Source organism: Pseudomonas sp. 05N36 (genome assembly GCF_056397385.1).
On the sequence record NZ_JBFTNH010000022.1, the window covers coordinates 57,672 to 114,019 of the forward strand.

General features: G+C 60.1%; 55 protein-coding genes, 2 pseudogenes and 1 riboswitch (2 of these 58 cut by a window edge). Of the genes and pseudogenes, 29 read left to right on the forward strand and 28 right to left on the reverse strand.

Going from position 1 to position 56,348, the window contains the following annotated elements; all coding sequences use genetic code 11:
- Both AC1DIH_RS23370 and AC1DIH_RS23375 read right to left on the reverse strand, forming a co-directional pair.
- Positions 1-784 carry the 5' portion of a tryptophan--tRNA ligase gene (locus AC1DIH_RS23370; RefSeq protein ID WP_477773450.1) on the reverse strand. It extends 572 nt beyond the left edge of the window, so the window shows 784 of its 1,356 coding nt (coding positions 1-784); the start codon lies at positions 782-784; its stop codon lies off the left edge, out of view.
- A 24-nt stretch (positions 785-808) separates the two neighbouring features.
- Entirely contained in the window at positions 809-1,438 is a 630-nt protein-coding gene (locus AC1DIH_RS23375) for an alpha/beta hydrolase (protein WP_477773451.1), read from the reverse strand.
- Between the two features lie 146 nt (positions 1,439-1,584).
- On the opposite strand from AC1DIH_RS23375, the gene AC1DIH_RS23380 reads away from it, so the two are divergent.
- The gene (locus AC1DIH_RS23380) at positions 1,585-2,022 is read left to right on the forward strand and encodes a Z-ring associated ZapG family protein (protein ID WP_145015014.1); all 438 of its coding nucleotides are present in this window, start codon (positions 1,585-1,587) and stop codon (positions 2,020-2,022) included.
- 268 nt (positions 2,023-2,290) lie between these two features.
- Here AC1DIH_RS23380 and AC1DIH_RS23385 read toward each other — a convergent pair whose 3' ends face one another.
- The 3 genes from AC1DIH_RS23385 to AC1DIH_RS23395 form a co-directional block, all read right to left on the reverse strand.
- Positions 2,291-3,019 (reverse strand): YiaD family glycine zipper/OmpA-like lipoprotein, encoded by a 729-nt coding sequence (locus AC1DIH_RS23385; protein ID WP_054595688.1) that lies wholly within the window; start codon positions 3,017-3,019, stop codon positions 2,291-2,293.
- Between the two features lie 116 nt (positions 3,020-3,135).
- The gene (locus AC1DIH_RS23390) at positions 3,136-3,780 is read right to left on the reverse strand and encodes an MBL fold metallo-hydrolase (protein WP_477773452.1); all 645 of its coding nucleotides are present in this window, start codon (positions 3,778-3,780) and stop codon (positions 3,136-3,138) included.
- Between the two features lie 415 nt (positions 3,781-4,195).
- Positions 4,196-4,567, reverse strand: coding sequence for a DUF6124 family protein (locus AC1DIH_RS23395; protein WP_477773453.1), 372 nt, complete (start codon positions 4,565-4,567; stop codon positions 4,196-4,198).
- 519 nt (positions 4,568-5,086) lie between these two features.
- Here AC1DIH_RS23395 and AC1DIH_RS23400 point away from each other — a divergent pair.
- Positions 5,087-5,815 carry a DUF5343 domain-containing protein gene (locus AC1DIH_RS23400; RefSeq protein ID WP_477773454.1) on the forward strand — a complete coding sequence of 243 codons (729 nt, stop codon included), beginning with the start codon at positions 5,087-5,089 and terminating at the stop codon, positions 5,813-5,815.
- A 5-nt stretch (positions 5,816-5,820) separates the two neighbouring features.
- On the forward strand, positions 5,821-6,330 hold the full coding sequence (locus tag AC1DIH_RS23405) for a hypothetical protein (RefSeq protein WP_477773455.1): 510 nt from the start codon (positions 5,821-5,823) through the stop codon (positions 6,328-6,330).
- Positions 6,331-6,475: 145 nt separating this feature from the next.
- Here the strand turns inward: AC1DIH_RS23405 and AC1DIH_RS23410 are convergent, their stop codons facing one another.
- From AC1DIH_RS23410 to AC1DIH_RS23420, 3 genes are all read right to left on the reverse strand, one after another.
- Positions 6,476-7,096, reverse strand: a complete 621-nt coding sequence (locus tag AC1DIH_RS23410) for a hypothetical protein (protein ID WP_477773456.1) — start codon at positions 7,094-7,096, stop codon at positions 6,476-6,478.
- 85 nt (positions 7,097-7,181) lie between these two features.
- Positions 7,182-7,682, reverse strand: coding sequence for a methylated-DNA--[protein]-cysteine S-methyltransferase (locus AC1DIH_RS23415; protein WP_477773457.1), 501 nt, complete (start codon positions 7,680-7,682; stop codon positions 7,182-7,184).
- A gap of 161 nt (positions 7,683-7,843) precedes the next feature.
- The gene (locus AC1DIH_RS23420; RefSeq protein WP_477767998.1) at positions 7,844-8,104 is read right to left on the reverse strand and encodes a hypothetical protein; all 261 of its coding nucleotides are present in this window, start codon (positions 8,102-8,104) and stop codon (positions 7,844-7,846) included.
- A gap of 129 nt (positions 8,105-8,233) precedes the next feature.
- Between AC1DIH_RS23420 and AC1DIH_RS23425 the strand changes: the two genes are divergently transcribed.
- The gene (locus tag AC1DIH_RS23425; protein WP_477773458.1) at positions 8,234-8,917 is read left to right on the forward strand and encodes a response regulator transcription factor; all 684 of its coding nucleotides are present in this window, start codon (positions 8,234-8,236) and stop codon (positions 8,915-8,917) included.
- Positions 8,902-10,209, forward strand: coding sequence for a sensor histidine kinase (locus AC1DIH_RS23430; RefSeq protein WP_477773459.1), 1,308 nt, complete (start codon positions 8,902-8,904; stop codon positions 10,207-10,209). Before AC1DIH_RS23425 ends, AC1DIH_RS23430 begins: the two co-directional genes overlap by 16 nt.
- Before the next feature lie 226 nt (positions 10,210-10,435).
- Here AC1DIH_RS23430 and AC1DIH_RS23435 read toward each other — a convergent pair whose 3' ends face one another.
- The 5 genes from AC1DIH_RS23435 to AC1DIH_RS23455 all read right to left on the reverse strand — a co-directional run bounded on the left by AC1DIH_RS23435 (position 10,436) and on the right by AC1DIH_RS23455 (position 16,341).
- Positions 10,436-11,272: an ABC transporter ATP-binding protein gene (locus AC1DIH_RS23435; protein WP_427531391.1), complete on the reverse strand. Its 837-nt coding sequence runs from the start codon at positions 11,270-11,272 to the stop codon at positions 10,436-10,438.
- Positions 11,260-12,063, reverse strand: coding sequence for an ABC transporter permease (locus tag AC1DIH_RS23440; RefSeq protein WP_123424996.1), 804 nt, complete (start codon positions 12,061-12,063; stop codon positions 11,260-11,262). The genes AC1DIH_RS23435 and AC1DIH_RS23440 overlap by 13 nt, the downstream gene beginning before the upstream one ends.
- A gap of 9 nt (positions 12,064-12,072) precedes the next feature.
- Positions 12,073-13,059 carry an ABC transporter substrate-binding protein gene (locus AC1DIH_RS23445; RefSeq protein ID WP_477773460.1) on the reverse strand — a complete coding sequence of 329 codons (987 nt, stop codon included), beginning with the start codon at positions 13,057-13,059 and terminating at the stop codon, positions 12,073-12,075.
- Positions 13,060-13,457: 398 nt separating this feature from the next.
- Positions 13,458-14,828: an aspartate aminotransferase family protein gene (locus AC1DIH_RS23450; protein WP_477773461.1), complete on the reverse strand. Its 1,371-nt coding sequence runs from the start codon at positions 14,826-14,828 to the stop codon at positions 13,458-13,460.
- A 22-nt stretch (positions 14,829-14,850) separates the two neighbouring features.
- A complete protein-coding gene (locus AC1DIH_RS23455; protein WP_477773462.1) occupies positions 14,851-16,341 on the reverse strand; it encodes an aldehyde dehydrogenase in 1,491 nt (496 codons plus the stop codon).
- A gap of 245 nt (positions 16,342-16,586) precedes the next feature.
- Here AC1DIH_RS23455 and AC1DIH_RS23460 point away from each other — a divergent pair, with 245 nt between their 5' ends.
- Entirely contained in the window at positions 16,587-17,501 is a 915-nt protein-coding gene (locus AC1DIH_RS23460; protein ID WP_054598237.1) for a LysR family transcriptional regulator, read from the forward strand.
- Positions 17,502-17,511: 10 nt separating this feature from the next.
- Here the strand turns inward: AC1DIH_RS23460 and AC1DIH_RS23465 are convergent, their stop codons facing one another.
- The 5 genes from AC1DIH_RS23465 to AC1DIH_RS23485 all read right to left on the reverse strand — a co-directional run bounded on the left by AC1DIH_RS23465 (position 17,512) and on the right by AC1DIH_RS23485 (position 26,545).
- On the reverse strand, positions 17,512-20,250 hold the full coding sequence (locus AC1DIH_RS23465; RefSeq protein WP_477773463.1) for a winged helix-turn-helix domain-containing protein: 2,739 nt from the start codon (positions 20,248-20,250) through the stop codon (positions 17,512-17,514).
- 217 nt (positions 20,251-20,467) lie between these two features.
- A complete protein-coding gene (locus AC1DIH_RS23470; RefSeq protein WP_477773464.1) occupies positions 20,468-21,832 on the reverse strand; it encodes a DUF1329 domain-containing protein in 1,365 nt (454 codons plus the stop codon).
- Between the two features lie 28 nt (positions 21,833-21,860).
- Positions 21,861-23,750: a DUF1302 domain-containing protein gene (locus AC1DIH_RS23475; protein ID WP_477773465.1), complete on the reverse strand. Its 1,890-nt coding sequence runs from the start codon at positions 23,748-23,750 to the stop codon at positions 21,861-21,863.
- 337 nt (positions 23,751-24,087) lie between these two features.
- Positions 24,088-25,770: a fatty acid--CoA ligase gene (locus AC1DIH_RS23480; RefSeq protein ID WP_477773466.1), complete on the reverse strand. Its 1,683-nt coding sequence runs from the start codon at positions 25,768-25,770 to the stop codon at positions 24,088-24,090.
- 145 nt (positions 25,771-25,915) lie between these two features.
- Entirely contained in the window at positions 25,916-26,545 is a 630-nt protein-coding gene (locus tag AC1DIH_RS23485) for a LysE family translocator (RefSeq protein ID WP_477773467.1), read from the reverse strand.
- Between the two features lie 91 nt (positions 26,546-26,636).
- Here AC1DIH_RS23485 and AC1DIH_RS23490 point away from each other — a divergent pair, with 91 nt between their 5' ends.
- The 3 genes from AC1DIH_RS23490 to AC1DIH_RS23500 all read left to right on the forward strand — a co-directional run bounded on the left by AC1DIH_RS23490 (position 26,637) and on the right by AC1DIH_RS23500 (position 29,470).
- On the forward strand, positions 26,637-27,602 hold the full coding sequence (locus AC1DIH_RS23490; RefSeq protein WP_477773468.1) for a 2-hydroxyacid dehydrogenase: 966 nt from the start codon (positions 26,637-26,639) through the stop codon (positions 27,600-27,602).
- A 33-nt stretch (positions 27,603-27,635) separates the two neighbouring features.
- Positions 27,636-28,634 carry a methyltransferase gene (locus AC1DIH_RS23495; RefSeq protein ID WP_477773469.1) on the forward strand — a complete coding sequence of 333 codons (999 nt, stop codon included), beginning with the start codon at positions 27,636-27,638 and terminating at the stop codon, positions 28,632-28,634.
- A gap of 39 nt (positions 28,635-28,673) precedes the next feature.
- Positions 28,674-28,797, forward strand: a riboswitch (yybP-ykoY riboswitch).
- A gap of 88 nt (positions 28,798-28,885) precedes the next feature.
- Entirely contained in the window at positions 28,886-29,470 is a 585-nt protein-coding gene (locus AC1DIH_RS23500) for a TMEM165/GDT1 family protein (protein ID WP_071553377.1), read from the forward strand.
- Between the two features lie 122 nt (positions 29,471-29,592).
- Here AC1DIH_RS23500 and AC1DIH_RS23505 read toward each other — a convergent pair whose 3' ends face one another.
- The gene (locus AC1DIH_RS23505) at positions 29,593-30,411 is read right to left on the reverse strand and encodes a M48 family metallopeptidase (RefSeq protein ID WP_477773470.1); all 819 of its coding nucleotides are present in this window, start codon (positions 30,409-30,411) and stop codon (positions 29,593-29,595) included.
- 1,358 nt (positions 30,412-31,769) lie between these two features.
- Between AC1DIH_RS23505 and AC1DIH_RS23510 the strand changes: the two are divergent.
- Positions 31,770-31,973 (forward strand): annotated as a pseudogene (locus tag AC1DIH_RS23510) (HAMP domain-containing protein); the annotation flags it as partial.
- A gap of 111 nt (positions 31,974-32,084) precedes the next feature.
- Complete coding sequence (locus AC1DIH_RS23515; RefSeq protein ID WP_477773522.1) at positions 32,085-32,828, forward strand: methyl-accepting chemotaxis protein; 744 nt, start codon at positions 32,085-32,087, stop codon at positions 32,826-32,828.
- A gap of 126 nt (positions 32,829-32,954) precedes the next feature.
- Here the strand turns inward: AC1DIH_RS23515 and AC1DIH_RS23520 are convergent, their stop codons facing one another.
- Genes AC1DIH_RS23520 through AC1DIH_RS23530 form a run of 3 tightly spaced genes read right to left on the reverse strand, consistent with a single transcriptional unit; the run spans position 32,955 to position 34,067 of the window.
- Complete coding sequence (locus AC1DIH_RS23520) at positions 32,955-33,575, reverse strand: SOS response-associated peptidase (protein WP_477773471.1); 621 nt, start codon at positions 33,573-33,575, stop codon at positions 32,955-32,957.
- Between the two features lie 36 nt (positions 33,576-33,611).
- On the reverse strand, positions 33,612-33,872 hold the full coding sequence (locus tag AC1DIH_RS23525) for a putative signal transducing protein (protein WP_054595657.1): 261 nt from the start codon (positions 33,870-33,872) through the stop codon (positions 33,612-33,614).
- 12 nt (positions 33,873-33,884) lie between these two features.
- A complete protein-coding gene (locus AC1DIH_RS23530; protein WP_081013733.1) occupies positions 33,885-34,067 on the reverse strand; it encodes a CPXCG motif-containing cysteine-rich protein in 183 nt (60 codons plus the stop codon).
- A gap of 140 nt (positions 34,068-34,207) precedes the next feature.
- Between AC1DIH_RS23530 and AC1DIH_RS23535 the strand changes: the two genes are divergently transcribed.
- Positions 34,208-35,374: a 1-acyl-sn-glycerol-3-phosphate acyltransferase gene (locus tag AC1DIH_RS23535; protein WP_477773472.1), complete on the forward strand. Its 1,167-nt coding sequence runs from the start codon at positions 34,208-34,210 to the stop codon at positions 35,372-35,374.
- Between the two features lie 59 nt (positions 35,375-35,433).
- Here AC1DIH_RS23535 and AC1DIH_RS23540 read toward each other — a convergent pair whose 3' ends face one another.
- Positions 35,434-35,721, reverse strand: a complete 288-nt coding sequence (locus AC1DIH_RS23540) for a hypothetical protein (protein ID WP_477773523.1) — start codon at positions 35,719-35,721, stop codon at positions 35,434-35,436.
- 182 nt (positions 35,722-35,903) lie between these two features.
- Between AC1DIH_RS23540 and AC1DIH_RS23545 the strand changes: the two genes are divergently transcribed.
- A complete protein-coding gene (locus AC1DIH_RS23545) occupies positions 35,904-36,110 on the forward strand; it encodes a hypothetical protein (RefSeq protein ID WP_477773473.1) in 207 nt (68 codons plus the stop codon).
- A 622-nt stretch (positions 36,111-36,732) separates the two neighbouring features.
- Here the strand turns inward: AC1DIH_RS23545 and AC1DIH_RS23550 are convergent.
- Complete coding sequence (locus AC1DIH_RS23550; protein ID WP_019693608.1) at positions 36,733-37,317, reverse strand: YajG family lipoprotein; 585 nt, start codon at positions 37,315-37,317, stop codon at positions 36,733-36,735.
- A gap of 976 nt (positions 37,318-38,293) precedes the next feature.
- Here AC1DIH_RS23550 and mqo point away from each other — a divergent pair.
- The gene (mqo, locus tag AC1DIH_RS23555) at positions 38,294-39,802 is read left to right on the forward strand and encodes a malate dehydrogenase (quinone) (RefSeq protein ID WP_477773474.1); all 1,509 of its coding nucleotides are present in this window, start codon (positions 38,294-38,296) and stop codon (positions 39,800-39,802) included.
- A gap of 86 nt (positions 39,803-39,888) precedes the next feature.
- Here the strand turns inward: mqo and AC1DIH_RS23560 are convergent, their stop codons facing one another.
- Positions 39,889-40,176, reverse strand: a complete 288-nt coding sequence (locus AC1DIH_RS23560) for a PA4642 family protein (protein WP_123582797.1) — start codon at positions 40,174-40,176, stop codon at positions 39,889-39,891.
- A gap of 178 nt (positions 40,177-40,354) precedes the next feature.
- On the opposite strand from AC1DIH_RS23560, the gene AC1DIH_RS23565 reads away from it, so the two are divergent.
- From AC1DIH_RS23565 to AC1DIH_RS23625, 13 genes and pseudogenes are all read left to right on the forward strand, one after another.
- A complete protein-coding gene (locus AC1DIH_RS23565; RefSeq protein ID WP_427531424.1) occupies positions 40,355-41,035 on the forward strand; it encodes a GntR family transcriptional regulator in 681 nt (226 codons plus the stop codon).
- Positions 41,036-41,141: 106 nt separating this feature from the next.
- Positions 41,142-42,077: a 4-hydroxyproline epimerase gene (locus tag AC1DIH_RS23570; RefSeq protein WP_477773475.1), complete on the forward strand. Its 936-nt coding sequence runs from the start codon at positions 41,142-41,144 to the stop codon at positions 42,075-42,077.
- A complete protein-coding gene (locus tag AC1DIH_RS23575) occupies positions 42,074-43,189 on the forward strand; it encodes an NAD(P)/FAD-dependent oxidoreductase (protein WP_477773476.1) in 1,116 nt (371 codons plus the stop codon). The genes AC1DIH_RS23570 and AC1DIH_RS23575 overlap by 4 nt, the downstream gene beginning before the upstream one ends.
- Entirely contained in the window at positions 43,186-43,422 is a 237-nt protein-coding gene (locus AC1DIH_RS23580) for a (2Fe-2S)-binding protein (protein ID WP_477773477.1), read from the forward strand. The genes AC1DIH_RS23575 and AC1DIH_RS23580 overlap by 4 nt, the downstream gene beginning before the upstream one ends.
- A complete protein-coding gene (locus AC1DIH_RS23585; RefSeq protein ID WP_477773478.1) occupies positions 43,419-44,687 on the forward strand; it encodes an FAD-dependent oxidoreductase in 1,269 nt (422 codons plus the stop codon). Before AC1DIH_RS23580 ends, AC1DIH_RS23585 begins: the two co-directional genes overlap by 4 nt.
- Before the next feature lie 28 nt (positions 44,688-44,715).
- Positions 44,716-45,462, forward strand: a complete 747-nt coding sequence (locus AC1DIH_RS23590) for an AraC family transcriptional regulator (RefSeq protein WP_477773479.1) — start codon at positions 44,716-44,718, stop codon at positions 45,460-45,462.
- A 281-nt stretch (positions 45,463-45,743) separates the two neighbouring features.
- Positions 45,744-46,562 (forward strand): ABC transporter substrate-binding protein, encoded by an 819-nt coding sequence (locus tag AC1DIH_RS23595; RefSeq protein ID WP_103318457.1) that lies wholly within the window; start codon positions 45,744-45,746, stop codon positions 46,560-46,562.
- 125 nt (positions 46,563-46,687) lie between these two features.
- Positions 46,688-47,284, forward strand: a pseudogene (locus tag AC1DIH_RS23600) (amino acid ABC transporter permease); the annotation flags it as partial.
- Positions 47,285-47,293: 9 nt separating this feature from the next.
- A complete protein-coding gene (locus AC1DIH_RS23605) occupies positions 47,294-47,944 on the forward strand; it encodes an amino acid ABC transporter permease (RefSeq protein ID WP_054595641.1) in 651 nt (216 codons plus the stop codon).
- Positions 47,937-48,659, forward strand: a complete 723-nt coding sequence (locus AC1DIH_RS23610; protein WP_103318455.1) for an amino acid ABC transporter ATP-binding protein — start codon at positions 47,937-47,939, stop codon at positions 48,657-48,659. Before AC1DIH_RS23605 ends, AC1DIH_RS23610 begins: the two co-directional genes overlap by 8 nt.
- A gap of 27 nt (positions 48,660-48,686) precedes the next feature.
- Positions 48,687-49,724 (forward strand): trans-3-hydroxy-L-proline dehydratase, encoded by a 1,038-nt coding sequence (locus AC1DIH_RS23615; protein ID WP_054595639.1) that lies wholly within the window; start codon positions 48,687-48,689, stop codon positions 49,722-49,724.
- Between the two features lie 96 nt (positions 49,725-49,820).
- Complete coding sequence (locus AC1DIH_RS23620) at positions 49,821-50,738, forward strand: dihydrodipicolinate synthase family protein (protein WP_216741282.1); 918 nt, start codon at positions 49,821-49,823, stop codon at positions 50,736-50,738.
- Between the two features lie 56 nt (positions 50,739-50,794).
- A complete protein-coding gene (locus AC1DIH_RS23625; protein WP_477773480.1) occupies positions 50,795-52,387 on the forward strand; it encodes an aldehyde dehydrogenase (NADP(+)) in 1,593 nt (530 codons plus the stop codon).
- A 16-nt stretch (positions 52,388-52,403) separates the two neighbouring features.
- On the opposite strand, the gene AC1DIH_RS23630 is transcribed toward AC1DIH_RS23625, so the two are convergent.
- Both AC1DIH_RS23630 and AC1DIH_RS23635 read right to left on the reverse strand, forming a co-directional pair.
- Positions 52,404-52,877, reverse strand: a complete 474-nt coding sequence (locus tag AC1DIH_RS23630) for a WbuC family cupin fold metalloprotein (protein WP_477773481.1) — start codon at positions 52,875-52,877, stop codon at positions 52,404-52,406.
- Between the two features lie 3 nt (positions 52,878-52,880).
- Positions 52,881-53,438 (reverse strand): hypoxanthine-guanine phosphoribosyltransferase, encoded by a 558-nt coding sequence (locus tag AC1DIH_RS23635; protein ID WP_054595635.1) that lies wholly within the window; start codon positions 53,436-53,438, stop codon positions 52,881-52,883.
- Positions 53,439-53,603: 165 nt separating this feature from the next.
- Here AC1DIH_RS23635 and upp point away from each other — a divergent pair, with 165 nt between their 5' ends.
- Both upp and AC1DIH_RS23645 read left to right on the forward strand, forming a co-directional pair.
- Positions 53,604-54,242 carry a uracil phosphoribosyltransferase gene (gene upp, locus AC1DIH_RS23640; protein WP_019693615.1) on the forward strand — a complete coding sequence of 213 codons (639 nt, stop codon included), beginning with the start codon at positions 53,604-53,606 and terminating at the stop codon, positions 54,240-54,242.
- 2 nt (positions 54,243-54,244) lie between these two features.
- Positions 54,245-55,519, forward strand: a complete 1,275-nt coding sequence (locus AC1DIH_RS23645) for a uracil-xanthine permease family protein (RefSeq protein ID WP_054595634.1) — start codon at positions 54,245-54,247, stop codon at positions 55,517-55,519.
- Positions 55,520-55,680: 161 nt separating this feature from the next.
- Here the strand turns inward: AC1DIH_RS23645 and hemH are convergent, their stop codons facing one another.
- A protein-coding gene (gene hemH / locus AC1DIH_RS23650) for a ferrochelatase (protein ID WP_477773482.1) crosses the window boundary here: on the reverse strand, positions 55,681-56,348 show its 3' portion. It continues 355 nt past the right edge of the window; 668 of the gene's 1,023 nt are visible here — the last part of the coding sequence; its start codon lies off the right edge, out of view; the stop codon is at positions 55,681-55,683.

The window sequence follows — 56,348 nt, forward strand, 5'->3', positions numbered from 1 at the left end:
CCTGCGCCGGAGTGGCGAAAGCCTGGAACAGCGTGAACAGGTGCGAGTTGTCCGGATCCTTGGCTTCGCCCGGCGCGCGGGAGTCGGTGACGATCCGCGATATCGCGTCCTTCATCTCTTTGGCGCTGGAGAACAACGGAATGGTGTTGTCGTAGCTTTTCGACATCTTCCGGCCATCGAGACCCGGCAGCGTGGCGACGCTTTCTTCGATCAGCGCCTCCGGCATGGTGAAGAATTCCTTGCCCTGGCCAAACAGGTGGTTGAAGCGCTGGCCGATGTCGCGGGCCATTTCCACGTGCTGGATCTGATCGCGGCCAACCGGAACCTTGTGCGCGTTGAACATCAGAATGTCCGCCGCCATCAGCACCGGGTAGCTGTACAAGCCCATGGTGATACCGGCGTCCGGGTCTTCGCCGGTTTCGACGTTCTTGTCCACCGACGCCTTGTAGGCGTGCGCGCGGTTGAGTAGGCCCTTGGCGGCGACGCAGGTCAGCAGCCAGGTCAGCTCAGGGATTTCCGGGATGTCGGACTGGCGATAAAACGTTACCCGATCCACATCCAGCCCACCGGCCAGCCAGGTCGCGGCGATTTCCAGACGCGAGCGCTGGATGCGCAGCGGGTCATCGCACTTGATCAGGGCGTGGTAGTCGGCCAGGAAGTAGAACGAATCGGCATTGCTGTCGCGGCTGGCGAGGATCGCCGGACGGATCGCGCCGGCGTAGTTGCCCAGGTGCGGGGTGCCGGTGGTGGTGATGCCGGTGAGGATACGCGTACGAGTAGTCATGGGTAATCGCTTATCAGACTGCAATCAATTCGAAAGGCGCGGCAGGATCAGATCCTTGAGATCGGTCAGCTTGCCGTGAAAAAAGTGTCCGCATTCTGCCACTTTCAGCAGCTCATGGGGGCGATCGAGGGCGTCAGACCAATCGTAAACCCGTTGCGGATCGATGACTTCGTCGGATTCTGGCTGGATCAACGTCAGTTCACCGTGCTGCGGCAGCTGATCCTGATCACCCAGACGCATCACCGCCGGCGCAACCATGAACAGGTGCTTGAGCTGTTCGCCCTTGGCTTCCAGGCGTCCGCCGAGGCTGGCCGCGACGAAACCACCGAACGAGAAACCGAACAGGGTCATTGGCAGATCAGGGTGTTTGGCGCGAAACCATTCAGCCACGGCTTGAGCGTCATCGACTTCGCCGGTGCCCATGTCATGCGTGCCGGCACTCGCGCCGACGCCACGGTAATTAAATCTTAATGTGATCAAACCGGCGTCACGGGCTGTGCGCTGCAAGGTCGAAACGACTTTATTGAGCATGGTGCCGCCCTGCACCGGATTGGGGTGACAGATCAGCGCCAGGCCACGTGGCTCGGGGGAGTCCAGGTACAAGGCTTCCAGTTGGCCCACCGGGCCATCAATCAATACAGGGGTTTCACGCATAAGCAAGGAAGGAACTCCGTGACCTCTCGAAGGGTCGACTCGTCTAGCTAAAAGTCTGTGCCTGGCATGATTGCGATCTCGTCGCGGTATACAGCGCAGGTCCGAGCCGTTAACGTAAAGCAAAGCCGTTTATAGAGGAAGGACTCGTGGAACACTCGCTCTTAGTTTGGTTGTTGCCGACTCTTGCCCTGGTTGCCGGTGTCGCCATTGGATTCCTGGTTGCCCGCCTTCTGCCGAATGCCGCGCCTAGCAGCACGCAACGTCAGCTGGATGACATTCAGGAACGTTTTGACAACTATCAGAATGAAGTGGTCACCCACTTCAACAGCACCGCAACGCTGGTCAAGAAGCTCACTCAGAGCTATCAGGAAGTGCAAGACCACCTCGCCGAGGGTGCCAACCGCCTGGCCCTGGACGAACAGACTCGCCAACGCCTGCTGGCCGCCCTGCACTCCGATGCCGCCGTGCAAGCGCCACGGGAACGCCTGACGCCGCCACGCAATCAGGAGCCGCCACGCGATTACGCGCCGAAAATGCCAAACTCCCCAGGCATGCTCGACGAGCATTACGGCTTGAAGAAATAACCCGGTTTCACGCGACATGAAAAAGCCCTCGGACAGGTGATGTCCGAGGGCTTTTTTGTTGCTGGGAGTTTGAGCGCCTGTGCGGGCCTCATCGCGAGCAGGCTCGCTCCCACATTTGATCTTCAGTGGACAAAAAATCTGTGCCCTACGCGGTCCAGTGTGGGAGCGAGCCTGCTCGCGATGAGGCCCTAACAGACAAAAAAAAGCCCACCCGATCTGCTGAGAATCGGGCGGGCTTTTTACACCTGGGGTTCAGTCAGGTTTTTTGTTACTGGTACTGCTGACCTTGCTGCTGGGCAGGTTGGCCATACTGCTGACCCGGAATCGCCTTGAGGTTAACCTCTACACGACGGTTCTGCGCCCGACCATTCACATCGCCATTGCTGGCAATCGGGTTATCCGGACCGGCACCACGAGCCGACAGGTTAGCACCGCTGACACCTTGCGACGTCAGGTAGGTTGCCACGCTTTGAGCACGACGCTGGGACAGGTCCATGTTGTGCTGACGGCTGCCGGTGCTGTCAGTGTAGCCGACGATTTCAATCTGGTTCTGATTGAACTCTTTAAGCGAACCGGCCAGGTTGTTCAGTGGCTGGTAGAAGCTTGGAGCAATGTTCGCCGAGTCGGTACCGAAGGTGATGTTGCCCGGCATGATCAGCTTGATCTGATCGCCCTGACGCTGCACTTCAACCCCGGTGTTGGCCATGCTGGCGCGCAGTTTCTTTTCCTGCTGGTCAGCGTAGTAACCGTAACCGGCGGCGGAAGCACCGACAACGGCGGCGCCAATCAGCGCACCCTTGCCACGGTTGTTGTGGTCGATGGCAGCACCGGCCAAAGCACCGGCCAGCGCACCCAGGCCACCGTATTTGGCGGTTTTGCTCATGCCCGTGGAGCCGCTGTCGGCCTGACCCTGGTTGTCATACGGGTTCTGGTTCGCACAGCCAGCCAGCATGGCCACGGCAGTAGCGACAATAATCAAACGACTCGAGGTGAACATGGGGAGCTCCTACTTTTACATTCTGTGGTGCAACGGACGTTGGCAATAGACCCGTGCCGGCGTTGGAACACGACCTAAGGCAAAAATTCCATCAGGTCGTTCCGCAGCCCGGAAAATCAGGCCCGCACAAAAGGATTTTCACGCATTTCATCACCCAGACGAGTATCGGGACCGTGTCCGGTTATGACTGTCGCCTCTTCATCAAGGGTGTACAAACGCTGCTTGATCGAACGCACAATGGTCGCCTGGTCACCGCCCCACAAGTCCGTACGCCCTACCCCGCGACGAAACAGCGTGTCGCCGGCAATCAGCAGCTTAGCCTCGGAAAACCAAAAGCTCATGGAACCCGGCGTATGCCCCGGCGTGTGCAACGCCACGCCACAACCGCAAGCCAGCTCTTCATCATCGGCCAACCAACGATCCGGCGACGGCACCGGCGTGTACGGCACACGGAACATCTGGCACTGCATCTCCAGATTGTCCCAAAGGAACTGATCCTCTTTATGCAGGTGCAACGTCGCGCCGGTTTTCTCCTTCAACTGGCCCGACGCCAGAAAGTGATCCAGGTGCGCGTGCGTATGAATGATGCTCACCACCTTCAACCCCAACGCATCCAGCCGCGCCAGAATCAACTCATGATTGCCACCCGGATCAACAACGACGGCCTTCTTGGTGATCGGATCACCGATGATCGTGCAATTGCACTGCAACGGCCCAACGGGAAAGGTTTCGCGAATCAGAGCGGGTTTGGCAGCGTCCATGGGCGTTCCTGAAAAAATGGATCGCCTATTCTGGCACACCCCACCCATCCCGCCGATTGCTGTCCTGTTACAAAACGGACAATCCAAATGGGGGATGCCGTTCGATACCGATGACAAGGGATTTCAGGATCGACACTTTCCCCCGTAGCAGCTGCCGAGCCCGCGAGGCTGCGTTCGAGGACGAAGTCCTCGCAAATCCTGCATACACGGAATGCCTGAAAGAACGCGCCGCTTGATTTCACTGAACACTCAACCCGTGGCGAGGGAGCTTGCTCCCGCTGGGCTGCGGAGCAGCCCCAAAACCTGCAATCGAGTTGCACCAGACACACCACGCTTGCTGGATTTGCGACCGCTACGCGCTCGAGCGGGAGCAAGCTCCCTCGCCACAGAAGCACTCTGTCTTCAGAACCCAGTGCTACCGCTCTTCCGGCTGATCAAAATTATCCAACGCCCGATTCACCAACAACTCCCCCAACGAAATCATCTGCTGAATCGCCAACGCCACATGCCGACGCGTGCCCTCCAGCTCAAACGCCAAATCACTGGCCAGCACATTCAACGACGCCAACGTTTCCGAGGCATGCGCCAACAGCGTCTCGTTATCCAGATCAGGAATCACCGTAAAAATATTGGAAGGACGCTTATCGGACAGCGGCGCCTCAACAAACGGCGGCTTGAGGTAATGATCCAGCGCCCGCTCGGCAGCGTCGTGGAGTTTTTTGGAATCGGTGGAGGCGTAAGGGGAAGTGCTTGGGGTTTCTGGTGGATTTGGAGTGACCTTGTGCATGGTGAATCTCCTATACCTGAGTTGGAACCACCGTGACTCGTCGCTAAACAAGTAAAGGTGGCGACCGTACGCAGGTTAGCGAACCGGGGGTATAGGAGCCCGGCAGACCCGAAGGTCTCCCACGCACAGCCGCCAAGACGCGATATTGCGGGCATAAAAAAACACCTGCAACAAAGTTTTGGGGTGCTGTAGCACCTATACCTGTTCGGGTCGCTAAACCCGGCCGCTGAATTGGCAGCGACACCCGGAGGTTATCCACAGACCTTCCCACCCGGCAACCTTGAAAAGCTGTCGGAAGATTCTTCTAGAATCGAGTTTTTTGTAGTCGTTTCCTAGGACTGAACTGGTCAATGGATGTCCCCATAAAACCTCAAATTCAGCCGGTCGCGAAAGACAGAAACCAGCCAAAATCTGCCGGAATTGAGTGCACATCCATTGTGTAAGCTAGCATGTTGAGGAGAAGGTATTGATGCACCCGTTTCGCGGGACCAATTGACCTTATCAACACAGGGAAAGGTAATGGCCGAGGAAAAGAAAAAAGGTTACCCAAAGATTCCGCGTGGCAACTGGTTTCTGCTACGCGAGAAGTTCAAACAGCGAACCCCAGAGAAGGTTTCACCCAGCTATATTGCCAGCGCTCTCGGCATGAGTGAGTCGTCTGCTAGCGCAAATATCATACCTCCGCTTCGGACATTCGGACTGATTGATGATAACGGTAAGCCAACCGATGTCGCTTATGATTGGCGGGACGATAAAAAGTACTCTGAGGTATGCAGAACAATATTTGAGAGCATCTACCCACAAGAGCTTAGAGATTTATTTCACGATAACAACGCCAACGTTAGAGACATCGAGAACTGGTTCGCGAGATCCACGAAAGTCGGCCAAGCCGCCGCTAGAGCTTACACCAGCACATACATGTTATTGCTGGAGGCCGATCTTACGAAGACGAAAGAGCAGAATGGAGCCACCCCCAAAGTCGGACCTTCTGAAAAAACTCAAAAAACACCAAGAAAATCAGTGCAACCATCTGCTAAGCCATCTAAGACTGCAAGCTTTACTACACACACTCCCGAACCCAAACCACCATCAGATGAATACATTATTAACGAAGAGCCTGGAGGTAAAAGTGGGTTCCGTCCAAAGCTGCACGTAGACATCCAAATCCATATTTCACCAGATAGCAGCCCGGAGCAAATAGATAAGATTTTTGAGAGCATGGCCAAGCATCTGCCATTCAAGGGCTGATTTTAATGGACATAAAGAGCGCAATATTTGAAATACGACAACTACGAGATAGCATTCGTGCCAAAAACCCTCCACCTGAAGAGGGAGCTTCGAGTCCTGAGGAGTCCATCATTTACTTCTCGCTTGTTCGAAATACTCGAGGCTATCTAGAAAGACTTGTCCACCAGATCAATGGAGCTTATTCGAGTGGATGGTACGATGCATCAGCAGTAATGATTCGCCGTTTGGTGGAGACGTTAATAATCGAAGTATTCGAAAAACATGGAATCGCTTCAAAAATCCAGAACACTAACGGTGACTTCTTTTACCTGAAAGAACTAATAAATGCACTGACCACCGAAAAAACATGGAATTTAAGTAAAAACTCAAAAAACGCCCTCCCCAAACTAAAAGATGTAGGTGACATGTCAGCACACAGCCGCCGCTTCATCGCCCAGCGCCAAGACATCGAAAGGCTTATTGGAGACTTACGAGTCATAGTCCAAGAGTTAGTCACTCTCGCCGACTTGAAATAACTCGAAAAACCTAATAGCTGTGTTTATGCACCAGTCCACCTCACAAACAAACACGCCAAACTTCCATTCCTCTTATAAAGTCAAACCCACCCTCTTTTCAACCACATCAGCAGACAGATAAATCCCTTAAGCGCAGCTGCTGACCTCACTCGCCGCACATCAACCCCAAACTGCTTACCCATTCATCCGTCGCATTGTACCTTGCGTAATAAACTCGCCTTTCTATTTCTCTTAAACTTGTGAAGAACGGCATGAAGTAGTCATCATTGTAATAGCCCTGATCACCCTGCATGTTTCCACCCCACCATGATGGGTTGTACCCCTCAAAGGCTATCCAGGGTGGAGGTACGGCGAATTTCTCACGATGAATAGCATTCAAGAGGTCAGTACTATTCGTCACCAGCCGTACAGTGACAGAGTTGAATTCTCTAGTGGATACAAAAAAAATCAAGTGCTCACTCTTTTGAGCAATCTCATACCGCTTCACGGGTAGATCGTTGAATATTTTCTTGTTTACACATTTGAAGCTTGATTCCACGATCGCCAAAAACGTATGAATGTCGCTTCCATCGATCAGGAGCGAAGCGTAATAAGCTTGAATACCTGCATCATCCAAAGACACCGCCCTCAGCTGGCCAGACTGAGTGTGGGTCGTGTGCAGCAAAGGCTCAGTAAAAACTGATTTGAGCTCTGATATGGAATACCCGACAACTTGTTCCTTGGGGTCTTGCCTTACAAAGGTCTTGATACGACTAAAGAAACTCATAACCCTCCTCACTCCTTGAGATATTCAGTTAGCCAAGTCGCCCCGCGATAACCGGCTGCTGCACCCACAACAACATCTCTCCCCATCAAAACGCCAACTGCAACGTCTCCTTCCCCTCCAACCCCAACAAAAACTGCTTCGCCCCCAACCCACCCGCAAACCCGGTCAAGCTCCCCGAAGCTCCAATCACCCGATGGCACGGTGCAACAATCGAAATCGGATTCTTCCCATTCGCCGCCCCCACCGCCCGAACCGCTTTCGGGTTACCAATCTGCACCGCAATCTGGCTATAACTGCGCGTCTCCCCAAACGGTATCGTCAGCAACGCCTGCCAAACCTTTTGCTGAAACTCCGTCCCGGCAAAATCAAGTTCCAGCTCAAAGCAATCACGCTCACCCGCAAAGTACTCATTGAGTTGGCGCTCAGCCTCCAGCAACACCGGGCTGTGGATATCTTCGTGCAAGGGGCCGAGACGTACCCGGTTGAGCTTTTCGTTTTCCCACAGGATCGCGCAGAGCTTGCTGCCTTTGGCGACCAGGGTGAGGGTGCCGACGGGGGATTTCATCAGTTTGAACACGTACGACATGGTTGACTCCTTGATCCGACAGTAGCTTCAGACGTCGCTGGACGTTGAAGGCGATCGTTCATCTGTGTCAGAGGACGTATTCAGAGTAATTGCGGATTCAAACGCAAGAACTACGTTTCTTGCGATTGAAATTCGCGGGCTGATGCCACCGGCGTTTGGCGCTATTGATCCTCAGCGTCCTCGGTCTCTTCAACAAAATAGCAATCACGGCGTTTGCCGCTGGGGTCGATGATGAAGACGCCCTGCCCTCTGCCGCACTCAAACGAGTGGGGGGTTGAATAGGCTCTTCTCTTGTCGATCCAGGCATTCAGCTGGGAGATGTAGATGGCCATGCCAATGGCGATGCCCAGCACCAGCAGCAAGCAAAAAATAAACTGTGCGGTGTAGTGGTCGCTTTCCTTTTCCGAGCCTGCGGGTTGCATGTCGAGGTCCTGTTGTTGAAACACGCCGTCACGATAAGGAGCAGCGGGTTAACGTCAGGTGAACATCGTCGCGACGCAAGGTAACTCCGCTATCCTCTGCCCCACTAGTGAAAAACCGTAGGTCTGTGCGTGCATATTCATCTGTTGTTGGTCGAAGACAACATCGACCTGGCGAACACTGTCATCGAGTACCTGGAAATCACCGGGATCGTCTGCGACCACGCCAATGATGGGCAAATGGGTTTGAACCTGGCGCTTGCTCAGCACTATGACGTGATCTTGCTGGACATCATGCTGCCGCGCCTGGACGGCCAGCAGGTGTGCAAAAAGCTGCGCGAACAGGGCAATCAGACGCCGATCCTGATGCTTACCTCGCTGGATGCCCTGGCCGACAAACTCGCCAGTTTCTCGGTCGGGGCCGACGATTATCTGGTCAAGCCGTTCGAGCTGCCGGAACTGGTTGCACGGATTCGTGCCCTGAGCTTGCGCCGCAGTGGCCAGGCCAGCCGCTTGCAAGTCGCTGACCTGATCATGGACCTTTCAACCCGCAAGGTCAGTCGCAATGGTCAGGAATTGCACCTGTCACCGACCGGCTGGACGTTGCTCGAATGTTTGATGCGCGCCAGCCCCGCCGCCGTTAATCGCGAGCGTCTCGAAGCGGCAATCTGGGGTGACGAATTGCCGGACAGCAACACGCTCAAGGTGCACATGCACCGTCTGCGCAAGGCGGTCGACAAAGACTTCGACGTGGCGCTGATCCACACCTTGCCCGGTGTCGGCGTTCAATTGGGGGCGACATGCGCAAAGGCCTGAGCCTGAAGTGGGTGATCAGCGGCAGCCTGCTGTTGATCATTGCCGTGGTACTGATCATCTATAACCAGTTGCTGCCGGTGTACACCATGCGCGGGTTTCTGTTTACCGCCAGCGCGATGATGGAAGAGGAAGCGCAATACTTCGCCCGGCATTACCGGCAAGACCCGACGACCCCGCCGCCCGATAACTACTTCGTCAAGAGTGCTATCGGCAAGGAAGCCTTGCCGAAAAACATCCGGGACCTGCTCGACACCACGCCGACATTGGTCTTCGGCGCCGTGCAGTTCTTCGGCGACATGGAATCCGACGACGAGGATGACGGCACGGCCATCCTGATCCACCCGTTGTACGACGGTAAAACGCTGTATATGTACGACACCGACCACGACCATGAAGCAGGTGGCGTGGTTGAGACGCCGTTGTCCGATGCCTACCTGGAACACGAGTTGGCGATGATCAGCATGATCGGTCTGGCGGTGTTTATTCCCGCGCTGATCATCATCGCCCTGCTGGTGTGGTGGGTGGTCCGGCCGCTGGGTCGGCTGACGCAATGGTCGACCCGCCTGGAAAGCCTCGGTGGGGCGCCGTATGGCCGGCCGCATTTCATCTTTCGCGAGTTCAATGTGCTGGCCGATTCACTGGCCCACAGCGTGCAACAGGTTAAAGCCGCGAGCCTGCGTGAAGAGCGTCTGCTGCGCTACACCAGTCATGAACTGCGTACGCCGCTGGCGGTGCTCAAGGCCAACGTGGAATTGCTCGCGGTGCAGTCCGGCGGCGAACTGCCGCCGCCTTTGCAGCGGATCGAGCGCTCGGTGCTGAACATGCAGCGGATTGCCGAGACGTTGTTGTGGATGAGCCGCGAGAGCCCGGAAGCGCTGCCGGAAGAACCACTCGACATGCGCCAGTTGCTCAATGAACTGATCCAGGAACACCGCTACCTGATCGGCAAACGCGATATCGAATTGATCCTGCGCATCAGCGACGAGCCTTGCCGGCTGCCCCTGACCGCGTGCCGCATCGTTGTCGGTAACTTCCTGCGCAACGCCCTGCAATACGCTGACGATGGCAGCGTCGAGATTACCTTCGAACAGCTGCAACTGCGCATAGTCAACCGGATACGCGACACCCCGCAGCATCAGGAGTCTACCGATTTCGGTTACGGCCTCGGGCTCGAACTGATGCACCAGCTCTGCGCAAAACTGGGCTGGCACATCGAGGTCGCGCCGGAAAAGAACCGCTTCACGGTCACCCTGAATTTCTCGGTTCAGGCGCCGCAACAACTCAATCCGTAGCAGCTCAATCTGTAGCAGCTGCCGAGCCCGCGAGGCTGCGTTCGACCGCGAAGCGGTCGTAAAATCAGGCAACGCGTTCTCTCAGGTAAACCGCGTATGCAGGATTTGCGAGGACTTTGTCCTCGAACGCAGCCTCGCGGGCTCGGCAGCTGCTACGGGTCGTGTGTTTCACCAAATCTCATATCCGCCATCTGGCCCGCCTTACGCGCACCTGGCGGGCAGCCGATTAATGCGCCTCCTCCAACTCGTCATGCAGCAAGCCGAAGATCTCCCGCTTCATCTCGATGAACGAGCGCTCCATGACCATGTCCAGCGTGCGTGGTCGCTCGATCGGCACGTCGAGAATCTGTTTGATCCGCCCGGGTCTCGCGCCCATCACATAAACCCGGTCGCCGAGCAGGATCGCTTCGTCGATGTCGTGGGTGACGAACAGCACGGTCTTCTTGCTGTTGCCCCAGACCCGCAACAGCAGTTGTTGCATTTGCAGGCGGGTCTGGCTGTCGAGGGCGCCGAAGGGCTCGTCCATCAGCAGGATTTGCGGGTCGTTGGCCAGGGCGCGGGCGATGGCCACGCGCTGCATCATGCCGCCGGAGAGCTGTTTGGCGTAGTTGTCGGCGAAGCCGGTCAGGCCGACTTCGTTGACGTAGTAGTCGACGATTTCCTTGCGCTGGGCCGCCGGCATGCCGCGACGTTTGAGGCCGAACTCGACGTTTTGCCGCACGGTCAGCCAGGGAAACAACGTGTAGCTCTGGAAGACCATCCCGCGATCCGCGCCGGGGCCTTCGACGTGCTGACCACCGACGTAGATCTCGCCTTCGGTGGGCTCGGCCAGGCCCGCCGTCAGGTACAGCAGGCTGGATTTACCGCAGCCCGAGGGCCCGACCAGCACCGCGAATTGCTGGTCCGGTACTTCGAACGAAACCTTTTCCAGCGCGGTGAAGATCCCGCCGTCAGGCTTCTGGTAACGCAGGCTGACCTTGTCCACTTGCAGCCGTGGCGCGGCGTGCACCGGCGCTGCAGTGGGGGTGGTGAAGCGATGATTGGCGGCAGTTACTGAGCCCATGCGGCGATCCTCAGTCGAAGGAAACGGAACAGTTGATCGGTAACCAGGCCCAGCAGGCCGATGATCGCGATCGCCAGAAAGATCACATCCACCTGAAAGCCGCGCATGGCTTTGAGGCTCAGGTAGCCGAGGCCACTGGAAGCGGCCACCAGTTCGGCGACCACCAGGTACGTCCAGGCCCAGCCCATGGTGACGCGCAAGGTGTCGAGCACACCCGGCAACGAGGCCGGGGCGATCACATGCAGCACCGCGTCGCGGCGGTTGGAACCGAGGGTGTACGAGGCGTTGATCAGGTCCTTGGAAATGCCTTTGGAGACATCGGCAATCATCACCAGTTGCTGGAAGAACACCCCGAAGATGATCACCGAGACCCGCTGCTCCAGGCCGATGCCGATCCACAGGATGAACAGCGGCACAAAGGAGGTCACCGGCAGGTAGCGGATGAAGTTGACCATCGGTTCGAGGAACGCCTGGACGATGCGGAAGCTGCCCATCAGCAACCCCAACGGCACCGCCACCAGCGACGAGACGATGAAGCCGACCATCACCACTTCCAGGCTCGCCCAAACGTGGACCCCGAGTGTGCCGTCGCGCGCCAGGCGCACAGCGGCATCGAGTACCGCGCCGGGTGTCGGCAGGAACATGCCCGGCACCACGCCGCCGTACGACAACCCGGCCCAGAGGCCGACCAGCAGCACCCAGGCCAGGCCGCTGGCGCTCCAGATCACCTTGACCGGCAAGCCGGTCTTGGGCGTGATGCAGCGGCTCAACCATGAATTTCGCTTGAACATGGCCACCTCCTACAGCGGGCTGACGAAGCGGTTGTCGACCAGTTCGTCGTGGCTGACGTTATAGGGCTTGCCTTGCAGTTCGCTGGCGGTTTCATTGGCGATTTTGATCAGCGCTGCGCTGTCACCCGGCTTGCCCGGCGAGCCGAGGAGTTTTTCGCTCATGGCCTGATCGTAGAAGCGCACGCCTTTGGCAGCCGCGGCCAGCTCCTTCGGATCGGCGAGGTAACCGCCGACACCTTTGGCCATGATTGCGTAAGCCTCGTCCGGATGGTCCTGGGTGTATTTCACCGCTTTGTACAAACCGGCGACCAGGGCTTTGACGTCTTCCGGTTGTTTCTCGATGACGTTGCAGTTGAGCGCGACCACGTCGACGATCACGCCGGGAGTGGTGCTGCTGTCGATCAGCACTTTGCCTTGCTTCTTGTCACGGACCATCGACAGATGGGGTTCCCAGGTCACGGCGGCCGGCACGCGACCGGCGATGAACGCGGTAGCGGCATCGTCGGCAGTCATGTTCTGCACGGTGATGTCGCTCATTTTCATGCCGTTCTTTTTCAGCAGGTACGAGAGCCAGAACTGCGAGGTCGACCCTTCGTTCACCGCCACGGCCTTGCCTTTGAGCTCTTGCAGGCTCATGACGTCCTTGCCCACCAACACACCGTCGCCACCATGGCTGTCATCCAGAGCCGCTACCGCTTTGAAGCAGAATTGCGGGCGATACTTGAGCACTTCATCGATGGTCGAGGCCGAACCGGACAACTGGCCCGAGGCCTGGGCGGCCATGTACATCGAGGCTTCTTCCACCACCGGCAGTTCGACGCTCAGGCCTTTCTCCTTGAAGTAGCCCAGGTCCTGGGCGAGGTAGAGGGTGCCGTAACCGACCCACGTGGTGTGGCCGATGGACAGGGTGCCGGCCTGGGCGCTGGTGGCGACCCCGGCAGCGATGGCGGTGATCGCGAGTGGCTGAGCGAAACGGGTTAGCAAGGACTTGATCATGGAGCACTCCCACAGCTGTTGATTTAGTTTTGTCTTGGGCAGTACGGCCAGTGGCCTCGAACAGGTACAGCAAGCGGTCTCTGAATGGACCTTGAGGTGGTCAGCGTTCGGCTGACTGGCGAGGTTGATGTTGGCCCAAGGAAGGCCATAGGAAAACGAGGAAATATGTCGCTGCGAATGAAGAAAAACCTCGGTAGCGCGCACTGCAAAAGGGCGCCGTGGGCGGGGGTGCGCGGGGTGGGTGCAAGCGGTGAGGAATGTGTTGAATGGGCGAAAGCAATCGCGAGCAGGCTCGCTCCCACAGGGGTTTCGTGTCGAACTCATTAATCGGGTTCAACACAATTCCAATGTGGGAGCGAGCCTGCTCGCGATAAGGTCCGCAGGACCTTCCAGCAATCTCAGAGCCGGCCGTATTCCTGCGCCGTACGATCCACCGCCCGCAAGGTTTTGCCGACCAGTTCATCCACTTCTTCACGCGTGGCAATCAGCGCCGGGGCCATGATCATTCGTCCCATTGTGGAGCGAATGATCACCCCTTCTTCGAAGCCAATCGTGCGGCAGCGCCAGGCGATGTCGTTCTCGTTGGCGAAGCGTTTGCGGCTGGTTTTGTCCTCGGCCAACTGCAAGGCCGCGACCATGCCCACGCCCTGGATATCACCAACCAACGGGTGATTGCCGAACACTTCGCGCAGGCACTTTTGCAGGTACGGGCCGATGTCGTCCTTGACCCGCGTGACCACACCTTCATCGCGCAAGGCCTTGAGGTTGGCAATCGCCACTGCGGCCGCGACCGGGTGCCCGGAATAGGTCAGGCCATGGGCGAATACCCCGCCCTGCTCCACCAACACCTGGGCCATTTTTTTCGACAGAACCAGCCCTCCCATGGGGATGTAACCCGAGGTCAGGCCCTTGGCGATGGACAAGGTGTCGGGCTCGAAACCGAAGTGCTCGTGGGCGAACCATTCACCGGTGCGACCGAAGCCGCCGATCACTTCATCGGCGCACAGCAGCACGTCGTATTTGCGGCAGATCCGCTGAATCTCCGGCCAGTAACTCTCTGGCGGAAAGATCATCCCGCCAGCGCCCTGGAACGGTTCGGCGATGAACCCGGCAACCTTGTCGGCACCCAGTTCAAGAATCTTCTCTTCGAGTTGCCGCGCCGCCCGCAGACCAAATTCGGCCGGCGTGAGGTTGCCTTCGTGGGCGAAAAAGTACGGTTCGTCGATGTGCGCGATGTCCGGAATCATCCCGCCCATTTCATGCATGAACTTCATCCCGCCCAGCGCCGTCGCGGCCAACGTCGAGCCGTGGTAACCGTTCCAGCGGCCGATCATGACTTTCTTCTCGGGCTTGCCGAGGATTGTCCAGTAGCGCCGTACCGTGCGGATCAGCACCTCGTTGGCCTCGGAGCCGGAGTTGGTGTAGATCGCGTGACTGTAGTGCCCCGGCAGCAGGCTGAACAGCAGCTCGGAGAGTTCGATCACCTGCGGGTGGGTGGTGTGGAAAAACATGTTGTAGTACGGCAACTGCTCCAGTTGCTGGCTCGCCGCAGCGGCCAGGTCCTTGCGCCCGTAACCGAGGTTGGTGCACCACAATCCGGACATGCCATCCAGATAACGCCGACCGTCGTTGTCCCACAGATGCAGGCGGTCGCCACGGACCATCACCCGTGGCCCTTCGTCGTTGAGGGCTTTCTGATCGACGAACGCGTGGATGTGATGCGCAGCATCGGCGGCCTGGTAGTCGCGGGTTTCACGTGGGGTGGTCATCGCCAGTTCTCCGTTTTTATTGTCAGCGCAGTTGAAACCAGGTGGTCTTCAACTGGGTGTATTTATCGAATGAGTGCAGCGACAGGTCACGGCCAAAACCGGACTGCTTGCCGCCGCCAAAAGGCACCGTTACGTCGAGCGCATCGACGCTGTTGACCGACACCGTCCCGACGCGCAATTGCCGCGCCACGCGGTGAGCACGATTGAGGTCGTCGGTCCACAACGATGCGGCTAAACCATAGACGCTGTCGTTGGCCAATTGCAGTGCGCTGGCTTCGTCATCGAATGCCGTGACCGCCAACACCGGGCCGAACACTTCATCGCGAAACAGCGGCATGTCCGCCGTCACGCCGGTAAAAATCGTCGGCTGAATGAAGTTGTCCGAACCGTTGAAAATCGACTGCTGACCGCCGCACACACGCTTCGCACCCTGGCGTTCAGCCTGCTGGATGAATTTCATGATTCGCGCCGTTTGCCGGCTGTCGACTATTGCCCCGGCCGTGCTAGACGGGTCCAGCGGATCGCCCGGCTGCCAGCGCTCGACCTGGACCTTGAGACGCTCGACAAACTCGTCATGGATCGAGCGTTCCACCAGCAGCCGCGAGTTGGCCGAGCAGACTTCGCCCTGATTGAAGAAGATCCCGAACGCGGCTTTCTGCGCCGCCAGGTCGAGGTCCTGACAATCGGCGAACACCAGATTGGCACTCTTGCCGCCGCACTCCAGCCACACCTGTTTGAGGTTCGACTGCGCCGAGTACTGCATGAAATATTTGCCGACTTCAGTCGATCCGGTGAACACCAGGCAATCGATGTCCGGGTGCAAACCCAAGGCCTTGCCGGCCTGTTCACCGAGGCCCGGCAGCACGTTGAGCACGCCTGCCGGCACACCCGCTTCCAGCGCCAGTTCGCCCAGACGCAAGGCGGAGAATGGCGATTGCTCGGCCGGCTTGAGGATCACCGAATTGCCGGCGGCCAGCGCTGGTGCAAGTTTCCAGGCGGCCATGTCCAGCGGAAAATTCCACGGCACCACCGCGGCCACCACGTCAAGGGCTTCGCGGGTGATGGTCGCCAGCACGTTCTGCGCACTGGGCGCAATCTGGTCGTAGAGTTTGTCGAGGCTTTCGGCGTACCAGCGAAACACCCCGGCGGCGCCTGGCACGTCAATGGTGTAGGCGTCCATCACCGGTTTGCCCATGTTCAGCGAATCGAGCAGCGCCAGTTCTTCACGATTGGCCATGATCAGCTCGGCCAACCGCAGCAGCACCTGTTTACGCTCACCGGGCGAACGCGCCGACCACACGCCCGACTCAAACGCCTGTCGCGCGCTGATCACCGCTGCGTCGACGTCTTCATTGCCACATGCCGCCACCTCGGCGAGAACAGCGCCAGTAGCCGGGTTGATCGCGGTAAAGGTTTGCCCGGACTGCGCCGGCCGTTGTTTGCCCTCAATCAAGGCCTGCGTACGAAACTGCAGCGCGGCGGCCTGGCCTTGCCAATATTCAAGCTCGAACACGTTCGGATGCTCCTTGGACTTTTTATTGTGCAATCGATGGTGGCTCAGGCTGCAGCAGGGGAAAAATAGTAAATATGTGGTCGCAGGCGATGAAAAAACTGGGTAGCTAAACTCCCTGCGTGCGCGCCATGTGGTTATTGTTCAAGCACAACAAAACCGTCGCCCCAGTGGATAAGGGCGGTGCGCAAATTGCTTGGGTTCGACTGTCGAGACTGGCGTCGAATCCATCCACCCCGAGGTTTGCTGTGGCTGCCTACAATCTGCGTCAATTGAAGTACTTCATTACCACCGTCGAATGCGGCAGCGTCGCCGAGGCGTCGCGTAAGCTGTACATCGCCCAGCCGTCGATTTCCACGGCGATCAAGGGCCTGGAAAACAGCTTTGGCGTGCAACTGCTGATTCGTCACCACGCCCAGGGCGTTTCCCTGACGCCCAGCGGCGCACGCTTCTACCGCAAGGCTCAGGAGTTGCTGCGCATGGCCAAGGAGTTCGAACAGAACGCCCTGGCCGACAACGACGTGGTGTCCGGGCAGATCGATATCGGCTGCTTTGAAACGGTCGCGCCGTTGTACCTGCCGCAATTGATTGCCGGGTTCTCGGCGCTGTATCCGGGGGTGGAAATCCGCATCCGCGACGGCGAGCAGCAAGAGCTGGTACAGAACCTGACCTCGGGCGCTTTCGATCTGGCGATCCTTTACGAGCACGACCTGGACGCCACCATCGAAACCGAACCCCTGATGCCGGCGCAACGGCCTTACGCACTGCTGCCGGCCGATCATCGTTTTGCCCAGCAAGCGCAAGTGTCCCTGCGTGACCTGTGCCTGGAACCGATGATTCTGCTCGACGTGCAGCCAAGCCGAACCTACTTCGTCAGTTTGTTTGAAGAACTCGGATTGACGCCCAGAATTGCTTTCAGCTCACCGTCGATCGAGATGGTGCGCGGGATGGTTGGCCAGGGTTTCGGTTTTTCGATTCTGGTCACCCGACCGCATTCGGAATGCACCTACGACGGGCAGAAAGTGGTGTGCGTCGACATTGTCGAAGATGTCACCGGTTCCGGGTTGGTAGCGGCCTGGCTCAAACGCGGGCAACTGACCAAACCGGCGCAGTTGTTTGCCGATTATTGCCGGGAGCAATTGACCGCCAAGGCCCGCCCCTGATCGCTGGGCGTTACGCCAACAAGCCCAATTCCTTGGCCCGAGCCACGGCCTGGGTACGGCGTTCGACACCGAGTTTGCTGTTGATGTGGCTGGCGTGGGTTTTGACGGTGTGCAGCGAGATGAACAACTGATCGCTGATTTCCTGGTTCGAGCAGCCTTGGGCGATCAATTGCAGGACTGCCTGTTCGCGGGCGCTGAGCGCTTCACCGGGGTGCTGCGGCTCAACCGTCTCGCGGGCAGCGACTTGCGGCAAGCGCTCGAGCAGGCTCTCACGCAGGGCACCGGCGGGACACTGCGCCAGTTGTTCGCGCAACCAGTCCGGGCGTTCGCGCAGTAACCCGCCAAAAGGTTGCAGGACGCCACCGGCCGCCGCCTCGAAGGCCTGCCCCAAGGCCTCGCGCGCTTCGGGTTCACGGCCATTGTTCAGCAGCAGCGCCACCTTCTGACTCAACGCCATCACGCTGAGCATCTGCCTTCCGGTCTTCTGCCCATGTTCCAGCAGTGCGTTCAACCGCCCTTCCGCCAGCATTGGCTGCCCCTGGATGGACTCCAGCAGCGCTTGTTGCAATTCGATGTGCAGCGGCATTTGCGGATGGAACTCCGGCGGCGCCGCCGCTTGCTCGCCGTTGTAGGTCTGGCCCAGTCGCGCCAGCCAGGCTTCGGCCAGGTCGGTGCGCCCCTGAGCAAGCCACAGCTCGCATTTCACCAGCGTGATCATTGCCAGGTAGTAAATCGGCGGCACGTCCCAGATGTGCATCAGCCGTTCGGCCTCGGCCAGTTCGGCAAACGCCCGGGCGAACTCGCCGTTGCAGCCTTCCAGCTTGGCGATCACGCAATGACCGATCAACACGCTGATATCGCGACAGGTCCGCGCTTCATTCAACCCCGTCCGCAAACGCGCCAGCCCGGCTTCGGGTTGCAGGCGCAGGGTCAGCAGGAAACCTTCGTACAAGGTCAGGCGTGCGCGAATCGCATACAACCGCTGCGACGACAGACCCTGCAAACGTTGCTGGCCCTGATGCACTTCATCCAGCGAGCGAAGAATTTCCCCGCGCGCTTGCAGCACCCGTGCGCGGTCGTAATGGGCCAGCGCCTCGAACAGCGGATTACCGACCCGTTGCGCCAGCTCCAGCGATTCGCGGTTCAAGCCCCGGGCGCGCCACAGGTCCGCGTCGGCGATGGCCAGGTTGGACAAGGTCGACAGGCACATCAAGCGTTGCCCGTAGCGTTTGTGCGGCAGGCTCTCCAGCGCTTCGGTGCAATACAGCAGCGTCAGTTCACGCTGGCCGCGACCACGGGCGATGATCCCGCTGAGCGCCAGCCACTGCGCCAGCATGGATTTCTGCGCGGTGGCCGACGGTGCCGGCAGGAAGCGACTCAGGTGGCTGGCCAACTCTTCAGCTGCATCGAGCTGGCAGGCCAGCCCCAGTGCCCAGCTGTACAGCACGATCAGCCGCGGGGTGCTGATCAGCAGGCTGTCGGGCAAGTCCATTTTCCAGCGCAACAGCATGCCGACGTTCTGTTCGGCCAGCAGCTGTTCTTCGGAAAGGTTCTGCACCAGGTTCGCCGCTACATCCAGGTGCCCGGCGCGCAATGCCTGCTCCACCGCTTCATCGAGCAACCCCTGGGCATTGAACCAGCGGCAGGCGCGCAGGTGCAGGCTGGCGGTGGGCACCATGGCATTGGCGGTCGGCCGGCTGCGCAACAGATCGGAAAACAGATGGTGATAACGGTACCAATGACCGTGCTGGTCGAGCGGCACCAGGAACACTTGATGGGACAGCAGAAAGCGCAGGATCTCGGCGCTGTCATGGGCTTCGCGCACGGCGTCGCAAAGCTCGCTGCAAAAGCGTTCTTGTGGCGCGGTGTCGTACAGAAACGACTGCACTTCGGCAGGTAGGCAGTCGATGACTTCTTCAAGCAGGTAGTCGCGTATCAAGCCTTCGCCACCGTGCAACGGCTGCGGTAACGCGCCGCCATTGCGCGCTTCGGAGGCGGCCAGCAACCAGAAACGCAGCCCCGCAACCCAGCCTTCGCTGCGCTGGATCAGACTCTCCAGCGCCTCGCCGCGCAATGAACTGCTGTGTCGATCAAGCAGCGCCAGGGATTCGTCGTGGGTCAGGCGCAGTTCCTGTTCGCTCAACTCAAGCAATTGCCGCGACAGGCGCAAACGCGCCAGGTGCCAGTCGGGACGCTGGCGACTGGTCACCAGCACCAGCAGGCCTTCGGGTAAATGATTGAGGAAAAATTGCAGGCAGCGATCGAGCACCGGGCCCTGGGCCAGATGGTAGTCATCCAGAACCAGCAGCAACGGCGTGCTCGGTGACAGGTGAATGGCCAGCTCGTCGAGCAGCCCGTCCAGCCATTCTTCGAAGGCGAACGGTTGATGGCGTTGACGCATTTTCAGCAGGCCAAGGGCCTGGCTGCCCAGCTGTGGATAATAGTTTTGCAGGCCTTCAAGCAGCCGTTCGAGGAAGCGCCCGGGGTCATTGTCGCGCGGGCTCAACCCCAGCCAGAGACTTTGCCAATGCGCCGGCAGGCTCTGACAGAACTCCACCGCCAATGAGCTTTTACCGAACCCCGCCGGCGCGCTGACCAACAGCAATCGCCCTTGCAACCCGGCACTCAGCCGCTCGCACAGACGAGGCCGCAGCACATAGCTGTCGGGCAAGGGGGGCCGGTAAAACCGCCCTTCCAGCACAGGCATTGCCGCGCCGGATGGCCTTTGGATTCGCAACAGGTCAGTCATAGCCAACTCTTGTTCAGGTGCTGTTGTCGGCATTGCAGATGTCCGCAGACTAGCGGTAAACCGGAGCGGATTGAAGGTTCCTGCTACAAATGGCTACAAAAAGACTACGAACAAAAGTTTCGGGGCTGGTGATGCACCGATCTTTTTTTGAGACAAAAAAAACGCCCCGAACCAGTCGGGGCGTTTTTCGAGGATGCGGCCTCTGTGTTACGACACGTTAGCGAACGCCGTCCTGAGCCAGTGCAGCCGGGGTGAAATCACTGGTGCTCGCGGTGAAGCCGAAGTCATACGCACGTTTCTCTTCGTTCTTCATGCCCAGTGCCAGGTAGCGGCCGGACTGCAGGTCGTAGAGGGTTTCCAGGGCATACCACGGCACTTGCTGGTCGTAGTAGTTCTCGGCATGCGCCTCAGCCACACGCCAGAGTTGACCACGACCGTCGTAGTGATCGATGACCGCGGCTTGCCAGGTGTCTTCGTCAATGTAGAAGTCACGCTTGGCATAAATGTGACGCTGACCTTCCTTCAGGGTGGCAACCACATGCCAGACGCGACGCAGTTCGTAACGCGCCAGGTCCTGGTTGATATGACCGGCCTTGATGATTTCGTCGTACTTGAGCGCCGGCGAGTCGAGCTTGTAGCTGTCGGAGGCGATGTACATCTCTTTCTTGCCTTCGAGCTTCCAGTCGTAACGATCCGGTGCACCGTTGTACATGTCCAGGTTATCGGAAGTACGCAGGCCATCGGCAGCGGTACCCGGACCGTCATAGGACACTTGCGGGGCACGACGCACACGACGCTGACCGGCGTTGTAGACCCACGCCGAACGCGGTTCCTTCACCTGGTCGAGGGTTTCGTGCACCAGCAGCACACCACCGGCCAGACGCGCCGGCGCGGTCACTTTCTGCTTGAAGTAGAACAGGATGTTGCCCGGGTTTTTCGGGTCGTAATCCTTCATCTTGTCGCGGAACACGAACTGATCCTGGAAGTACACCAGGCTGTAGGAGCCGTTCGGTTGCGGCGTGGCCTGGGTCACCAGACGGGTCACGCTGCCACCGCGATAGCGGGTGATGTGGTTCCAGATGACTTCGACGCCGCTTTTCGGAATCGGGAACGGCACGGCGGTTTCGAAGTTCTCCAAGCCGTTGCCGCCAGACACCAGGTTGGTGTTGGTGGCGTTCTTCTTGATGGAGGCGAACACCTGATCCGGCACGGTCGCGCCGCGATGAGACGGGTAAACCGGCATTTTGAAGGTGTCCGGGTAACGCTTGAACATCGCGTATTGGCCCGGCGCCAGCTTGTCTTTGTACTGGTCGACGTTTTGCGCGGTGATGGTGAACAGCGGTTGCTCACTGGCATACGGGTTGGACAGGAAACCCTTGCTGTCGACGGTGCCGGCGTTTTTCGGCATGGGTTTCCAGGCCGGGATCGAGCCATCGGCATTGCCTGCCATTTCCGCGCCCATCGGCGTCAGGCTCTTGCCCAACTTGTCCGCTTCAGCAGCCGGAACCGCTGCCATGACCGCGGTTGCCAGCAGCGAAAGCCCAAGGACACCCGCTTGCAACAGACTTTTGGTTACTTTCATATTCTTGTTCGTCCTGAAGATGCAGTGCTTAGAAGTTCACGCCGACGCTGAGCGCAACGAAGTCGCGATCATCCACGGTGCTGTACTTGCCGCCAAAGAAGTTGGTGTACGCGAGGCTCGCGGTGTAGGTGTTCTGGTACTCGGCATCGAGACCCAGGCTGACCGCTTTGCGACCTTCCTCGAAGTTGCCGCCAGGGCCTGGCGAGTAACCGCTGACGTCATGGGACCAGGCGACGTTGGGCTTGAGGTTCACGCCGGCGAAGACGTCCGGGTATTCCCAGATGGCGCGGGCGCGGTAGCCCCAGGAGTTGGCGGTGGTGAAGCCGTCGTTGTTGCAGTTGGAGCTACGGTTGTTGGTTGCCGCGCCTGCCCCGGCACCATTGATGGTGGAGGTGTTGAGGATCTGCGAGCAGGTGTCCAGACCACCCGTGGCGGGCAGTTCGCCTGGGCCGAAGACCGGATCGCGGCCATAGCGGACATCGGACGTGCTTTCCAGGCCACCGACGTGAGTCAGGCCGACTTCACCCACCAGGGTCAGACGCTGGGCGCCCATGACTTGATCGAAGAAGTGCGTGAAGGTGGTCTGGATCTGGGTGATTTCCTTGCGGCGATAGCCGTGCAGGTCTTCCCCTGGAACACCCTGGAGCAACGAAGCGTTGGTCAGCGCGCCACCCAGCGGACGAACCCCGGCGAACAGGATATCGGTGGAGTTCAACTGCACCGGCGCATTCGGCCGGTAGCTGATCTCACCGCTCCACGCCGTACCGGTAGGCAGGGTGGTGGAGAAGCTCAGACCGTAAAGGCGGATGTCTTCCGGGTACTCKACGAAATACTGCGAGTTGCCGGCGACCACCAGTGGTCCCAATGCCTGGAACGCTGCTGGCAAGGCCTTGACGCCGTTGTAGACCGACTGCGGAGCACCGGTGGCGCTGAAGATCGGCGCGCGGCTGTGGTAGTTCATGAAGTAGGCACCGAACTCGGTGTCCAGCGGATCGAACATGTACTTGAAGGCCGCGCCCCACTGGCCGCCGTTGCTCGCCTCGCGGTCCCGACCACGACGCACCAGTACACCCTCTTCGTTGACGTCGACACCATTCGCGGCCAATGGCCCCAAGGCGACGGCCGGGATGGTCGAACGCTTGTTCAGTACGCGCAGATTATCGGTGCAACCGTTGGCAATGATGTCTGGCTGGGAGAAGAAGGTACCGCAGTTGTCGACAACGGTCTGGTCCCAGCCGATCTGGTAGAACGCTTGAGCCGACAGGTTCTCGGTCAGGCTTTGCGAGATGTAGAACATGTTGACCGGGATCAGGCCTTCCTTGATCTCGGCACCGGGGCGACGGAATGCAGACACGTCGATCGGGTTGATCGAGTTGATGCCGCCACCGATGAAGGTACTTTCACCCCAGTTGACCACCTGTTTGCCCAAGCGCACGGAACCCGGCTCATCGGCAATGGAGTAGTTGTGGTAGACGAAAGCGTCGAGGATTTCCCCACCCGACGACCTGGCGCCTTCCTTGCGTCCGTCATTGCTGACGTTCTTGAATTCCAGGTCCTGGTTTTGCAGCGCGAAGTCGTACCAGTATTTACCGCGCACGAAGACGCCGGTATCGCCGTATTTCAGTTCAAGGTCATGGATGCCCTTGAAGATTTTCGAAAAGGCTTGCCCGCTCTTGAAGTTCAAGTGGCCGTCATCGGAGGTCTGGGACAGGCCCTTGCCACCATTGTTGACACCAATCAGGTTCTTGTTCGGCTGTTGGGTGGACACGCTCATGCCCAGGGAGAGGGACGAGTCGAACTGACCTTCGATTTCACCGACGTTGAAACTGACGCCGAAGGCAGGCCCGGCGAGCGTAGAGGCGAGACTGACTGCCAGAGGCAGTTTCGCCCGGCGCCAGAACTGGTTTATTGATGTCATCGACGCTACTCCATGTGCTTTTATTGTTATGGCATTGAGCACTTCTAAAAACGCTCTGAATAACGGGGAGCCCATGTCGTCCCGAAGTCATTCAAAGTTGCATCGCCCCGTTTTGTGCGTTTGCCCCGTTCTTAAAAATCCTTGAGCGGACTATAGCCAGCAGGTAGTACTGCTTGATCCCTCTAAAGTGTGATTTGCAGCCCCCACCACACTGGAACAGTCCTGTTGCCAATCCGACAGATGTCGGCCCGGCAAGGATGGCTGAAATTTTTGAATAAACAAGCCAAGCGCTTGCTTGGTGGGCTTGCCGGGCCCTTTCGGGCCCGGCAAAGGACGCTTAAAGCGTCGAAAGGAAGGTGCTGTTGCTGGCCTGCCATTGTGCGATGTCGACGCGGATACGCTTCTTGTCGAGCTTGCCGACACTGGTCTTGGGAATTTCAGTAACAAGGGCGATCTGGCTCGGGATAGCCCACTTGCTCAGGTGCCCCAGCTCGACGAAAGGCTTGAGGTGTTCCTTGAGTTCCCTGGCGCCTATCGCATGGCCTTCACGGAGTACCAGCAAGGCAAACGGGCGCTCGCCCCATTGCGGGTCAGGGATAGCGACCACTGCTACTTCGCGTACCGCCGGATGACGGCTGATCAGGTCTTCGAGGTCGAGGGAGGAAATCCACTCACCACCGGTCTTGATCACGTCCTTGATCCGGTCACGGATGTCGATCACCCCCATGCCGTCCAGGGTCGCCACGTCGCCAGTGTGCAGCCAGCCCCCGGCCCAGAGCTCTTTGCCCTTCTCGGGTTCGTTGAAATAACCTTCGGTGAGCCACGGTGCACGCAGCACCAGTTCGCCCTGGGACTCGCCGTCGGCCGGCAGAAAGTTGCCGTCAGCGTCGATGATCGCCGCTTCCACCAAGGGCCCCGGTACGCCGGCCTTGATGCGATACGTGGTGCGTTCGTCTTCGGTGCCGGCCATCAGCTCATCGTTAAGGTGAGCACAGGACACCAGCGGCCCGGTTTCCGACATGCCATAGGCGGCGGTCAACTGAATGCCCTTGGCCTTGGCCGCTTCATACAGCGCGCGGTTCAGGGCGCTGCCACCGATGACGATTTTCCAGCCGCCGAAATCCGTGCCTTGCGCGGCCTTGGCGTTGAGGACCATTTGCAGGATGGTCGGCACGCAATGGGAGAAGCTGACCTTTTCCTTGCGCCACAACTCCACCAGGTATTCCGGGTCGTAGCGACCGGGGTAAACCTGCTTGAGCCMAAGCATGGTCGCCACGTACGGCAAGCCCCAGGCATGCACGTGGAACATCGGGGTGATCGGCATGTACACGTCGTTGGTACCCAGCAGGCGAACGCTGTCGATGCTGCCCATGATCGTCGACACGCCCATGGTGTGCAGCACCAGTTGCCGATGGGTGAAATACACACCCTTGGGATTGCCGGTGGTGCCGGTGGTGTAGAAGGTGGTCGCCACCGAGTTTTCGTCGAAATCTTCGAAGCTGTACTGGGTGCTCGCGGCAGCCAGCAGTTGCTCGTACTCGCCGACCAGGTTGGGCAGGTCGGCGGTTTTTTCCGGCAGATCAGTGAGCAGCAGGGTTTTCTCGACCGTGGTCAGGTGCCCGGCAAGCGCCTGGTACAGCCCGACGAACTCGCTGTTGACCAGCACAAAGCGGTCCTCGGCGTGGTTCATGGTGTAGAGAATCTGTTCGGGCGACAGGCGCACATTGATGGTGTGGATCACCGCACCGATCATCGGGATGGCAAACATGCACTCGAGGTAGCGATGGCTGTCCCAGTCCATCACGGCCACGGTATCCCCGGCCTTGACCCCGGCCGCCGTGAGCACGTTGGCCAGTCGCGCAACACGCTCGATGAGGGTCGGGTAGCTGTAGCGCAACTGGTCGCGGTAGACAATCTCGCGGGTTTTCTCGTAACGGCTGCCGGACATCAGCAATCGCTTGATCAACAGCGGGTATTGATAAGCGCCTTCGGCTGGCGGAATAACGCGCGTCTCCAACATAAGCATCCCTTTATCTGACTACACGGTCGTGACTGAAAAGATAAGCACTTTAGTCAGCCGGAGCGCCAGCTAAATCAGCCAAAGGGATGATTTGCAGAGCCGTACAAATGCTAGCTTTGCGCCAGCATTTGTTTCCGAGAGTGGATCAATGCATCTCGGTCAGGGCCAGCTTCACGCCGATGGCGATCAGCACTACGCCCATCGTGCGGTCAAACCAGTGGCCCATGCGGGCAAAACCGGCCCGTACGCGCTGTTGGCTGAACAGCATCGCCACCAGGCAGAACCAGATTGCGGTGGCCACTGCCAGGTAAACACCGTAACCGGCCTGAATCGCCAGCGGTGTATTCGGGTTGATCACCACGGTAAACAGCGACAGGAAAAACAGCGTGGCTTTAGGGTTCAGGCCGTTGGTCACGAAACCTGAGGTAAATGCGCCGCGTGCGGTGCGCTCGCCGGCTTCCTTGTGCAGGTTTTCAGTGGCAGGTTTCGCCGGCTGCGCGCGCAGGGCCTTGAAGCCGATGTACAGCAGGTAGGCGGCCGCCAGCCATTTCAGCGCGTTGAACAGCATGATCGACTGCGAGACGATCAGGCCGATACCGAGCAACGAGTAGCCCACGTGCAGGAAGATCGCCGAGCCGACACCCAGCGCCGTCCAGGTCCCGGCGCGACGACCGTGGGTCACGGCCTCACGCACCACCACGGCAAAGTCCGGACCCGGGCTTGCCACGGCAAGCAGGTGAATCAGGGCGACGGTCAAAAACTCTGTCCAGTACATGGGGGCTCCTTTAGGCCAAGCGTAACGACTTGTTTCATCTGGTAGGCTCCGAAGATTACGCCTTCAGACTCATGCGCAAAAGGTACAGTTAATGACGAACAATCGCCGCGCCGTATTCCTCGACCACAGTTCCCTGGACCTCGGCGACCTGGACCTCAGTGGGTTGCAGCAGTGCTTCGATGACTTGCAACTGCGCTCGCTGACCACGCCCGACAACATCGTCGAACGGCTGCAAGGCGCCAGTGTGGCGATCAGCAATAAAGTCCTGCTGAACGCCGAAACCCTCAAGGCCTGCCCCGAACTGAAGCTGATCCTGATCGCCGCCACGGGCACCAACAATGTCGACCTGGCCGCCGCCCGCGCCCAAGGGATTACCGTGAGCAATTGCCAGGGTTACGGCACGCCGTCGGTGGCGCAGCACACGATCATGTTGCTGCTGAACCTCGCCACCCGCCTGAGCGACTATCAGAAAGCCGTCGCTGAAGGTCGCTGGCAGCAGGCCAAACAGTTCTGCCTGCTGGATTTCCCGATCGTCGAACTCGAAGGCAAAACCCTCGGTTTGCTCGGCCATGGTGAATTGGGTAGCGCCGTCGCGCGGCTGGCCGAGGCCTTTGGCATGCGCGTGTTGCTCGGCCAATTGCCTGGGCGCCCGGCCCGCGCCGACCGCTTGCCGCTGGATGAACTGCTGCCGCAGATCGACGCGCTGACCCTGCACTGCCCGCTGAACGAACATACCCGTAACTTCATTGGTGCCCGCGAACTGGCGCTGCTCAAACCCGGCGCCTTTGTGGTCAATACCGCACGCGGTGGGCTGATCGACGAACAAGCCTTGGCCGATGCCTTGCGCAACGGGCATCTGGGTGGCGCAGCGACCGACGTCCTGAGTGTCGAGCCCCCCACCGCTGGCAATCCGCTGTTGGCCGCCGACGTCCCGCGCTTGATCGTCACCCCGCACAACGCCTGGGGCAGCCGCGAGGCGCGGCAGCGGATCGTCGGTCAACTGACCGAAAACGCCCAAGGCTTCTTCAGCGGTACAGCGCTGCGGGTCGTCAGTTGATAAACTGCCGCACTTTTTTTCAAGGAGCAGAGTATGGATCCGCGCAGTGAAGTACTGCTTCGTCAGGCCGAATTGTTTCAAGGCGATTTGCTGTTGGCCGGTTTGCCCGCCGATGACTTGCTCGGCAAATTGCCCAACGCCCACGGCTGGTGCTGGCATGCAGGCGACCAGGCGGCGCTGGACGCACGCTTTGCCGAGCGCAGCCACTTTGGCGTGAATGCCCCGAGCCGCGCGTTTGAAACGGCGGTGGTGTTCCTGCCCAAATCCAAGGACCTGACCGACTACATCCTCAACGCCCTCGCCTCGCGCCTGGCCGGTCGTGAGCTGTACCTGGTGGGTGAAAAACGCAGCGGCATCGAAGGCGCGGCCAAACAGCTGAACCCCTTCGGCAAACCGCGCAAGCTCGACAGCGCACGCCACTGCCAGCTCTGGCAGGTTACCGTGGCCAACGCGCCCGAAGCCAAATCGCTGGAAAGCCTGGCGCAGGAATACGAACTGCCACTGGCTGAAGGTCCGCTGAAAGTCATCAGCCTGCCGGGCGTGTTCAGTCACGGTCGACTGGATCGCGGCAGCGCCCTGCTGCTCGAACACCTGGACAAACTGCCGAGCGGTCACTTGCTCGACTTCGGCTGTGGTGCCGGGGTGTTGGGCGCGGCGGTGAAACGGCGCTATCCACACAACACCGTCACCCTGCTCGACGTTGATGCGTTCGCCGCAGCCAGCAGTCGCCTGACATTGGCCGCCAACGGTCTGGAAGCCGAGGTGCTGACTGGCGATGGCATCGACGCGGCGCCGATGGGTTTGAGCGCAATCCTGAGCAACCCGCCGTTCCATGTCGGGGTCCATACCGATTATCACGCCACGGAGAATCTGCTGCGAAAAGCCGCCAAACATCTGAAAAACGGCGGCGAGCTGCGCCTGGTGGCCAACAGTTTCCTGAAATATCAGCCGCTGATCGAGGAGCATCTCGGTGTGTGCGCGATCAAGGCCGAAGGGCAAGGTTTCCGGATCTATCGGGCCAAGCGTGGCTAGAAATTAGCGCTTGCCGAATGGATTTTGCCTAGGCAGAATCCGCTCCGTCCTAGGGGAGTAGTCTCCCACGAGCGCCATGCTCGTCCGGCATACGTCAACATACTTGGTCCTCAGACCATGGCGTATGCGACCCAAGCGACCGCACAGACGGATCGCAGGGTTTGACAAGACCTATGACACGCACACCTTACCCGGGGCGGGAAGGCTGTACGTGTCATAGCCGTGTCGACCCGCCCCTTAGGAAAACCCTGATGCTGGATTCTCTTCTCGTTCCCACCGCTGTCGTTGCCTTGGCCGAAATCGGCGACAAGACGCAACTGCTCGCGCTCATTCTCGCCGCCCGCTTTCGCAAACCCTGGCCGATCATCGCCGGTATCGTCGCTGCAACCCTGGCCAACCACGCGGCTGCGGGGGCTGTCGGTGCCTGGTTCGGGAGTTTCTTCTCGGATGCGACGCTGCACTGGATCCTCGCCGCAAGCTTTACCGCGACGGCGCTGTGGACCCTGGTGCCAGACAAGATGGATGAGGACGAAGCCAGCACAGCGCGCAAATTCGGACCTTTCCTGACCACGCTGATTGCGTTCTTCCTGGCGGAAATCGGCGACAAGACCCAGATTGCTACCGTGATGCTCGCCGCTCAGTACCCTGAGCTTTGGCTGGTGATCATCGGCACCACGCTCGGCATGCTGATTGCCAACGTGCCGGTGGTGCTGGCAGGTAATTTTGCCGCAGACAAACTGCCCCTGACCCTGATCCGTCGCCTGGCAGCATCGGCGTTCTTCATCCTGGCCATCGTCGCGGTGTACAAGGCGATGCAGAGTAGCGGGTGGGTTTGACGTGGTAGGTCGGTAGACCGAGTCATCGTTCATCGCGAGCAGGCTCGCTCCCACATCTGACCGAGTTCCAATGTGGGAGCGAGCCTGCTCGCGATGAGGCCATTACTGACGATATAAAACCATCAGGACTTCTTGGCCTGCAGGTAAAGCGGCATGACTTTCGGAATCGCTGCCTTTAGCGACTCAACCCGGCTGCTGGAGGACGGGTGAGTGCTCATGAACTCTGGCGGCGAACCTTCGGAAGCCTTGCTCATTTTGTCCCACAGGGTGATCGCCGCGTTTGGGTTGTAGCCGGCGCGGGCGGCCAGTTCCAGGCCGATCAGGTCAGCTTCGTTTTCATTGGCGCGGCTGTTGGGCAAGGTCATGCCGTAGTTGGCCACGGTGTCGGCCAGTGCCAGGGTGTCCTGTCCCAACCCGAGCAAGGCACCCGCGCCCTGCTTGGCCATTTCGATGCCATAGGCCTTGGACATCGCTTCACGACCATGCTCGCGCAGGGCGTGAGCGATTTCATGGCCCATGACCGCAGCGATTTCATCGTCGGTGAGTTTCAGGCTGTCGATCAACCCGGTATAGAAAATGATCTTGCCGCCAGGACCACAGTTGGCGTTGAGCTCGTCACTCTTGATCAAGTTGACTTCCCACTGCCACTGCGCCGAATCCGGCCGGAAGACCGGTGCCTGAGCAATCAGCCGATTGGCAATCGCCTGGACCCGTTTGGCCTCGCTACTGTTCTTGTCCAGCACACCCTTGTTGCTCGCCTCACCCACCGTCTTTTGGTAGGACTGGGCATACATCTGGTTGACCTCATCGCTCGACAGCATGCTGAACATGTACTGCTTGCGTTCCACACCCACCGCCCCGCCGTTGGTGGTGTTGACCGACTGGCAACCACTGAGCAGCAGACTTGCACCCAGCGCACACAAAACCACTCTCTTGCTCATGAAAACACTCCCTGAAAACATGCCGCGTATCCTAGGCGGTGCATTGTATCCGCGCCAGATACAACAGACGCGCTGCACGGCATTTACCGATACATTCCATTTTATGGTCGCAATAAATTCATAACCACCCGCATGCCCGAGAGCACACAGGCCTGACACCTGTCTCTATGCGACCTGCACAGATCAAAAACAGTCATCGACAAAAAACCTGCTCATGGACCGCCCTACCTCCGCCGATACAACCCGGCAGACGTCATATTGCGTCCGGAGCCCCTATGAAATTCAAGTCGATCCAGTTTTCCGTCGCCGCGCTTGCCGGTGCCATCGTGCTCAGCGTGGTGGCTGCGCTGGTGCTGTATGCACTGTTTTCCGGCGCGCGCACCCAGGAAATGGTCCAGCAGCGGACCCAGGCGCAATTCGAGCAAGTCATCGAACAACGCCTGCGTGGACTGGCGCAAACCCAGGTCAGCCAGATCCAGCGCGAACTCGAAGCGCCCCTGCTGATCGCCGGCGGTCTGGTTCGGGTCAACGCCTTGATCGGCTCCCAGGATGCCGACGGCAAACCAGCGCTGACTCTCAGCCGTGAGCAGTTGATCAGCCTGATCAAGGAAAACGTCGCGAAGAATCCGAAGATTCTCGGCACGTACATCGGCTGGGAACCGAACGCACTGGATCACAATGACGCGGCCTACATCGGCAGCAAAGTCGTTGGCATCGACGCCGCCACCGGGCGCTTCCTGCCGTGGTGGTTCCGCAACGACAATGGCACGCTGGGCGTCGACAAGCTGGCGGACGTCAACGACCGCACTGTGTTGTCTACGGGTGTGCGCTCCAGTGAGTACTACCTGTGTTCCCAGGAAAGCAAAAAATCCTGTGTGATCGACCCGGCGCCTTACAAGGTCGGCGACAAGATCGTCATGCTCGCCTCCTTTATTGAACCGATCATGCTCAACGGCACCTTCCAGGGCATCGTCGGCGCTGACCTGTCGGTGAACTTCATCCAGGAAATGCTCCTGGCCGCGAACCAGAAGCTTTATAACGGTGCCGGCGAAATGGCGCTGATTGGCGGTAACCAGCGTCTGGTCGCCTACACCAAGGACCCGAGCAAGTTCGGTGAAAAGGTCAGCGACATCCTCGACGCCACTCAGGTGGCCAACCTCGGCAAGCTCAACCGTGGCGAAGTGACCTATAACGTCGACAAGGCCAATGGCAGGATTGAGCTGTACCTGCCATTCGGCATCGGCCAGACCGATGCGCGCTGGACCCTGCTGCTGCAATTGCCGCTGAACGCGGTCATGGCCGACCTGCAACAACTGCAGGGCGACCTGAACACCCAGCGCAAGGCCGACACCTTTGGCATGGCCACGGTTGGCCTGGTGATTGCCGGCCTGGGTTTGCTGGTGATCTGGCTGGTGGGCCACGGTATTGCCCGTCCGCTGAAGCAAATGGTCGCGATGCTCGATGATATCGCCCAGGGCGAAGGTGACCTGACGCGCCGCCTGACCAGCGACCGTGCCGACGAACTTGGCTCGATCGCCAAGGGCTTCAATACCTTCCTCGCCAAGTTGCAGGCGATGATCACCCAAGTGGTGACCTCGGTGCAGAGCGTCAGCGATTCGTCCGAACACACCGCCGACATCGCCATTCGCACCAACCTTGGCGTACACAAGCAAATGGCCGAGATCGATCAGGTGGCCACCGCGGTGCAGGAAATGACCGCCACCGCCCAGGACGTGGCGCGCAATGCAACCCAGGCCGCCCAAGCCGCCAGCCATGCCGATCAGGCCGCCGCCCAAGGCATGCGGATCGTGCAGGACACCTCGACTTCAATTGGCGTGCTCGCGGTGGAAATCGGTAAGGCGGTCGGCGTGGTGCAAACCCTGGCCAAGGACAGCGAGAACATCAACGCGATCCTGATTGCCATTCGCGGGATCGCCGAACAGACCAATTTGTTGGCGTTGAACGCGGCCATCGAGGCCGCACGGGCGGGTGAGCAAGGTCGGGGTTTTGCGGTGGTGGCCGATGAAGTACGCAACCTGGCGCAGAAAACCCAGCAGGCAACTGAAGAAATCCAGTCGATGATTCAGCAGTTGCAGCAAGGCACGCGCGACGTGGTGCGGGTGATGGAAGACAGCCAGAACAAGACCGACGAAAGCGTGCAGCACGCGGCCAAGGCGGCGCAGGCGCTGGAGACCATCACTCAGGCGGTGTCGGTGATCAATGACATGAACACCCAGATCGCCAGTGCCGCCGAAGAGCAAAGCGCGGTTGCCGATGACATCAACCGCAATGTGATCAATATCGGCCAGGTGGCCAATGAAGTCGCGGGCGGCGCGGATGAATCGAGCGCGGCCAGTGCCGACCTGACCAAGCTGGCCGAGCAGCAGCGGCGGTTGATCAATCAGTTCAAGGTCTGATCCCAAGGCCCCATCGCGAGCAGGCTCGCTCCCACATTTGATCTCCAGCGGATACAAAATCCGCGAACAATGGAGATCCAGTGTGGGAGCGAGCCTGCTCGCGATGGCGTCCGAACAGACACCCCATCAACCCGGGGTCAAACACTCCGGCGCATTGAGTTTCGGATCATTCACCAGGTTCGCCAGCACCCGTTCGCGCAAGGCCGCAGGTTCGCTGGCGAGCAGCGCCTGCAAGGTGTGCAACGGGGTTTCGGGGTTGAGCCAGGCTTCTTGGCCTGCTGCATCGAGAATCAACGGACGACGCTGATTCGAGGCGGCCTGAGTCACCACTGCGGTGCTCAGCCACACCTGTTCCTGCACCGGATACGCTTCCCAGATCGCCGCGAAAAACAGCGCCGAACCTTCGCCCGGCGTCAGCCAGTACGGGCGCTTGCGGGTAGTGCCGCGCCATTCGTAAAAGCCGTTGGCCGGCAACAGGCAGCGGCGCAGACGGAAAGCCTCACGAAACATCGGTTGCTCGGCGACGGTTTCTGCCCGGGCATGGGCCGGGGTCTTCGACAGATCAGTCAGCCACGGCGGCGTCAGCCCCCAACGCGCGCGTGCCAGCGTGCGCAGCCCCGCCTCGGCGCGCAGGATCAGCACCGAATCATTGGGCGAAATATTCCACTGCGCCTGCTGATCGGCCGGGAAGCCGGGCAAGGCCGCAAACGCGGGGTTCCAACGAAACAGGGCAAAACGTCCACACATGGGGCAACACGACTCTGAACGAAAACGGACGCCAGCCTAACAGACCAGGACGTCGGGGAAGCTATCCGGTTCGTCGCCGGGCATCGGCAGCGCGGCATTGTACGCAGCGATCAACTCGCGCGCGTATTGCGCCTGATCGTTATCCACCGCCAGGCCCAGCAGCCCGAACACCGGCAACTCGCCCGCGCCGCCCAGCAGATCGCGCCCCACCAGATGCGCCTCGACCCCTTCGCTGGCCAGCATGCCCTGCAACAACTCACCTTCCATCAGGTTTTCCGGTTCGTAGATGCGCTGCATAGCCGCCACCCTTCACTCGTTTTCGCTGTGAACTTCGAGCATCCATTCATGACCATCGGTCTGCAGAGTGAATGTGATCGGCCGACAACACACGGGGCAATCCTCGATATACGTCTGGTCCCCTCCCGACAAATCCAGAACTGCCTCTGACTCTTCACCACAATAAGGACATTCGTAGCGCTCGGTTTCCAGCATCGCGGTCTCCCAAGTGACTTGTGCGTATAATCGCCGGTCTATTTGCAGGGCCATTTTTGTTTGGGCGTATTTTTCAGACTGTACACCTGCCGTAATCGATCCAATCCATTACTTACCCTAGCCGTTTCTAACAAGAGAGCATGATGGGCGAATTCGATGCCATCCGACCTTACGACGACAGCGAAGTCCCAGCGGTGCTGGCACGGTTGCTGGGCGACAAGGCGTTTCTAGATATCCTCACCCACTTCCGCTTCCCGCGTTTTGCCGGTGCTTTCGGCTGGATGCTCAAACCACTTATAGCTTATCGGCTGCGCCGTGAGTTTGCCGGCGTCAGTTCGGTTGCAACCTTGCAGGACAAGGTCGAGTTTTATGTCGACCACACCATCGAGCGGGCCACTGACGGCGTGACCTACACCGGGGTCGAACAATTCAAGTCCGGCCGTGCCTATCTGTTCCTGGCCAACCACCGCGACATCGTCATGGACCCGGCCTTCGTCAACTACGCGATCTACCACGCCGGCCTGCCGACGCCGCGTATCGCGATTGGCGACAACCTGCTGCAAAAGCCCTTCGTCAGCGATCTGATGCGCCTGAACAAGAGCTTTATCGTGCACCGTTCCATCAGCGGTCGGCGCGAGAAAATGGCGGCGTATCAGTTGCTGTCGGCCTATATCAATCACTCGATCCTCAACGACTGCCAGTCGATCTGGATCGCCCAGGCCGAAGGCCGCGCCAAGGACGGTGACGACCGTACCGAGTCGGCGATCCTCAAGATGTTCCACATGAGCCGCAAGGACGAGCCGTTTGGCGAGGTCATCAAGTCGCTGAACCTGACGCCGGTGTCGATCAGCTACGAATACGACCCGTGCGATCAGGCCAAGGCCCGCGAGCTGTACATCCGCGCCACCACCGGCAGCTACACCAAGGTGCCCGGCGAGGACGATGCGAGCATCGCCAAAGGCATCACCGGCTACAAAGGCCGGGTCCACGTGAACTTCGCGGCACCGATCAGCGAGCTGTTCGAAGACACCAAGCAACTGGCAATCGAGATGGACCGGCAGATCCTCGGCGGTTACCGGTTGTTCCCGGTGCACTACCTGGCGTACGCCCAATGGAGCAACGCCGACCCGCAACTGCAGGTGCCGAGCGCAGCCACACTGTTCCCGGCCGAGGAACTGGCCAAGGCCCAGCAAGAATGGCAAAGCCGCCTCGATGCCTGCCCCGAGGAACATCGGCCATTCCTGGTGCTGCAATACGCAACACCGGTGCGCAATCAGTACCGGGTCAAAGCGGGTTTGCCGCTGTAAGGTTTCGGCTGAATACAAAAACGGCGCCTCGGGGCGCCGTTTTCATGTGCGATGCGAACTCAAAAATGCCGGCTGGCCCACGACAGCAGTAGTGCCAAGGCCAGGCAGGCAAAGCCGAAACGGTAGCAAAACCGGTTCAGGCGCAGCGTCGCGATGTCGAGAAACAGCAGCGGCTCATCGATCGCCCGTACCGCGCTTTGTGCCGCCAGGTTCTTCAGCGCCAACCGTTCGCGACGACGGGTCACGTGCAACAACCAGGCACCGGGCAAGGCGATCAACAACGCAAAAAGATTCATCAGGCTCCCGGGATGGGCGCTGACAGCAGACCAGCTCATATACAGCGACATCATGCCCCTCACGTAAAAAACAGCACTTGTGGCCTGAAAACAGCGGCAAGTGGCCAGACGTTTTTTACGCCCTGCGCTTTGCACTCCAGTGACCGGTAATTTACTGATTAATGCGCACTGTCACCTGAACGTCACCTTAACAAGCCAGTCTGTCGCCCCTCGTAACCGACAAGGAGCCTGTCATGCTGCACGCAGAAATCCAGGATCGCCTCTACCTCATCACCCCCAGCGACGAACAACAAAACCTCGTCGGCAGCCTCGCCTTCAACGTCCAGGACCGCCACTGGCTCGTCTACTGCGCCCTGGGCGGCCACCCACACGCCGACCTGCCGGAAACCGACCTGCTGACTGGCATGAGCATGCTGGATTTTTATGTAGAAGCGGCCTAAAAGCCGCGCCCCTCCCCCCCCACCACTCAGGCCGGCCGGTAGGCCGCCGTGCTGTTGCTGTTGATCTTGATCTTGATCTACCCGCCCCTTCGGCAGGCCGAGCGGAGGTGTTCATCAGGGGGTGGGCGCGCAGCGCCGTACGGCGCAGCCGGACACATCGAGAGGAGGTCGTCGCGCAGCAGACCGTAGGCGATGCCCCCTGATGGACGCCGGAGGGGACGCCGAGCATTAGCGAGGTGCCGTACGCTTGGGGCGAAGCGTTTTGGTTACTTTTGGGCGTCTGCAAAAGTGACACGCTGTAAGAGCGGAACCCTAAGTGGCCGTTACCGCAGGAATGGATATGTACACCTGCAAGAGGTTGGTCGGCTGTCAGGCCGCCTTCGCGAGCAAGCCCGCTCCCACAGTAGAACTGTGTACATTTGCAAGAGATTGGTCGGCTGTCAGGCCGCCATCGCAGGCAAGCCAGCTCCCACAGTTGAACTGTGTACACCTGCGGGAGATTGGTCGACTGTCGGGGCGCCTTCGCGAGCAGGCTCGCTCCCACAGAAAGCCCCCAAAAACCAGCAGGCACAAAAAACCCGGTGCCATCGCTGGTACCGGGTTTCTTGAAGACAGCCAACCGTTATTGGGCGAGCATCTGCCCCACCGTCGGATCCTTGAACAACCGGGTCAACGCATCGCTCAACACATCGCTCACCAGCTTGGTGTTGGTTTCCTGATTCGGCGCCATACCAAAACGCTGATTCAGCGAAGCCGCATAACGGCCGCTGTAACGATGATTGGCATTCTGCACGTCAGAGCGGAAAGCCGCGCCAATCGTCGCCTCAGTCACATACATGCCTTCTTTGGGCGACTGATACGTCAGCTCCGCCAGCGTCACCGTCAACTGCGGCGCGTTGTAGGCATTAGGCGTTGGCGTGAAACCCAGCAAACGCACAGCCGCTTCGGCCTGGGCCTGCAACTTCGGCAGGATTTGCGCACCCTGCACCGTGATTGCACTGGTTTCAGGGTACAGGCCACCACGAGTGCCCAACGTTGGCGACGGACGGCCATCGACCACCCTCACCACCACCGGCTGACCATGCCCGACCGGCGCCAACTGAGTCGTCAGTTTCGGCTCCGGGGCTAGTTGTTGCGGGCTGTTGGCGCAGCCAACCAGGGTCAAGCTGGTCACAGTGATCAAACCGAACAACAGGCGTTGCAACATGCGCTACTCTCCAGATACAAATACAGACAGACCCGCAGTATAGCGGGCGGCAGCGCCTTCGAACCAGCAACCCTGAACACTTGCTGCAGAGACACGCAATGTCACTGGTCTCGGGGGCTCCGTAACACCAGTGTCATGCTGCACTGCTAACTTCAAGGCCGTCTCACGCTGAAGGCATTGCCATGCAATTGCTTTGGTCACTATTCGCTCCACGCCACAAATGTAGTCCATCTGACCGAACGGCTAATAAAAGTCATTAAACACGACCATTTCCCTGCGTTTCTTCGCTACAATCTCCCCCCGATTATAAGGACGTCTCCTGATCGGGCCTCGCAGCATCGTCAATGCGCTTGTATTGACACCCCCGCACCGCCCACAGAGAGCCGCCCACACAGATCGAGTGAAGCTGGCGAGCTTGCTGTTTATCCTGCAAACCACCACTTTTCGCGAATCTGCCAGAGCTGTCGTTACGCTCGGTCACTGAGCTGTTTGCCCGTTTTGCCTGCCCTGTATCCCATGGCGGCAATCCATCCGGGCACGGTGCCAGGCTGGGACAGCCCTTTTTTGAGGTTCACGTCTTCAAAAGAGCGTGAAAAAAACGGGTTTTCACAACTTCACAAGAGTGTGGCGAGCAAATGAATAGTTTTGCGTCAGAACATGCACCATTAGCGTCTACAACAGCCCAACGACACAGGACCGAGTACTCCTCAAGAACTGGAGCCTGAAGCCTGTCCACTACGGATTTGGTTGCACAAACGGACGTATCGACCATAAGTCGAATTGCCTCCCGCGCGCTGAAGTGAGTTCATAGGAACCCTGAGCCCGGTAGGTAGCGTCTGTCGAAGTTGCAAAAAATTGCGAAGATTCGGACATGGCGATCCTGGCCATGGGTGACCCGGGGCTCTACAGAGCATGCCCCGTCACGCCTGGCAGCTATGCCGACAATTTGGTGCTGCAGATTTTGGAGACGCGTTAAATGGCGCATAACGAAGCAGTCGACGTAGTACTGGTTGGGGCCGGCATCATGAGTGCCACCCTTGCTGTATTGCTCAAAGAGCTCGACCCCGCGATCAAGCTGGAAGTCGTCGAGCTGATGGATTCCGGTGCCGCGGAGAGTTCCAACCCGTGGAACAACGCCGGTACCGGGCACGCCGGGCTATGTGAGCTGAACTACACGCCACAGGCCGCTGACGGCAGCGTCGACATCAAGAAAGCCGTGCACATCAACACCCAGTTCGAGGTGTCGAAGCAGTTCTGGTCCTACCTGACCCGAAAAGGCACCTTCGGCTCGTCGAAATCCTTCATCAGCCCGGTCCCGCACCTGAGCTTCGTGCAAGGTGAGGCTGGCGTTTCGTTCCTCAAGGAACGTTTCAAGGTGCTGAGCAAGCACCACGCCTTCAGCGAGATGGAGTACACCGAAGACAAGGCAAAAATGGCCGAATGGATGCCATTGATGATGCCTGGTCGTCCGGCCGACGAAGTCATCGCCGCGACCCGCGTAATAAACGGCACCGACGTCAACTTCGGCGCCCTGACCAATCAACTGCTCAAGCACCTGACCAGCGCACCCGACGCCCAGGTCAAGTACTGCAAGCGCGTGACCGGTCTCAAGCGTAACGGCAACGGCTGGACCGTCAGCATCAAGGACGTCAACAGCGGCAACACCCGCGAAGTCGATGCCAAGTTCGTGTTCCTCGGTGCTGGCGGCGCGGCCTTGCCGTTGTTGCAGGCTTCGGGCATCGAAGAAAGCAAAGGTTTCGGCGGTTTCCCGATCAGCGGCCAATGGCTGCGTTGCGACAACCCGGAAGTGGTCAAGCACCACCAGGCCAAGGTCTACAGCCAGGCAGCAGTGGGTTCGCCACCGATGTCGGTGCCGCACCTGGACACCCGTGTCGTCGATGGCCAGAAGTCCCTGCTGTTCGGACCTTACGCCGGCTTCACCACCAAGTTCCTCAAGCACGGTTCGTTCATGGACCTGCCGATGTCGGTTCGCGTCGGCAACATCGGCCCGATGCTGGCCGTGGCGAAAAACAACATGGACCTGACCAAGTACCTGGTCAGCGAAGTGATGCAGTCGATGGAACAACGCCTGGAATCGCTGCGCCGCTTCTACCCTCAAGCCAAGGCCGAAGACTGGCGTCTGGAAGTCGCTGGCCAACGCGTGCAGATCATTAAGAAAGACCCGAAAAAAGGCGGCATCCTGCAGTTCGGTACCGAACTGGTAGCCGCGAAGGATGGGTCGCTTGCCGCGCTGCTCGGTGCCTCGCCTGGCGCGTCGGTCACGGTGTCGATCATGCTTGAGCTGATCGAAAAGTGCTTCCCGAACAAAGCCAAGGGTGAGTGGGCGGCCAAGCTGGCCGAAATCTTCCCGGCCCGGGAAAAAGTCCTGGAAACCGACGCTGCGCTGTATCGCAAGATCAATGCGCAGAACAACATCGCGCTGGAACTGGTTGAAGAAAGCAGCGAGACCCCAAGCTTCGCTTGAGGCCCGCCCTCTTCTCCCAAAAAAGAAAAACGCCCCGTTCTCGTTGAGAGCGGGGCGTTTTTGTTATCGCCACCTGTAGGAGCGGGTCAGCCGCGAGCCTTGTTGATCAACTCGATGTAGTCGGCGGCATTACGCTGATCCTGGATCAGGGCAACGAAGTCCTTGCCGTGCTCGTCCTTGCCGTCCAGGTCATAACCGGCTTCGACGAAGAACGCCAGGAAACGCTCGAAATCGTCGATACGCAGGCCACGGTAGGCCTTGATCAGTTTGTGCAGAGACGGTGAAGTTGCGTCGACCGGTTCAAAATCGAGGAACAATTTGATCTGCGCATCGCCGATCTCGTCACCAATCACCTGTTTCTTATCTTTACGCATTGCCGACTCCAGCTCGCAGACATCTCACGGGGCGGGCAGTTTACCCCTGCCCCGCCCCAAGCCTCAACGACCAGCACTCAATGCGTGCGCCGGGACAATACGCCTGACGGAAAAGCGCTTGGTGCGCTGACGCGCTCGTATACAATATTCGCCATCACGCCTGCCGGGATTCATTCACGTGCCTCTACCCAGCTTCAATGCCCCCAATCTGGGGATTGTGCCTTCAGCGTCGGAAGTCATCGTCAAGCATCTGCGCGAGGCCATCATCGGCGGTCACTTTGCCGAAGACGAACCAATCCGTCAGGACGACATCGCCCGCTTGTTCAACGTCAGCAAGATCCCCGTGCGCGAGGCGCTCAAACGCCTTGAGGCGGAAGGCCTGGTGCAGTTTCAACGCAACAAGGGCGCGGTGGTGACGAAGATTTCCGAGCCCGAGCTGGCGCAGATCTTTGAAGTCCGGGTGCTGCTGGAGGTCCAGGCGATTCGCCTGGCCGTGCCGAACATGACCGAAGCCACGTTCGCCCGCGCCGAAAGTATCTGTGCCGAGTTCCTCGACGAAAACAACATCGGGCGCTGGGCCGAGCTGAACTGGGCGCTGCACGCCTGCCTCTACGAGCCGGCGCAGCGGCCGTTCCTGCTCAACCTGATTCGCTCGATTCACGACAAGGTCGAACGCTACCTGCGCATGCAGATGAGTTTTTCCGAAGGCAAGGACCGTGCGGACCACGAGCACCGCGACATCATCGCCGCGTGCCGGGCCGGTGACACCGACAAAGCCGCCGAATTGATCGAGCAGCACATCATTGGCGTGTGCCGCACGCTCTATGAACACCTACCCAATGCCCCCGCGCGGATCTGATCGGGTGTGCCGATTTCGTCATCGGTAACGGTTAAAACCCTCAAGCCATCCCGCGCCTCAAACGCCAGTCTTGCACAGACATTTCCTGTGCAAGGTAGCGCCCTTCATGAAACGTATCCACGTCCTCGACTCTCACACTGGCGGTGAACCGACACGCCTGGTCATCGCCGGTTTCCCGGAACTGGGAAGCGGCTCCATGGCCGATCGCAAGCGCCGCCTCGCCGAAGAGCACGACCACTGGCGCACCGCCACAGTACTTGAACCGCGCGGCAGCGATGTGCTGGTCGGCGCCCTGCTCTGCGAGCCACAGGATCCCGGCGCCTGTGCCGGGGTGATTTTCTTCAATAACAGCGGTTACCTCGGCATGTGCGGTCACGGCACGATTGGCCTGGTGGCCTCGCTGGCGTATCTCAAACGCATCGAGCCTGGCGTGCACCGGATCGAAACCCCGGTCGGCACGGTCGAGGCAACGTTGCACGCAGATCGCTCGGTCAGCGTGCGTAACGTCCCGGCCTATCGCTATCGCAAAGCCGTGTCGCTGACACTGCCGGGTTACGGCACCGTCAGCGGCGACATCGCCTGGGGCGGCAACTGGTTTTTCCTGATCGCCGAACACGGCCAACGCATTGCCAGCGACAACCTCGAAGCCCTGACCGCCTACACCTGGGCGGTCCGAGAAGCGCTGGAGAACCAGGGCATTCGCGGCGAGGACGGCGGCGAAATCGATCACATCGAGCTGTTTGCCGACGACCCGGTGGCCGACAGCCGCAACTTTGTCCTCTGCCCTGGCAAAGCCTACGACCGCTCGCCTTGCGGCACTGGCACCAGCGCCAAGCTGGCGTGCCTGGCAGCCGACGGCAAATTGCAGCCCGGTGAAGTCTGGCGCCAGGCCAGTGTGATCGGYAGCCAGTTCGAAGCCAGCTACGAACGGCTCGACGAGCAACGCATCATTCCGACGATTCGCGGTCGCGCCCACATGAGTGGCGAGAGCCACTTGTTGCTGGAGGAAGACGACCCGTTCGTGTGGGGCATCGGTTCATGAATGCCGACGTCATTGTCATCGGCGCCGGCATTGTCGGCAGTGCCTGTGCCTTTGAGCTGGCGCAACGCGGGCTCGACGTGCTGGTGCTCGACAGTCAGCGCGGCGGCGCCACGGCAGTCGGTATGGGTCACCTGGTGGCGATGGATGACAACCCGGCCGAACTGGCGCTGAGCCAATACTCCATCGAGCTCTGGCGGCAATGGGCGCCACGTCTGGACCCCGATTGCGCCTACCGCAATTGCGGCACGCTGTGGCTGGCCGCCAATGACGAGGAAATGGCCGGCGCCGAGCACAAACGTCAGACGCTCAAGGCTCGCGGCATCGCCTGCGAAATGCTCGACCCGCGAGCACTTTACGACGCCGAGCCAATGCTCCGTCCCGGCCTGAGTGGCGCGCTGAAGGTCAGCGGCGACGGCATTCTCTATGCGCCAAACGCCGCGCATTGGCTGCTTAACCAAAGCGCTGGGCGGATCACGCGGCGCACAGTGGAGGTCACGCAGGTCGACGGCAATCAGTTGCGCTTGAGCAGCGGCGAGCGGTTGCGTGCCGAAGCGGTGGTATTGGCCAACGGTATTCACGCCACCGAGCTGTGCCGCGACCTGCCGATTAGGCCGAAGAAGGGTCATCTGCTGATTACCGACCGTTACCCCGGCAAGATCCATCATCAGCTAGTCGAACTGGGCTATGTCACCAGTGCTCACGCCAGCGAAGGCACCTCGGTGGCCTTCAATGCCCAGCCGCGTCCGACCGGGCAGCTCTTTCTCGGCTCATCGCGTCAGTTCGACACCACCGACCTGAGCGTCGAACCGGCCGTGTTGGCGCGCATGCTGCGCCGGGCGATCGACTATTTGCCGGAGTTGGCCGGGATGAACGCTATCCGCAGCTGGACCGGCCTGCGCGCGGCCACGCCCGATGGCTTGCCGCTGCTCGGCGAACATCCACAGCAAGCGGGTTTGTGGCTGGCGGCCGGGCATGAAGGGTTGGGCGTGACTACGGCCCCCGGCAGCGCACAGCTGTTGGCCGCGCAGTTGTGTAATTCCACCCCGACCATCGACCCGACGCCCTACCTGCCGGGGCGTTTCCTGACCACTGCACAAGGGTTACGCGCATGATTGAAGTGAGTCTCGACGGCCGCAGTGTATCGGTCGACGCCGGTACAACGGTTGCGGCGCTGCTCTATCTGGCAGGCGACGGCTGCAGCCGAACCTCGGTCAGCGGCCAGCGCCGGGCACCTTTTTGCGGGATGGGGGTTTGCCAGGAGTGTCGGGTGAACATCGACGGTCAGCGCCGCCTCGCCTGCCAGACCACCTGCCGCACAGGCATGCGCGTGGAGACCCGGCCATGAACGTCGAGCTGCTGATTATCGGCGCAGGGCCGGCAGGCATGGCGGCAGCGTTGGCCGCCGCACCGAGCGGCGCACGCATCGCCATCATTGATGACAACCCGGCACCCGGTGGGCAAATCTGGCGTGATGGCGTTAACGCACACTTGCCGGCCAGTGCCCAGGCTCATCGCCAGAAACTGGCAGCGGCGAGTAACGTGCAGGTGTTCAACTCGACACGCGTGGTCGCCTTGGCCGGCCCGAAAAAACTCTTGCTGGAAGACCCTGAACACGGCTGGATCATTGAGTACGAGCAACTGATTCTGTGCACCGGTGCCCGTGAACTGTTGCTGCCGTTTCCTGGCTGGACCTTGCCCGGCGTCACCGGCGCAGGCGGCTTGCAAGCGCTGATCAAGGGCGGCATGCCGCTGGCCGGCGAGCGGCTGGTGATTGCCGGCAGTGGCCCGCTGCTGCTGGCCAGCGCCGCTACCGCGAAAAAGGCGGGCGCTCAGGTTCTGCGGATTGCCGAACAAGCGCCACTGCATGCGGTCGCCGGGTTCGCCTTGCAACTGCGCAAATGGCCGGCCAAAGGCCTGCAAGCGCTTCAACTGTTCGATCGTCACTACCGCTGCGACAGTCATGTCCTCGAAGCCTATGGCGACAGTCACCTGCAAGGCGTTCGCCTGAACTGTCGGGGGCGGATCGTCGACATCCCCTGCGAGCGACTGGCCTGCGGCTTCGGCCTGATCCCCAATACCCAATTGGCCCAAGCGCTGGGCTGCGAATTAAAGGACAACGCAATTGCCGTCGACACCAACCAGCTCAGTAGCCTGAACGGGCACTATGCGGCGGGCGAATGCACAGGTTTCGGTGGCAGTGAGCTGGCGCTGGTCGAAGGCGCCATTGCCGGGCTGATGGCCGTCGGCGAAGTGCAGCAGGCCCGCGCACTCTGGCCGCAACGACAGCGCTGGCAAGCGTTCGCCGATCAGTTACGGCGCAGCTTTGCCTTGCGCGATGAACTCAAACAGCTGGCAACGCCTGACACGCTGGTCTGCCGTTGTGAAGACGTGGCGCTGTCGGCGCTCAAGACTTGCACCGGCTGGAACCAGGCCAAACTGCACACCCGTTGCGGCATGGGCGCTTGCCAGGGGCGAGTCTGTGGCGCGGCGACCCGCTACCTGTTCGACTGGCCACACCCGGCGCCACGTCCGCCGTTTTCCCCAACGCGCATCGACACACTGTTGCAGCTGGCCGAGCTTCCCAATGGCGCGTCCGTCACCGTAGAGTAAGGCCCTCATCCCTGCGGGCCGCCACCAGATGACGTTCCCCCTGCCACTGCCCTGCCCCCGCGACCTGCCCGAGCTATTGGGCAGTTTGCAATTGATCACGCCGCTGCTCGATGCCATGCCCGGTGTGGTGTTCTTCATCAAGGACACCGCCGCCCGCTACGTGCTGATCAATCAGACCCTGGCCCAGCGCTGTGGCGCCAAAGAACCCAACGCGCTTCTCGGCAAGACGGCTGAGCAGGTGTTTCCCGCGCACTTCGGCCCGCATTACACCGAGCAGGACCGGCGGGTACTGAGTGACGGCAGCCCGTTGAGCGATCAACTGGAATTGCACCTTTACCCTGGCCGCGAACCTGGCTGGTGCCTGACCCACAAACTGGCGCTGCGCGATACACAGGGGCGCATCATCGGCATGGCGGGGATTTCCTACGATTTGCTCGCGCCCCAGTCCAGTCATCCGGCTTACGAAAAACTCGCGGCGGTCGACGGGCATATCCGCGAGCACTACGCACAACACATCGCGCTCGGTGAACTCACGGCCCTCAGCGGGTTTTCCGTGGCGCAACTGGAGCGCCTGTGCAAACGGATCTTCCAGCTGACACCCCGGCAGATGATTCACAAGGCACGCCTGGGTGCAGCCACGCAACTGCTGTCGGGCGAACTGCCGATCACCGAGATCGCCCTGCGTTGCGGCTACACCGACCACAGCGCCTTCAGCCGCCAGTTCAAGGCGCTCACCGGCGTGTCCCCTTCGCAGTACCGCGATAACCATCGCTGACTGTTACCCGTTACTGCGCACCCCGCCAAACCCTGCTCCCTTTTGTGACACGACACCCATCGTCGAGGCATTCGTCTTCGCCGCGTATGTCCCTGGCCGGAATCTGCGTCGCTGGCGGCTGGCGTCTGTTTCGGGCCTTGCAGGCTGTCGAAGGTTTAACCCGATGTAGCTTGCAGTTTTTTGGCACACCCAGTGCATATCAAATATCGTATACGAAATTCTAAATACCAATTTGATAAGAACTGCCCAACGCTCGACACCATCCGACAACGAGGCCCCTTATGAAAAATCCTGCACCCGCCGTCTTCATTACCGCCCTGCTGAGCAGCGCGTTCATCGCCCAGGCCCAGGCCGACAAACTCGACGACATCATCGAGTCCGGCAGCTTGCGTTGCGCGGTCACCCTGGACTTCCCGCCGATGGGTTTTCGCGATGAGAAGAACACCCCGGCCGGCTTCGATGTCGACTACTGCAATGACCTGGCAAAAACCCTCGGGGTCAAAGCCGAGATTGTCGAGACGCCGTTCCCGGACCGAATCCCGGCACTGGTTTCCGGCCGCGCCGACGTGATCGTTGCCTCCACCTCCGACACCCTGGAGCGGGCCAAGACCGTGGGCATGACCATTCCCTACTTCGCCTTCCAGATGGTGGTACTGACCCGCAGCGACGCCGGGATCAAGTCCTACGATGACCTCAAGGGCCATTCGGTGGGCGGCCCGGCTGGCACGTTCGAAGCCATCGCACTGGAAAACGACGTGAAGAAATGGGCCAACGCCAAGGGTGCTTTCCATGCCTACCAGTCGCTGGCCGACGCGGTGCTTGCCCTGAGCCAGGGACAGATCGACGCGACGACCGTGACCTCGACAGTCGCCTCGTCACTGATCAAGTCCGGCAAGTACAAAAACCTCAGCGTCGCCGGCACCGCGCCGTATGACATCGACTACGTGTCGCTGGGCGCCAAGCGCAATGAGTTCGGCCTGATCAACTACCTCAACCTGTTCGTCAACCACCAGGTGCGCTCCGGGCGGTATCAGGAGTTGTTCGCGCAATGGGTCGGCGGCACCGCGCCACAGCTGACGGCCAGCGGCGTTTACCGCTAAGGACTGCATAGCAGAGGGGACGGGGGTTACCCGGAATGTCAGTCAAGCGCAGAACCTGTGGCGAGGGAGCTTGCTCCCGCTGGRCTGCGTAGCAGTCCCATTTTCAGGGCCGCTCCGCGCCGCGGATCACTCTGGAAATCGCGGTGCTGTCGATGTTGGCCGGCACGCTGATCGCCATGTTCCTGGCCCTCGGCCAACTGTCCGAAAAGCGCCTGTTGCGGGCGATGGCCGCCAGTTGGGTGTCGATTGCACGCAACACGCCAGCCCTGTTCCAGGTGTACATCCTGTACTTCGGCCTCGGCGCCTTCGGCATTCACATGGGCTCATGGCTGGCGTTGCTGATCGGCATTACCTTCAACAACGCCGGCTACCTGGCGGAGACCTTTCGCGGCGGCCTCAACGCCGTGCCGGAAACCCAATTGCGCGCCGCCCGCTCGCTGGGCATGAGCGCACCGAAGGCTTATCGGCTGGTGGTCCTACCGCAATTGCTGCGCGTGGTGTTTTACCCACTGACCAATCAAATGGTCTGGGCCTTGCTGATGACGTCACTGGGCGTAGTGGTCGGCCTGACCAGCGACCTGACCGGCGTGACCCAGGCGCTGAACGTGAAGACCTTTCGCACCTTCGAGTTCTTCGCCATCGCCGCCGTTCTCTACTTCGTCCTGGCCAAGCTGGTGGTGTTGATCGCCCGCCTGCTGGCCTGGCGTTTGTTTCGGTACTAGGAGGTCTGCATGTACACCTCAAGTTTTACCTCGGGCGACTTCCTCTACCTGCTGCAAGGTGCCGGCACCACGCTGTTGCTGACGTTCTGGGCGATGTTGATCGGCACGTTGCTGGGCGTCGCCTGTGGCCTGGTTCGGGCGTTGCTGCCGCGTGTGAGTCTGCCGCTGGCCTGGGTGCTGGATGTGTTTCGCAGCGTGCCGTTGCTGATTCAGTTTGTGCTGCTCAACTCGTTCAAGTCGATCGTCGGCCTGAACTGGAGCGCGTTCACCGTGGCCTGCGTGATCCTCGGCGCCTACTCCACCGCCTACTGCGCAGAAATCGTCCGCGGCGGCGTGCTCTCGGTGCCGTTGAGCACACGGCGGGCCGCCCGTTCGCTGGGCCTCAGTCACCGCCAGGACTTGCTGCACATTGTCTTGCCGATGGCCACGCGGGTGGCGTTTCCGGGCTGGATCAACCTGACACTGGCGGTCATGAAAGACACCTCGCTGGTGCTCTGGATCGGCATCGTCGAATTGCTGCGCGCTTCGCAAACCATCGTCACCCGGCTCCAGGAACCGTTGTTCGTCCTGGCCCTGGCCGGCCTTATCTACTACGTCATGAGCCTGGTGATCGCTCGTCTGGGTGCGCGGCTCGAACAGAGGTGGCAGGAAAATGATTGAGATCGAGAACGTTCGTAAATCCTTCGGCAACCTGGAAGTCGTCAAGGGTGTCGACCTGACCGTGAACAAAGGCGAAGTGCTGTCGATCATCGGTGGCTCGGGCTCGGGCAAATCGACCTTGCTGATGTGCATCAACGGCCTGGAAGCCATTCAGGGCGGGCAGATCCGCGTCGACGGCACGCCGGTGCATGCCAGCGGCACCGACCTGAACAAGTTGCGGCAGAAAATCGGCATTGTCTTCCAGCAATGGAACGCCTTCCCGCACCTCACGGTGATGGAGAACGTGATGCTCGCCCCGCGCAAGGTGCTCGGTAAAAGCCGCCAGGAAGCAGAAGAAATTGCAGTGCGCCAGCTGACCCACGTGGGCCTCGGCGACAAGCTCAAGGTGTTTCCGAGCAAGCTCTCCGGCGGTCAGCAACAGCGCATGGCGATTGCCCGGGCGCTGGCCATGTCGCCGGACTACATGCTGTTCGACGAGGCCACTTCGGCCCTCGACCCGCAACTGGTCGGCGAAGTGCTGGACACCATGCGCCTGCTCGCCGAGGAAGGCATGACCATGGTCCTGGTGACCCACGAAATCCGCTTCGCCCGGGATGTGTCGGATCGGGTGGCGTTCTTTCGCGACGGCAAGATCCACGAAATCGGTTCACCGGACCAGGTGATCGGCCAGCCGCAACGCGCGGAAACCGCCGACTTCCTGAAGTCGGTGTTGTAACCCACAGTCAGGCCTCAGGAGACAATCATGCGTTCGAGCAAGATCATTCATGTGGTGAGTTGCCACGCCGAAGGTGAAGTCGGTGACGTTATCGTCGGCGGCGTCGCACCACCACCCGGCGCAACCCTCTGGGAGCAGTCGCGCTGGATTGCCGAGGACCAGACCCTGCGCAACTTCGTGCTGAACGAGCCGCGCGGCGGAGTCTTTCGCCACGTCAATCTGTTGGTGCCGGCCAAGGACCCGCGGGCCGACATGGCGTGGATCATCATGGAACCGGCGGACACACCGCCGATGTCCGGCTCCAACTCGCTGTGCGTGGCCACGGTACTGCTCGACAGCGGCATTTTACCGATGACCGAACCGCTGACCCGGCTGGTGCTCGAAGCCCCGGGCGGCTTGATCGAAGTGACTGCCCAGTGTCGCAACGGCAAGGCCGAGCGGGTCGAGGTGCGGAACGTGGTGTCGTTTGCCGACAAGCTCGATGCCTGGATCGAAGTCGAAGGCCTCGGCTCGCTGCAAGTCGATACTGCCTATGGCGGCGACAGCTTTGTGATCGTCGATGCCCAGCGCCTGGGCTTCTCGCTGACCGCCGACGAAGCCGCGGACCTGGTCGCCAGCGGCCTGAAGATTACTCAAGCGGCCAATGAACAATTGGGTTTCGTGCACCCGCTGAACCCCGATTGGGAGCATATTTCCTTCTGCCAGATCGCCGCGCCGCTCGACCGCACCAACGGCGTGGCCAGTGCCGCCAATGCGGTGGTGATCCGCCCCGGCAAGATCGATCGCTCGCCCTGCGGCACCGGTTGCTCGGCGCGCATGGCGGTGCTGCACGCCAAAGGCCAACTGGCAGTGGGCGAGGTGTTCATCGGGCGCTCGATCATCGGTTCCGAGTTTCGTTGCCGGATCGACAGCACCAGCGAAATCGCCGGCCGTCCGGCCATTATCCCCTGCCTGTCCGGGCGCGCCTGGATCACCGGCACCCACCAACATCTGCTCGACCCAAGCGATCCTTGGCCGGGCGGTTATCGACTGTCCGACACCTGGCCCGTCGAACTGGCTATTTGAAGCAACGTACCTGGCAAAACCCTTTGAACCCCATGGCACATTCAGTGCTCAATTTAAACGTATACGAAATACTAAATAGTCATCATCGGAGGCAACATGAGCAAGCACGTTAACTGGAGCGGCGTTTTCCCTGCGGTCACTACCCAGTTCAACCCGGACTTTTCTATCGACTATGAAGGCACGCACAAGGTCATCAGCGGGCTGGTGCGTGACGGCGTGTCGGGGCTGGTGATCTGCGGCACCGTCGGCGAGAACACCTCGCTGAGCACCGAAGAAAAAATCAGCCTGGTGGAAGTCGCCAGGGACGCCGCCGCGGGTCGGGTGCCGGTGATCTCCGGTGTCGCCGAATTCACCAGCGCCAACGCCAGCAAGGTCGCCAAGGAAATCCAGCGCGTGGGTGCCGACGGCATCATGCTGATGCCAGCGCTGGTCTACTCCTCGAAACCCTTCGAGACCGCTGCGCACTTTCGCAGCGTCGCCGCCAGCATCGACCTGCCGGTGATGGTCTACAACAACCCGCCGATCTACAAAAACGATGTCACCCCGGACATCCTGATCTCCCTGGCCGACTGCGACAACGTCGTCTGCTTCAAGGACTCCTCGGGCGATACCCGGCGCTTCATCGATGTGCGCAATGAAGTCGGCGACCGCTTTGTGCTGTTCGCCGGGCTCGATGACGTGGTGCTCGAAAGCATTGCCGTCGGTGCGGTGGGCTGGGTTTCCGGGATGTCCAACGCCTTCCCGAAAGAAGGCGAGACGCTGTTCCGCCTGGCCCGCGATGGCCGCTTCAAAGAGGCCATGCCGATCTACGAATGGTTCATGCCGCTGCTGCACCTCGATGCCCGCCCGGACCTGGTGCAATGCATCAAGCTCTGTGAGGAACTGATGGGCCGCGGCACGGCGCTGACCCGTCCACCTCGCCTGGGTCTGCTTGACCACGAGCGCAGCGAGGTCGAGGCGCTGGTCAAGGCTGCGCTCGCCAACCGCCCGAGCTTGCCGGACGTCGGTCTGTAACCGCCCCTCCCCACTGCCGCGCTCGGTATCGAGCGCGGCCATGCCGAGCATTTTTTATGTCCGCCATTATCGGCCACAACTTTATCGGCTTCGGCCGCAGCGCCGCAGGTGATCAGGTCCTGCACAGCGTCGACGCCCACAGCGGTGAACCGCTGCCCTATGGCTTCAGCCAGGCCAGCATCGAGGAAGTCGACAACGCCGCACACTTCGCCGCCAGGGCCTACCCGATTTATCGCAACCTGCCTGCCACGGTGCGCGCCGGTTTTCTCGAGACGATCGCCGAAGAAATTGACGCCCTGGGCGATGACTTCATCGCCATCGTCTGCCGCGAGACGGCCCTGCCCGCTGCGCGGATTCAGGGCGAACGGGCGCGAACCAGCGGCCAGTTGCGGCTGTTCGCCCGAGTGCTGCGTCAAGGCGACTTCCTCGGAGCGCGTATCGACCGTGCCCTGCCTGAGCGCCAACCGTTGCCACGGCCTGATTTGCGCCAATGGCGCATTGGCCTGGGCCCGGTGGCGGTGTTCGGTGCGAGCAACTTTCCGCTGGCGTTTTCCACCTCCGGCGGCGACACCGCCGCCGCCCTGGCCGCCGGCTGCCCGGTGGTGTTCAAGGCCCACAGCGGGCATATGGCAACCGCCGAACTGGTGGCGGCAGCGATCATTCGCGCAGCGCAGCGCAGTGGTATGCCCGAGGGCGTGTTCAACATGATTTATGGCGCGGGCGTCGGTGAGGCGCTGGTCAAACACCCGGCGATCCAGGCGGTGGGGTTCACCGGCTCGCTCAAAGGTGGCCGGGCGCTGTGCGACATGGCCGCTGCACGGCCGCAACCGATACCGGTGTTTGCCGAGATGTCGAGCATCAACCCGGTGCTGCTGCTACCCGCCGCACTCGCGGCTCGCAGCGCAAGCATCGCCAGTGAGTTGAGCGCTTCGATCGTGCTGGGGGGCGGCCAGTTCTGTACCAATCCGGGGTTGATCATCGGCCTGCGTTCGGCGGCGTTCAGCGCTTTCATCGAACAACTCACCGCGCAAATCAATGAAAAACCGCCCCAGACCCTGCTCAACAGCGGTACCCGGCGTAGCTATGAAGGCGGCGTGCAACGCTTGCTGGAGCATCCACGGGTGACGCGTTTGAGCGGCGCCTGCACGTCAGGCAATCAGGTGCAGCCGCAGTTGTTCAGGGCTGACGTCAGCCTGCTGCTTGAAGGGGACGAAGTGCTGCAAGAGGAGGTTTTCGGCCCGGCCAGCATCGTGCTGGAGGTGGCCGACGAGGGAGAACTCAGGTTGGCGCTGCTGGCCTTGCACGGGCAATTGACCGCTACGCTGATCGCTGATCCGCAAGACCTGGCGCTGTGCGCGCAGCTGATACCGATCCTCGAACAGAAAGCCGGACGCCTGCTGCTCAACGGTTATCCGACCGGTGTCGAAGTGTGCGATGCAATGGTCCACGGCGGACCGTATCCCGCGACGTCGGATGCTCGCGGCACCTCGGTCGGCAGCCTGGCAATCGAGCGCTTCCTGCGACCGGTGTGCTATCAGAACTGCCCGGACAGGTTACTGCCGGACGCCCTGAAGAACGCCAATCCATTGGGTATTTTGCGGCTGGTCGATGGGGTGTATACCCGCGAGGAGCTGAATCAAGCGGGTTGATGCCCGCTGTTCACTGTCAGTCGAACTGCGCGCGCATCCAGGCGAGATAGTCAGCAACGCCGGGCTCGCCTTCGCGGGGTGCCCAATGCGCGTGTTCACCCTCGCCCACCGGGCGATAAGGGCCGGCCTTGCATTCGAATATCACGCTGTCTGCTTCCAGCACGACCAGGCTGTGGTAGATCTTTGCCGGCAGGTCGACACCCACCGTCTCGCCACCGGCCTGCAAGATCCGCTTGCTCGTGACATGACCTGCTTCGTCGAAAACCAGCACACCAATTTGGCCCTTGAGGACCAGCAGGGTTTCAGCCTTGTCATCGCTCAAATGCCGATGTGGCGGAATGTAGGTCGACGGTTGCAACCCTATCGCAATGCGGTGGCAGGGTTCTTCCATCTGATGGAAGTTGTGATGCTGCCGGCCACGAGGATTGGCCGCAGCTTTCTCGGCCAGCTCGGTAAACAGTGCTTGATCAAGAAAGCTCGGCGCGGCCATGTCTTACATTCCTTTGACGGCGTAGATCCCGGCGGCGTTGCGCCAGTAGCCTTTGTAGTCCATGCCGTAACCGAAGATATAGCGGTCGATGCACGGCAGACCGACGAAATCGGCTTTCAGGTCCGGGCGGGCCTTGCGGTCGTGGTCTTTATCGATCAGTACGGCGGTATGCACGGCGCGGGCGCCAGCATGTTTGCAGAAGTCGATGATCGCGCCCAGGGTGTGACCTTCGTCGAGGATGTCGTCGATGATCAGCACGTCACGGTCGATGAACGAGACTTCTGGCTTGGCCTTCCAGAACAGGTCGCCGCCGCTGGTTTCATTGCGATAGCGGGTAGCGTGCAGGTAGGACGCTTCCAGCGGGAAATTCAGATGGGTCAGCAGTTTTCCGGAGAAAATCAGGCCACCGTTCATCACGCAGAAGACCACCGGGTTGCTATCAGCCAGCTGATCGTTGATTTGCGCACCCACGCGGGCGATGGCCGCCTCGACTTCAGCTTCGGTGTACAGGCAGTCAGCCTCTCGCATGATTTGACGGATATGCTCGAGATCAGCGGACATGGTGCTCTCCAAGGGGGTGGCGGATTCGGAAAAGCGAGCAAAGGTACGCATCCAGCCGGGTCAGATCAAGCGTTTCTGGACTAACGTACTGTATGTCTATAGGACAACACCCTCGGATAGATTAATCTAGGCCGGTTTTTTTGCCCGCCGCCGGAGCCTTTCCCTATGCCCATCCGTGAGATCCGCCATCCGCTGATCCGACACAAACTTGGCCTTATGCGCCGCGCCGACATCAGCACTAAGAATTTCCGCGAACTCGCTCAGGAAGTCGGCGCCCTGCTGACCTACGAGGCCACCAAAGACCTGCCCCTTGAAACCTACGATATCGAAGGCTGGTGCGGCACGGTTTCGGTCGAGAAGATCGCCGGCAAGAAAATCACCGTCGTGCCGATCCTGCGCGCCGGCATCGGCATGCTGGAAGGCGTGCTCAGCCTGATCCCGGGCGCCAAAGTCAGCGCCGTGGGCGTGGCCCGCAACGAGGAAACCCTCGAAGCGCACACGTATCTGGAAAAACTGGTTCCGGAAATCGACGAACGCCTGGCAATGATCATCGACCCGATGCTCGCCACCGGCGGTTCGATGGTCGCCACCATCGACCTGCTGAAAAAGGCCGGTTGCAAGGACATCCGCGCGATGGTCCTGGTGGCCGCTCCTGAAGGCATCGCCGCGGTAGAAAAGGCTCACCCGGACGTGACCATCTACACCGCGTCCATCGATCAAAAACTGAACGAGCACGGCTACATCATTCCGGGTCTGGGCGATGCCGGCGACAAGATCTTCGGCACCAAGCAGAAGGACGCGTGAGCATGCGGGATGAGTTCAACGACCCGCTCTGGCGCACAGTGCTGTCTGGCGCGCAGATGCTGTTCGTGGCGTTTGGCGCGTTGGTGTTGATGCCGCTGATTACCGGCCTCGACCCGAATGTCGCGCTGTTCACGGCGGGCCTCGGGACTCTGCTGTTCCAGGTGGTCACCGGGCGGCAAGTGCCGGTGTTCCTGGCGTCGAGCTTTGCCTTCATCACCCCGATCATTCTCGCCAAGGGCCAGTTCGGCCTCGCGGCGACCATGGGCGGGGTGATGGCGGCCGGTTTCGTTTATACCTTTCTCGGCGTGGCCGTGAAGATCAAGGGCACCGGTTTCATCGACCGCTTGCTACCACCAGTGGTGATTGGCCCGGTGATCATTTCGATCGGCCTGGCGATGGCGCCGATTGCCGCGAACATGGCGATGGGCAAGGCCGGTGACGGCTCCGAGCTGATTCATTACCAGACAGCCATGATGATCTCCATGCCGGCGCTGCTGACGACGCTGATCGTGGCCGTGTTCGGCAAAGGCATTTTCCGCCTGGTGCCGATCATCTCCGGTGTACTGGTCGGGTTTGCCATGGCGTTCTTCTTTGGTGTCGTCGACACCGCGAAGATTGCTGCCGCGCCGTGGTTTGCGTTGCCGCACTTCACCGCTCCGGAATTCAACTGGCAGGCGATTCTGTTTATCGTCCCGGTGGCGCTGGCCCCGGCCATCGAGCATATCGGCGGCGTGATCGCAGTCGGCAGCGTGACCGGACGTGATTACCTGAAAAAGCCCGGCCTGCACCGCACGCTGTTTGGCGATGGCATCGCAACCACTGCCGCCGGCCTGCTCGGTGGCCCACCCAACACCACGTACGCCGAGGTGACGGGCGCGGTGATGCTGACCAAGAACTACAACCCGAAAATCATGACCTGGGCGGCGATCTTTGCCATCAGCCTGGCGTTTATCGGCAAGTTCGGCGCACTGCTGCAAAGCATCCCGGTGCCGGTGATGGGCGGGATTCTCTGCCTGTTGTTCGGGTCGATTGCGGCGGTGGGCATGAATACCATGATCCGCCACAAGATCGATTTGGCCGAAGCACGCAACCTGGTGATTGTCTCGGTCACGCTGGTGTTCGGGATTGGCGGCATGCTGGTCGGCACCGGTACCGGCGCGCAGGATTTCGGCCTCAAGGGCATCGCGCTGTGCGCTGTCGTGGCGATTGCGCTGAACCTGATTCTGCCGGGCAATGACAGCTGGAAGCACAAGAAGGCGGATGAGCCGTTGCTGTAACGGCTTACACAGCCCCCTGTGGCGAGGGAGCTTGCTCCCGCTGGGTCGCGAAGCGACCCTAAAACCTGCAACCGCATATCTTCAAACATATCGCGTTTGCCGAATTTACGACTGCTTCGCAGCCGAGCGGGAGCAAGCTCCCTCGCCACATTACCGCTCGCCTACAAAGCCAGCGGCGCTCTTTCACACAAGGTGTTCAACGCCTGCACCCACTGCGGGTCATCGTTGAGACACGGCACCAGCACCAACTCCTCGCCTCCCGCCTCGCGGAACTGCTCGAGCCCACGATCACCGATCTCTTCCAGGGTTTCGATGCAGTCGGCCACGAACGCCGGGCACATCACCAGAATCTTCTTCACGCCCTGCTTGGCCAACGCATCGAGGCGCGCTTCGGTATAGGGTTCGATCCATTTGGCGCGGCCCAGCCGTGACTGGAACGACACCGACCATTTGCCGTCCGGCAACCCCAAGCGCTCGGCAAATGCTGCCGCGGTACGCAGGCACTGACCGCGATAGCAGGTTGCAACCACTTCCGGCGGCGCGCCGACACAGCAATCACCGCCCCCCTCAAAGCTATGGCCCGGGTTGAGCTTCTTCAGGTGCCGCTCCGGCAAACCATGGAAACTCAGCAGCAGGTGATCGTAATCCTGCTCCAGATACGGCCTGGCACTGGCCACCAGCGCATCGAGGTATTCAGGCTGATCGTAGAACGGCTGGAGAATCGAGAACTGCACATCCAGTTTCTTCTCGCGCACCACCCGCTTGGCCTCTTCAATCACCGTGGTCACGGTGCTGTCGGCGAATTGTGGATAAAGCGGTGCAAGGGTGA

Coding starts and splice junctions, on each gene's coding strand:
- AC1DIH_RS23375 (WP_477773451.1), bottom strand. CDS start 1,438: ATGCGTGAAACCCCTGTATTGATTGATGGCCCGGTGGGCCAACTGGAA.
- AC1DIH_RS23385 (WP_054595688.1), bottom strand. CDS start 3,019: ATGTTCACCTCGAGTCGTTTGATTATTGTCGCTACTGCCGTGGCCATG.
- AC1DIH_RS23390 (WP_477773452.1), bottom strand. CDS start 3,780: ATGGACGCTGCCAAACCCGCTCTGATTCGCGAAACCTTTCCCGTTGGG.
- AC1DIH_RS23395 (WP_477773453.1), bottom strand. CDS start 4,567: ATGCACAAGGTCACTCCAAATCCACCAGAAACCCCAAGCACTTCCCCT.
- AC1DIH_RS23400 (WP_477773454.1), top strand. CDS start 5,087: ATGGCCGAGGAAAAGAAAAAAGGTTACCCAAAGATTCCGCGTGGCAAC.
- AC1DIH_RS23405 (WP_477773455.1), top strand. CDS start 5,821: ATGGACATAAAGAGCGCAATATTTGAAATACGACAACTACGAGATAGC.
- AC1DIH_RS23410 (WP_477773456.1), bottom strand. CDS start 7,096: ATGAGTTTCTTTAGTCGTATCAAGACCTTTGTAAGGCAAGACCCCAAG.
- AC1DIH_RS23415 (WP_477773457.1), bottom strand. CDS start 7,682: ATGTCGTACGTGTTCAAACTGATGAAATCCCCCGTCGGCACCCTCACC.
- AC1DIH_RS23420 (WP_477767998.1), bottom strand. CDS start 8,104: ATGCAACCCGCAGGCTCGGAAAAGGAAAGCGACCACTACACCGCACAG.
- AC1DIH_RS23430 (WP_477773459.1), top strand. CDS start 8,902: ATGCGCAAAGGCCTGAGCCTGAAGTGGGTGATCAGCGGCAGCCTGCTG.
- AC1DIH_RS23435 (WP_427531391.1), bottom strand. CDS start 11,272: ATGGGCTCAGTAACTGCCGCCAATCATCGCTTCACCACCCCCACTGCA.
- AC1DIH_RS23440 (WP_123424996.1), bottom strand. CDS start 12,063: ATGTTCAAGCGAAATTCATGGTTGAGCCGCTGCATCACGCCCAAGACC.
- AC1DIH_RS23445 (WP_477773460.1), bottom strand. CDS start 13,059: ATGATCAAGTCCTTGCTAACCCGTTTCGCTCAGCCACTCGCGATCACC.
- AC1DIH_RS23450 (WP_477773461.1), bottom strand. CDS start 14,828: ATGACCACCCCACGTGAAACCCGCGACTACCAGGCCGCCGATGCTGCG.
- AC1DIH_RS23465 (WP_477773463.1), bottom strand. CDS start 20,250: ATGACTGACCTGTTGCGAATCCAAAGGCCATCCGGCGCGGCAATGCCT.
- AC1DIH_RS23470 (WP_477773464.1), bottom strand. CDS start 21,832: ATGAAAGTAACCAAAAGTCTGTTGCAAGCGGGTGTCCTTGGGCTTTCG.
- AC1DIH_RS23485 (WP_477773467.1), bottom strand. CDS start 26,545: ATGTACTGGACAGAGTTTTTGACCGTCGCCCTGATTCACCTGCTTGCC.
- AC1DIH_RS23490 (WP_477773468.1), top strand. CDS start 26,637: ATGACGAACAATCGCCGCGCCGTATTCCTCGACCACAGTTCCCTGGAC.
- AC1DIH_RS23495 (WP_477773469.1), top strand. CDS start 27,636: ATGGATCCGCGCAGTGAAGTACTGCTTCGTCAGGCCGAATTGTTTCAA.
- AC1DIH_RS23500 (WP_071553377.1), top strand. CDS start 28,886: ATGCTGGATTCTCTTCTCGTTCCCACCGCTGTCGTTGCCTTGGCCGAA.
- AC1DIH_RS23505 (WP_477773470.1), bottom strand. CDS start 30,411: ATGAGCAAGAGAGTGGTTTTGTGTGCGCTGGGTGCAAGTCTGCTGCTC.
- AC1DIH_RS23515 (WP_477773522.1), top strand. CDS start 32,085: ATGGCCGAGATCGATCAGGTGGCCACCGCGGTGCAGGAAATGACCGCC.
- AC1DIH_RS23520 (WP_477773471.1), bottom strand. CDS start 33,575: ATGTGTGGACGTTTTGCCCTGTTTCGTTGGAACCCCGCGTTTGCGGCC.
- AC1DIH_RS23525 (WP_054595657.1), bottom strand. CDS start 33,872: ATGCAGCGCATCTACGAACCGGAAAACCTGATGGAAGGTGAGTTGTTG.
- AC1DIH_RS23530 (WP_081013733.1), bottom strand. CDS start 34,067: ATGCTGGAAACCGAGCGCTACGAATGTCCTTATTGTGGTGAAGAGTCA.
- AC1DIH_RS23535 (WP_477773472.1), top strand. CDS start 34,208: ATGATGGGCGAATTCGATGCCATCCGACCTTACGACGACAGCGAAGTC.
- AC1DIH_RS23540 (WP_477773523.1), bottom strand. CDS start 35,721: ATGTCGCTGTATATGAGCTGGTCTGCTGTCAGCGCCCATCCCGGGAGC.
- AC1DIH_RS23545 (WP_477773473.1), top strand. CDS start 35,904: ATGCTGCACGCAGAAATCCAGGATCGCCTCTACCTCATCACCCCCAGC.
- AC1DIH_RS23550 (WP_019693608.1), bottom strand. CDS start 37,317: ATGTTGCAACGCCTGTTGTTCGGTTTGATCACTGTGACCAGCTTGACC.
- mqo (WP_477773474.1), top strand. CDS start 38,294: ATGGCGCATAACGAAGCAGTCGACGTAGTACTGGTTGGGGCCGGCATC.
- AC1DIH_RS23560 (WP_123582797.1), bottom strand. CDS start 40,176: ATGCGTAAAGATAAGAAACAGGTGATTGGTGACGAGATCGGCGATGCG.
- AC1DIH_RS23575 (WP_477773476.1), top strand. CDS start 42,074: ATGAATGCCGACGTCATTGTCATCGGCGCCGGCATTGTCGGCAGTGCC.
- AC1DIH_RS23580 (WP_477773477.1), top strand. CDS start 43,186: ATGATTGAAGTGAGTCTCGACGGCCGCAGTGTATCGGTCGACGCCGGT.
- AC1DIH_RS23585 (WP_477773478.1), top strand. CDS start 43,419: ATGAACGTCGAGCTGCTGATTATCGGCGCAGGGCCGGCAGGCATGGCG.
- AC1DIH_RS23590 (WP_477773479.1), top strand. CDS start 44,716: ATGACGTTCCCCCTGCCACTGCCCTGCCCCCGCGACCTGCCCGAGCTA.
- AC1DIH_RS23595 (WP_103318457.1), top strand. CDS start 45,744: ATGAAAAATCCTGCACCCGCCGTCTTCATTACCGCCCTGCTGAGCAGC.
- AC1DIH_RS23605 (WP_054595641.1), top strand. CDS start 47,294: ATGTACACCTCAAGTTTTACCTCGGGCGACTTCCTCTACCTGCTGCAA.
- AC1DIH_RS23610 (WP_103318455.1), top strand. CDS start 47,937: ATGATTGAGATCGAGAACGTTCGTAAATCCTTCGGCAACCTGGAAGTC.
- AC1DIH_RS23615 (WP_054595639.1), top strand. CDS start 48,687: ATGCGTTCGAGCAAGATCATTCATGTGGTGAGTTGCCACGCCGAAGGT.
- AC1DIH_RS23620 (WP_216741282.1), top strand. CDS start 49,821: ATGAGCAAGCACGTTAACTGGAGCGGCGTTTTCCCTGCGGTCACTACC.
- AC1DIH_RS23625 (WP_477773480.1), top strand. CDS start 50,795: ATGTCCGCCATTATCGGCCACAACTTTATCGGCTTCGGCCGCAGCGCC.
- AC1DIH_RS23630 (WP_477773481.1), bottom strand. CDS start 52,877: ATGGCCGCGCCGAGCTTTCTTGATCAAGCACTGTTTACCGAGCTGGCC.
- AC1DIH_RS23635 (WP_054595635.1), bottom strand. CDS start 53,438: ATGTCCGCTGATCTCGAGCATATCCGTCAAATCATGCGAGAGGCTGAC.
- upp (WP_019693615.1), top strand. CDS start 53,604: ATGCCCATCCGTGAGATCCGCCATCCGCTGATCCGACACAAACTTGGC.
- AC1DIH_RS23645 (WP_054595634.1), top strand. CDS start 54,245: ATGCGGGATGAGTTCAACGACCCGCTCTGGCGCACAGTGCTGTCTGGC.